Origin of the sequence: Pseudoalteromonas rhizosphaerae (assembly GCF_028885455.1) — a bacterium.
GTDB classification, from domain to species: domain Bacteria; phylum Pseudomonadota; class Gammaproteobacteria; order Enterobacterales; family Alteromonadaceae; genus Pseudoalteromonas; species Pseudoalteromonas rhizosphaerae.
Genome location: NZ_CP118496.1, coordinates 57,672 through 114,929, shown reverse-complemented (window position 1 = coordinate 114,929; position 57,258 = coordinate 57,672). Strand labels below are relative to the sequence as shown.

Annotated in this window: 61 protein-coding genes (1 of these 61 cut by a window edge); 43 read left to right on the top strand and 18 right to left on the bottom strand. The window is 41.0% G+C overall.

Annotation, left to right across the window (positions count from 1 at the left end):
- The first annotated feature begins 10 nt into the window (after positions 1-10).
- On the top strand, positions 11-457 hold the full coding sequence (locus PVK79_RS00590) for a tellurite resistance TerB family protein (protein WP_145242439.1): 447 nt from the start codon (positions 11-13) through the stop codon (positions 455-457).
- A 5-nt stretch (positions 458-462) separates the two neighbouring features.
- Here the strand turns inward: PVK79_RS00590 and PVK79_RS00585 are convergent, their stop codons facing one another.
- The gene (locus PVK79_RS00585) at positions 463-1,032 is read right to left on the bottom strand and encodes an NADPH-dependent FMN reductase (protein WP_145242441.1); all 570 of its coding nucleotides are present in this window, start codon (positions 1,030-1,032) and stop codon (positions 463-465) included.
- Positions 1,033-1,158: 126 nt separating this feature from the next.
- Between PVK79_RS00585 and PVK79_RS00580 the strand changes: the two genes are divergently transcribed.
- Positions 1,159-2,055: a LysR family transcriptional regulator gene (locus tag PVK79_RS00580; protein ID WP_257325114.1), complete on the top strand. Its 897-nt coding sequence runs from the start codon at positions 1,159-1,161 to the stop codon at positions 2,053-2,055.
- A gap of 84 nt (positions 2,056-2,139) precedes the next feature.
- On the opposite strand, the gene rsgA is transcribed toward PVK79_RS00580, so the two are convergent.
- Positions 2,140-3,189, bottom strand: a complete 1,050-nt coding sequence (rsgA, locus tag PVK79_RS00575) for a ribosome small subunit-dependent GTPase A (protein WP_182778642.1) — start codon at positions 3,187-3,189, stop codon at positions 2,140-2,142.
- Positions 3,190-3,423: 234 nt separating this feature from the next.
- Positions 3,424-4,992 carry a nitric oxide reductase transcriptional regulator NorR gene (gene norR, locus PVK79_RS00570; RefSeq protein ID WP_149980416.1) on the bottom strand — a complete coding sequence of 523 codons (1,569 nt, stop codon included), beginning with the start codon at positions 4,990-4,992 and terminating at the stop codon, positions 3,424-3,426.
- A 166-nt stretch (positions 4,993-5,158) separates the two neighbouring features.
- On the opposite strand from norR, the gene PVK79_RS00565 reads away from it, so the two are divergent.
- The gene (locus tag PVK79_RS00565) at positions 5,159-6,391 is read left to right on the top strand and encodes an NnrS family protein (RefSeq protein ID WP_149980417.1); all 1,233 of its coding nucleotides are present in this window, start codon (positions 5,159-5,161) and stop codon (positions 6,389-6,391) included.
- Positions 6,392-6,401: 10 nt separating this feature from the next.
- Positions 6,402-7,583 carry an NO-inducible flavohemoprotein gene (hmpA, locus tag PVK79_RS00560; protein WP_257325113.1) on the top strand — a complete coding sequence of 394 codons (1,182 nt, stop codon included), beginning with the start codon at positions 6,402-6,404 and terminating at the stop codon, positions 7,581-7,583.
- 67 nt (positions 7,584-7,650) lie between these two features.
- Here hmpA and PVK79_RS00555 read toward each other — a convergent pair whose 3' ends face one another.
- Both PVK79_RS00555 and PVK79_RS00550 read right to left on the bottom strand, forming a co-directional pair.
- Positions 7,651-8,304, bottom strand: a complete 654-nt coding sequence (locus PVK79_RS00555) for an endonuclease (RefSeq protein WP_145242452.1) — start codon at positions 8,302-8,304, stop codon at positions 7,651-7,653.
- Positions 8,305-8,416: 112 nt separating this feature from the next.
- On the bottom strand, positions 8,417-9,133 hold the full coding sequence (locus tag PVK79_RS00550) for a hypothetical protein (protein ID WP_182760138.1): 717 nt from the start codon (positions 9,131-9,133) through the stop codon (positions 8,417-8,419).
- Positions 9,134-9,300: 167 nt separating this feature from the next.
- Here PVK79_RS00550 and PVK79_RS00545 point away from each other — a divergent pair, with 167 nt between their 5' ends.
- The gene (locus PVK79_RS00545; protein WP_145242456.1) at positions 9,301-9,681 is read left to right on the top strand and encodes a hypothetical protein; all 381 of its coding nucleotides are present in this window, start codon (positions 9,301-9,303) and stop codon (positions 9,679-9,681) included.
- Here PVK79_RS00545 and PVK79_RS00540 read toward each other — a convergent pair.
- A complete protein-coding gene (locus tag PVK79_RS00540; protein ID WP_257325112.1) occupies positions 9,678-10,121 on the bottom strand; it encodes a PaaI family thioesterase in 444 nt (147 codons plus the stop codon). The genes PVK79_RS00545 and PVK79_RS00540 overlap by 4 nt on opposite strands.
- A gap of 121 nt (positions 10,122-10,242) precedes the next feature.
- Between PVK79_RS00540 and PVK79_RS00535 the strand changes: the two genes are divergently transcribed.
- From PVK79_RS00535 to PVK79_RS00510, 6 genes are all read left to right on the top strand, one after another.
- Positions 10,243-11,037, top strand: coding sequence for a hypothetical protein (locus PVK79_RS00535; protein WP_149980421.1), 795 nt, complete (start codon positions 10,243-10,245; stop codon positions 11,035-11,037).
- A gap of 74 nt (positions 11,038-11,111) precedes the next feature.
- The gene (gene lexA / locus PVK79_RS00530) at positions 11,112-11,729 is read left to right on the top strand and encodes a transcriptional repressor LexA (RefSeq protein ID WP_145237778.1); all 618 of its coding nucleotides are present in this window, start codon (positions 11,112-11,114) and stop codon (positions 11,727-11,729) included.
- Positions 11,730-12,150: 421 nt separating this feature from the next.
- On the top strand, positions 12,151-13,293 hold the full coding sequence (gene coxB / locus PVK79_RS00525) for a cytochrome c oxidase subunit II (protein WP_145237781.1): 1,143 nt from the start codon (positions 12,151-12,153) through the stop codon (positions 13,291-13,293).
- On the top strand, positions 13,293-14,891 hold the full coding sequence (gene ctaD / locus PVK79_RS00520; protein WP_145237784.1) for a cytochrome c oxidase subunit I: 1,599 nt from the start codon (positions 13,293-13,295) through the stop codon (positions 14,889-14,891). The genes coxB and ctaD overlap by 1 nt, the downstream gene beginning before the upstream one ends.
- Entirely contained in the window at positions 14,891-15,418 is a 528-nt protein-coding gene (locus tag PVK79_RS00515) for a cytochrome c oxidase assembly protein (protein WP_149980422.1), read from the top strand. The genes ctaD and PVK79_RS00515 overlap by 1 nt, the downstream gene beginning before the upstream one ends.
- Before the next feature lie 35 nt (positions 15,419-15,453).
- Positions 15,454-16,329 (top strand): cytochrome c oxidase subunit 3, encoded by an 876-nt coding sequence (locus tag PVK79_RS00510; RefSeq protein ID WP_145237792.1) that lies wholly within the window; start codon positions 15,454-15,456, stop codon positions 16,327-16,329.
- Here PVK79_RS00510 and PVK79_RS23460 read toward each other — a convergent pair.
- A complete protein-coding gene (locus PVK79_RS23460) occupies positions 16,229-16,543 on the bottom strand; it encodes a DUF2909 family protein (RefSeq protein ID WP_145237795.1) in 315 nt (104 codons plus the stop codon). The two genes, PVK79_RS00510 and PVK79_RS23460, sit on opposite strands and share 101 nt — an antisense overlap.
- Before the next feature lie 12 nt (positions 16,544-16,555).
- On the opposite strand from PVK79_RS23460, the gene PVK79_RS00500 reads away from it, so the two are divergent.
- From PVK79_RS00500 to PVK79_RS00440, 13 genes are all read left to right on the top strand, one after another.
- On the top strand, positions 16,556-17,296 hold the full coding sequence (locus PVK79_RS00500) for an SURF1 family protein (RefSeq protein WP_145237798.1): 741 nt from the start codon (positions 16,556-16,558) through the stop codon (positions 17,294-17,296).
- On the top strand, positions 17,293-17,787 hold the full coding sequence (locus tag PVK79_RS00495) for a transmembrane cytochrome oxidase associated protein (protein ID WP_145237802.1): 495 nt from the start codon (positions 17,293-17,295) through the stop codon (positions 17,785-17,787). Before PVK79_RS00500 ends, PVK79_RS00495 begins: the two co-directional genes overlap by 4 nt.
- A 17-nt stretch (positions 17,788-17,804) precedes the next feature.
- The gene (locus PVK79_RS00490) at positions 17,805-18,794 is read left to right on the top strand and encodes a COX15/CtaA family protein (protein ID WP_145237805.1); all 990 of its coding nucleotides are present in this window, start codon (positions 17,805-17,807) and stop codon (positions 18,792-18,794) included.
- An 8-nt stretch (positions 18,795-18,802) separates the two neighbouring features.
- Entirely contained in the window at positions 18,803-19,711 is a 909-nt protein-coding gene (cyoE, locus tag PVK79_RS00485) for a heme o synthase (protein ID WP_179959138.1), read from the top strand.
- Positions 19,708-20,331, top strand: a complete 624-nt coding sequence (locus PVK79_RS00480; RefSeq protein WP_182731728.1) for an SCO family protein — start codon at positions 19,708-19,710, stop codon at positions 20,329-20,331. Before cyoE ends, PVK79_RS00480 begins: the two co-directional genes overlap by 4 nt.
- Positions 20,332-20,501: 170 nt before the next feature.
- On the top strand, positions 20,502-20,774 hold the full coding sequence (locus PVK79_RS00475) for an STAS domain-containing protein (protein WP_145238313.1): 273 nt from the start codon (positions 20,502-20,504) through the stop codon (positions 20,772-20,774).
- Positions 20,775-20,783: 9 nt separating this feature from the next.
- Entirely contained in the window at positions 20,784-21,146 is a 363-nt protein-coding gene (locus PVK79_RS00470) for a response regulator (protein ID WP_145237813.1), read from the top strand.
- A 15-nt stretch (positions 21,147-21,161) separates the two neighbouring features.
- On the top strand, positions 21,162-23,261 hold the full coding sequence (locus PVK79_RS00465) for a chemotaxis protein CheA (protein ID WP_257325111.1): 2,100 nt from the start codon (positions 21,162-21,164) through the stop codon (positions 23,259-23,261).
- Entirely contained in the window at positions 23,258-23,743 is a 486-nt protein-coding gene (locus PVK79_RS00460; protein ID WP_145237819.1) for a chemotaxis protein CheW, read from the top strand. Before PVK79_RS00465 ends, PVK79_RS00460 begins: the two co-directional genes overlap by 4 nt.
- Positions 23,744-23,790: 47 nt before the next feature.
- Positions 23,791-26,478, top strand: a complete 2,688-nt coding sequence (locus PVK79_RS00455) for a methyl-accepting chemotaxis protein (RefSeq protein WP_182760132.1) — start codon at positions 23,791-23,793, stop codon at positions 26,476-26,478.
- Between the two features lie 121 nt (positions 26,479-26,599).
- Entirely contained in the window at positions 26,600-27,421 is an 822-nt protein-coding gene (locus tag PVK79_RS00450; protein ID WP_145237825.1) for a CheR family methyltransferase, read from the top strand.
- Positions 27,414-28,031: a chemoreceptor glutamine deamidase CheD gene (gene cheD / locus PVK79_RS00445; RefSeq protein ID WP_149980431.1), complete on the top strand. Its 618-nt coding sequence runs from the start codon at positions 27,414-27,416 to the stop codon at positions 28,029-28,031. The genes PVK79_RS00450 and cheD overlap by 8 nt, the downstream gene beginning before the upstream one ends.
- A gap of 10 nt (positions 28,032-28,041) precedes the next feature.
- Positions 28,042-29,073: a protein-glutamate methylesterase/protein-glutamine glutaminase gene (locus PVK79_RS00440; protein ID WP_182739922.1), complete on the top strand. Its 1,032-nt coding sequence runs from the start codon at positions 28,042-28,044 to the stop codon at positions 29,071-29,073.
- 64 nt (positions 29,074-29,137) lie between these two features.
- Here PVK79_RS00440 and PVK79_RS00435 read toward each other — a convergent pair whose 3' ends face one another.
- Entirely contained in the window at positions 29,138-30,169 is a 1,032-nt protein-coding gene (locus tag PVK79_RS00435; RefSeq protein ID WP_257325110.1) for a polysaccharide deacetylase family protein, read from the bottom strand.
- On the opposite strand from PVK79_RS00435, the gene dinF reads away from it, so the two are divergent.
- From dinF to PVK79_RS00420, 3 genes are all read left to right on the top strand, one after another.
- Complete coding sequence (gene dinF, locus PVK79_RS00430; protein ID WP_257325109.1) at positions 30,146-31,480, top strand: MATE family efflux transporter DinF; 1,335 nt, start codon at positions 30,146-30,148, stop codon at positions 31,478-31,480. The genes PVK79_RS00435 and dinF overlap by 24 nt on opposite strands.
- 116 nt (positions 31,481-31,596) lie before the next feature.
- Positions 31,597-32,211: a trimeric intracellular cation channel family protein gene (locus PVK79_RS00425; protein WP_145237840.1), complete on the top strand. Its 615-nt coding sequence runs from the start codon at positions 31,597-31,599 to the stop codon at positions 32,209-32,211.
- A 33-nt stretch (positions 32,212-32,244) separates the two neighbouring features.
- The gene (locus tag PVK79_RS00420; RefSeq protein ID WP_257325108.1) at positions 32,245-33,759 is read left to right on the top strand and encodes a YifB family Mg chelatase-like AAA ATPase; all 1,515 of its coding nucleotides are present in this window, start codon (positions 32,245-32,247) and stop codon (positions 33,757-33,759) included.
- Positions 33,760-33,772: 13 nt separating this feature from the next.
- Here PVK79_RS00420 and PVK79_RS00415 read toward each other — a convergent pair whose 3' ends face one another.
- Both PVK79_RS00415 and PVK79_RS00410 read right to left on the bottom strand, forming a co-directional pair.
- Positions 33,773-34,480: a response regulator transcription factor gene (locus PVK79_RS00415; protein WP_182731734.1), complete on the bottom strand. Its 708-nt coding sequence runs from the start codon at positions 34,478-34,480 to the stop codon at positions 33,773-33,775.
- A 154-nt stretch (positions 34,481-34,634) separates the two neighbouring features.
- Positions 34,635-37,130, bottom strand: coding sequence for an alpha/beta hydrolase family protein (locus tag PVK79_RS00410; protein ID WP_257325107.1), 2,496 nt, complete (start codon positions 37,128-37,130; stop codon positions 34,635-34,637).
- Positions 37,131-37,301: 171 nt separating this feature from the next.
- Here PVK79_RS00410 and PVK79_RS00405 point away from each other — a divergent pair, with 171 nt between their 5' ends.
- Complete coding sequence (locus tag PVK79_RS00405; protein WP_145237853.1) at positions 37,302-38,378, top strand: CNNM domain-containing protein; 1,077 nt, start codon at positions 37,302-37,304, stop codon at positions 38,376-38,378.
- On the opposite strand, the gene PVK79_RS00400 is transcribed toward PVK79_RS00405, so the two are convergent.
- A complete protein-coding gene (locus tag PVK79_RS00400; RefSeq protein ID WP_145237856.1) occupies positions 38,375-39,595 on the bottom strand; it encodes an EAL domain-containing response regulator in 1,221 nt (406 codons plus the stop codon). The two genes, PVK79_RS00405 and PVK79_RS00400, sit on opposite strands and share 4 nt — an antisense overlap.
- A 144-nt stretch (positions 39,596-39,739) precedes the next feature.
- On the opposite strand from PVK79_RS00400, the gene PVK79_RS00395 reads away from it, so the two are divergent.
- On the top strand, positions 39,740-40,756 hold the full coding sequence (locus PVK79_RS00395; protein WP_257326418.1) for a metalloprotease: 1,017 nt from the start codon (positions 39,740-39,742) through the stop codon (positions 40,754-40,756).
- 51 nt (positions 40,757-40,807) lie between these two features.
- Here the strand turns inward: PVK79_RS00395 and PVK79_RS00390 are convergent, their stop codons facing one another.
- Both PVK79_RS00390 and PVK79_RS00385 read right to left on the bottom strand, forming a co-directional pair.
- Complete coding sequence (locus tag PVK79_RS00390) at positions 40,808-42,121, bottom strand: short-chain fatty acid transporter (protein ID WP_182735459.1); 1,314 nt, start codon at positions 42,119-42,121, stop codon at positions 40,808-40,810.
- 165 nt (positions 42,122-42,286) lie between these two features.
- Positions 42,287-43,237: a chemotaxis protein CheV gene (locus PVK79_RS00385; RefSeq protein ID WP_145237870.1), complete on the bottom strand. Its 951-nt coding sequence runs from the start codon at positions 43,235-43,237 to the stop codon at positions 42,287-42,289.
- A 168-nt stretch (positions 43,238-43,405) separates the two neighbouring features.
- Here PVK79_RS00385 and PVK79_RS00380 point away from each other — a divergent pair, with 168 nt between their 5' ends.
- Entirely contained in the window at positions 43,406-44,473 is a 1,068-nt protein-coding gene (locus tag PVK79_RS00380) for a potassium channel family protein (RefSeq protein WP_145237873.1), read from the top strand.
- A complete protein-coding gene (locus PVK79_RS00375; protein WP_145237876.1) occupies positions 44,473-44,682 on the top strand; it encodes a PLDc N-terminal domain-containing protein in 210 nt (69 codons plus the stop codon). The genes PVK79_RS00380 and PVK79_RS00375 overlap by 1 nt, the downstream gene beginning before the upstream one ends.
- A 62-nt stretch (positions 44,683-44,744) precedes the next feature.
- Here PVK79_RS00375 and PVK79_RS00370 read toward each other — a convergent pair whose 3' ends face one another.
- Positions 44,745-45,776, bottom strand: coding sequence for a cytosolic protein (locus tag PVK79_RS00370; protein WP_149980444.1), 1,032 nt, complete (start codon positions 45,774-45,776; stop codon positions 44,745-44,747).
- An 87-nt stretch (positions 45,777-45,863) separates the two neighbouring features.
- A complete protein-coding gene (locus PVK79_RS00365; RefSeq protein WP_257325106.1) occupies positions 45,864-46,322 on the bottom strand; it encodes an EVE domain-containing protein in 459 nt (152 codons plus the stop codon).
- Between the two features lie 76 nt (positions 46,323-46,398).
- Between PVK79_RS00365 and tesB the strand changes: the two genes are divergently transcribed.
- A complete protein-coding gene (gene tesB, locus PVK79_RS00360; RefSeq protein ID WP_145237887.1) occupies positions 46,399-47,256 on the top strand; it encodes an acyl-CoA thioesterase II in 858 nt (285 codons plus the stop codon).
- Positions 47,257-47,270: 14 nt separating this feature from the next.
- Here tesB and plsB read toward each other — a convergent pair whose 3' ends face one another.
- Positions 47,271-49,715: a glycerol-3-phosphate 1-O-acyltransferase PlsB gene (gene plsB, locus PVK79_RS00355; RefSeq protein ID WP_182731740.1), complete on the bottom strand. Its 2,445-nt coding sequence runs from the start codon at positions 49,713-49,715 to the stop codon at positions 47,271-47,273.
- A gap of 419 nt (positions 49,716-50,134) precedes the next feature.
- Here plsB and rpsJ point away from each other — a divergent pair, with 419 nt between their 5' ends.
- Genes rpsJ through rpsQ form a run of 11 tightly spaced genes read left to right on the top strand, consistent with a single transcriptional unit; the run spans position 50,135 to position 55,101 of the window.
- A complete protein-coding gene (gene rpsJ / locus PVK79_RS00350; RefSeq protein ID WP_002957900.1) occupies positions 50,135-50,446 on the top strand; it encodes a 30S ribosomal protein S10 in 312 nt (103 codons plus the stop codon).
- A gap of 27 nt (positions 50,447-50,473) precedes the next feature.
- Positions 50,474-51,109: a 50S ribosomal protein L3 gene (gene rplC / locus PVK79_RS00345; protein ID WP_054206125.1), complete on the top strand. Its 636-nt coding sequence runs from the start codon at positions 50,474-50,476 to the stop codon at positions 51,107-51,109.
- A gap of 17 nt (positions 51,110-51,126) precedes the next feature.
- The gene (gene rplD, locus PVK79_RS00340) at positions 51,127-51,732 is read left to right on the top strand and encodes a 50S ribosomal protein L4 (protein WP_054206126.1); all 606 of its coding nucleotides are present in this window, start codon (positions 51,127-51,129) and stop codon (positions 51,730-51,732) included.
- A complete protein-coding gene (gene rplW, locus PVK79_RS00335) occupies positions 51,729-52,031 on the top strand; it encodes a 50S ribosomal protein L23 (RefSeq protein WP_054206127.1) in 303 nt (100 codons plus the stop codon). Before rplD ends, rplW begins: the two co-directional genes overlap by 4 nt.
- Positions 52,032-52,048: 17 nt before the next feature.
- Positions 52,049-52,873: a 50S ribosomal protein L2 gene (rplB, locus tag PVK79_RS00330; RefSeq protein WP_007376192.1), complete on the top strand. Its 825-nt coding sequence runs from the start codon at positions 52,049-52,051 to the stop codon at positions 52,871-52,873.
- Positions 52,874-52,888: 15 nt separating this feature from the next.
- Positions 52,889-53,167: a 30S ribosomal protein S19 gene (gene rpsS, locus PVK79_RS00325; RefSeq protein WP_010561269.1), complete on the top strand. Its 279-nt coding sequence runs from the start codon at positions 52,889-52,891 to the stop codon at positions 53,165-53,167.
- A 14-nt stretch (positions 53,168-53,181) separates the two neighbouring features.
- A complete protein-coding gene (gene rplV / locus PVK79_RS00320; RefSeq protein WP_004588690.1) occupies positions 53,182-53,514 on the top strand; it encodes a 50S ribosomal protein L22 in 333 nt (110 codons plus the stop codon).
- A gap of 11 nt (positions 53,515-53,525) precedes the next feature.
- Positions 53,526-54,227 carry a 30S ribosomal protein S3 gene (rpsC, locus tag PVK79_RS00315; RefSeq protein WP_054206128.1) on the top strand — a complete coding sequence of 234 codons (702 nt, stop codon included), beginning with the start codon at positions 53,526-53,528 and terminating at the stop codon, positions 54,225-54,227.
- 12 nt (positions 54,228-54,239) lie between these two features.
- Complete coding sequence (gene rplP / locus PVK79_RS00310; RefSeq protein ID WP_002957890.1) at positions 54,240-54,653, top strand: 50S ribosomal protein L16; 414 nt, start codon at positions 54,240-54,242, stop codon at positions 54,651-54,653.
- The gene (gene rpmC, locus PVK79_RS00305; RefSeq protein ID WP_054552371.1) at positions 54,653-54,844 is read left to right on the top strand and encodes a 50S ribosomal protein L29; all 192 of its coding nucleotides are present in this window, start codon (positions 54,653-54,655) and stop codon (positions 54,842-54,844) included. The genes rplP and rpmC overlap by 1 nt, the downstream gene beginning before the upstream one ends.
- Positions 54,844-55,101, top strand: coding sequence for a 30S ribosomal protein S17 (gene rpsQ, locus PVK79_RS00300; RefSeq protein WP_016709053.1), 258 nt, complete (start codon positions 54,844-54,846; stop codon positions 55,099-55,101). Before rpmC ends, rpsQ begins: the two co-directional genes overlap by 1 nt.
- A gap of 283 nt (positions 55,102-55,384) precedes the next feature.
- On the opposite strand, the gene PVK79_RS00295 is transcribed toward rpsQ, so the two are convergent.
- The gene (locus tag PVK79_RS00295) at positions 55,385-56,341 is read right to left on the bottom strand and encodes a HEPN domain-containing protein (RefSeq protein WP_257325105.1); all 957 of its coding nucleotides are present in this window, start codon (positions 56,339-56,341) and stop codon (positions 55,385-55,387) included.
- A gap of 317 nt (positions 56,342-56,658) precedes the next feature.
- On the bottom strand, positions 56,659-57,258 hold the 3' portion of the coding sequence (locus PVK79_RS00290; RefSeq protein ID WP_257325104.1) for an endonuclease. It continues 1,032 nt past the right edge of the window; only the last 600 of its 1,632 coding nucleotides appear in the window; its start codon lies off the right edge, out of view — the gene reads right to left on this strand; the stop codon is at positions 56,659-56,661.

Below are 57,258 nucleotides of genomic sequence, written 5' to 3'. Positions count from 1 at the left end.
GGAAAATGTGATGTTCAAACAAATAAAACAACTATTTTCAGCTTTTGATGAGCAACCAGCTCAGCTGCAAGAGCATGATTTGAAAACGGCTGTAGCGGCATTATTGATTGAAGTCATGCGTGCTGATCGCGAGCAGCAAGACGATGAATTGAAAACGTTATCTCTGACTTTAAAAAAGTATTTTAATTTGAGTGATGAAGACGTTAGTGAGCTAATGCAAAGCGCAGGAAAAAGTTTGGATGACGCGATTGATTACTTTCAGTTTTCTAAACAAATTAATGATCAATGCAGCGCAGAGCAACGCATTGAAATTATAGAGCTGCTATGGCGCTTAGCGTATGCCGATGGTGAGTTAGATCCGCAAGAAGAGTATGTAATTCGCCGTGTTTCTAACTTGTTGTATGTCGCGCATGAGGATTTTATCGCTGCCAAGTTAGCAGCGACAAAGCTTTCTTAAGCGGTTTATTTATTTAATTTGCTGGCAACGCTGACGAGCTGCTGAGCAAGGCCTGCAATTCGTTCTGCTGTCACTGGGTCACTAATGCGGCCATTTTCATCAAGCAAAGTGTGAATTGCAGGTACGGCAAGTTGATCTGCCAATACCAAGCTGCCGATACCCGATAAAATATCGCGAACGTGATTTAGACCACGCAAGCCACCTAAGCCTCCCGGTGATGAGGCGTATAAAGCCGTTACCTTGTTACGAAATGCTGGAACTGCGCCTTGCTCAGTACGTGATGCCCAATCAATGGCATTTTTTAGTACCGCGGTAATTGAACCGTTATATTCAGGGCTCGCAAGTAAGATGCCATCTGCAGCGCGTAGTTTGTCTTTTAATAACTGAGCGCCTACTGGTGTGCCTTGCGCTTCAACGTCTTCGTCAAACATGGGTAAGTTTAGATCTGCCAGTTTAATTACTTCAACTTCTGCACCGCTTTCTAATGCAAAGCGGGCTGCTTCATTGATCAATTTTTGGTTAAAGCTGTCTTTACGTAAGCTGCCTGCTAAGGCAATAATTTTTGGTGCTGTCATGGTGGTCGCCTTCAATAACGTAGTTGGGTTTGCCTGTTAACTACTTTAGCAAATATTTACTTGCAGAAAAGCCAAATAAACGCAAAACTTATGTGCATATACGCACACTTAAGGTTAAGGGCAGGTATGGCGATTCAATTTGATGACTGGCAAGATGTAAAAGTAGCCTATGAAGTTGCGCGGTTAGGAACGTTAACAGCGGCGGCTGAAAAGCTCAACGTCCATCACAGTACGGTACTTAGGCGCATTAATAACCTAGAGCAAAGTTTAAATGCACGTTTATTTCATCGTCATGCCCGGGGTTATAAAGTAACTGAGATTGGCGCTAAACTCTTTACAGCAGCGCAGTCTATTAATAGTGAACTTGAACGCTTACACAATGATATTATTGCCGCAGATAGTACTTTGCGTGGTAGTTTATTGCTTACAACGGTCAGTGGTTTTATTGATGTACTGAGTGATGTGTGTGAACAATTTCAAAGTTTACATCGACAGGTGCAGCTGGAAGTTATATTAGATCAAAACCGGTTACGTCTTGACCACGGCCAAGCACATATAGCGGTTCGCGCAGGTCCTCGTCCTGATGAAGGTGATTATATCGCCCAGCATTTGGCGCATTTGTCGTCAGGATTTTATGCATCAAAGCGTTATATTGATAAGCATGGCGTGCCAAAAAGTATTAAGCAATTGCCGTTGCATAATTTTGTTTCGGGGGTGGCCGGCTATAATGGCAAAGTGCCTTATTTTGTTTGGGTTGATGAAAATATACCAACTTCACAAGTGAAATTACGCGTGTCTGAAACCTCAGAGGCAACCCGTGCGATTGTTAAAGGCTTGGGAATTGGCGGGATGCAGCATGACGTGGCGGCGCAGTATGCTGATTTAGTACCAATACTAGCGGATGAACTGAGTTGGCCAACGGATTTATGGCTAGTAACCCATCACTTAGTGCACCGAACAGCTAAGGTACAGGCGTTCAGTCAGCTTTTAAAAGCGTATTTTAAGGAGCATAAGCTCGCGTAATTTAGCTGCGTTAATCTTTCTATCAGCAAAAACGTGGCTAAATAGTATTTAGCCACGTTTTGTTTAACGACTGAGAAAAATTAATTAACGTCCTTTTAAATTACGCATGTCTGCTTGTACGTTACGATAAAACCGACCTAAGCTTCTATCTTGGCTACGTAATTGCGCAAGGCTCTGAGTATTGCGTTGCTGCTCTTTTAACAGTTTTTGATAATTAGTGATACGCCGCTGCGTTAATAAGCCTTTTTGTAACGCAGCTAGCACCTGACAACCGGGTTCTAGCTGATGACTACAATCGGCAAATCGACACTGCTGCGCCAGTTCACTTATATCGTTAAAAGTAAGCTCTACACCTTGTTGACAGTCACTTAGTTGCAGCTCGCGTATGCCGGGAGTATCGAGTAACAGCGCTCCTACGTTAAGAACATGCAATGCTCGATGAGTCGTGGTGTGGCGACCTTTGCTGTCGTCCTCACGAATTGCACCAGTGTCACTTAGCTGCTGTTCACATAAGCTATTAACTAAGCTGGATTTACCTACACCCGAAGACCCAACAAAAGCTAATGTTTGACCTTTGCCGCACCATGGCATTAATTGCTCAACACTGCCACGCTCTAATGCATTAACAGACAGCACGGTTAAGTGATTATCAAGCGCTGTTAGTTGTGCTATATGTTGCTCTGGTTCTGCACATTGATCGCGTTTGGTCAGTACAACAACGGGTAAACACTCACTTTGATATGCTAACGCTAAGTAGCGCTCAAAGCGGCTTAGATTGAAATCTTGATTATGCGAGCTGACAATAAACAAAGTATCAATATTAGCGCCAATAAGCTGTTCACTTAATTTACTTCCCGCACTTTTGCGACTGAGCAATGTTAAGCGTTCAAGCAATCGGGTAAACAGCCAGTGTTCGTTGTGTTGCGTAAGTAATATCCAGTCACCCACAGTTAAGGGGGGATGATCTGAATTTACCAATACCTTGTGGCAACCCTGCGCACTCTGTACAACAAAGTGGTCGCGATGGTAGGTAATGATCCGTGCAATCAGTGTGTGCTCTAAATCATTGAGCGTAAGTTGTTGTTGGAAAAATGCACGCCAACCCAGTTGGCTTAAACTTAAATTAGTATTCATATAACCCCATTACTGCAAAGAGTAAAAATAACAAAGGGGTTTGCTGTTAAATTTTAGCTATCAACAGCGCCCCGGCTAATGGCCGGGCAAAACTTAATATTAAAAAATAAAATTAAGCACTTACTTGCCCAGCAAGGGGGTTTAATACAATCATCAAATATCTCCTGTTTAGATGTTTATTGTGGTTTTACACCAGTTGGCACTATAGCCAAGTTTGGGTGTATAAAATACACATTAAATAGATTTTTTTACTGTAATACCGAGACGTTTGGCTAATCGCACTAAGTTAGCGCGATCAACTTTTAATGTTCGTGCTGCACTGGCCCAGTTGTAATTATGTTGTTCTAGCTGTTGGCTGATTAAATGCTGAGTAAATGTATCCGTTGCTTGTTTGAGCGAGAAATTTTGTTTATTTATGTTATTGTTATCGGCAGTTGTTAATGCGACAGGCGCTGGGTTATTTGTACTTAGGTTAAGTTCACAATGAGCAGGTTCAATAGTAATTATTGCTTGCTGCCACTGGCTTTGTTTGGCTTTTAATGCTGCACGGCTGATCACATGCTCAAGTTCTCGCACATTTCCCGGCCAGTCATATTGAGTGAGTAGTAGTTGCGTTTCGACGCTGAGTTTGAGTTGTTTGATAGCTAGCTTACGGGCTGTTCTTTCAACAAAGTAACCTGCAAGTAAAATTACATCGTTTTCGCGTTGTTTAAGTGGCGCAACGTTGAGCGGGTAAACACTTAACCGATGATATAAATCGGCTCGAAAACGCCCTTGAGCGACTTCGTTTTTTAAATGCCTGTTTGTAGCCGCAATAACCCTTACATCGACGTATTTTACTTCATCTTCGCCAACCGTTTGGATTTCACCACTTTGTAAGACGCGCAATAGTTTACTTTGCATGGCAAGTGGCAGTTCACCAATTTCATCTAAAAATAAGGTGCCACCATCAGCCAGCTGAAACTTGCCTTGACGTGCATTATGGGCGCCGGTAAATGCGCCTTTGGCGTGGCCAAAAAATTCACTTTCGGCGAGGTTCTCTGGTAATGATGCACAATTCAAGTGAATTAACGGCATTTCGCTACGCTTTGAATGAAGATGGATATTGCGTGCTACTAGCTCTTTACCTACCCCGGTATCACCTTGGATCAAGACACTAAACTCAGAAGCCGCCACTAGTTTTATATCGCTTCGAAGGGCTTGCATGGCCGTGCTTTGGCCGATGATCTCTGCACCATCGCGGGTAAGCGCTTCGCGGTTTAGCTCTTGCACTAAAGCGCTACTATGTTGCGCGTGGTTTTGATATTGCTGCAGTTTTAATACAGTTTGCAAATGCGCGGTGCAAAGCGTACCTAGTTGAGTAAATAGCTCAAGGTCAAAACTGTCGAATGCATTTGCATCGAGACTGTCGAGGGTGATCACACCGAGTAAGTTATCTTCGCTATCAAGTAGGGGGATGCCTAAGCAAGCATGAACAGGGATATCGCCAGTTTTGCTCGATAGTAAACCGTCGTACGGATCAGGAATTGGGCAATCATGGGCAAACTGTAATGGTTGCTTAGCGTTGCAAATAGCATGTAAACGTGGATGCTCGTTTATTACAAAGCGTCGTCCTAGGGTGTCAGGCGTCAGTCCATGAATAGCTTGTGGTTTTAACACATCGCCTTGTAAGGTAAGCAGTGCAATAGCGTCACTGGGTATTACTTGCTTGATACACTGAATTAACTGCTGAAAAGGCTGCTTTTGGTCGCTCACTTTAGCAAGCACAAGGGCGACATTAAGTAAGCTTTGTTTATCTGCCATGTCAAAATGACTCAAATGTGTTTTTATCTTATTTAAAGGTGAGTCATAAAGACTTTTTTGTCAATAGTAAAATAGTTAATATGTTGAATAATAAGCAGTTTAAATCTTGGCTCGGCTTGTGCAGTAGCGTGTTATAAATACCTAGATAGATGAGTCTAATACGCTGATGCGAGCAATCAATTTAACCGAACCAATGCCCAAAAAAGTGCGTTTTTATCAAGTCAGTCAATGGCCGTTATGGATGTTAGCATTTCGGCCCTACTTTTTAGGAGCTGGCTTGTTGGCCGTTTTGTCGATTAGTTATTGGTTACTCATTTTAACAGGCCATGCCAGATGGCAATTGACTATGCCAGCAACACTTTGGCATGCCCATGAAATGATGTTTGGCTTTGCAGGCGCTGTAGCTGTGGGGTTTTTATTAACCGCAGCACAAACTTGGACCGGGGTTGCGAGTATTAATGGTCGTAAATTGATGTTGCTAACCCTAGTGTGGCTAGCAGCTCGTGTTGCGTTTTTTATTACCAGTGCAGGTATTGAAAACTTTAGTTTATATGCGGTGTTATTGTTCCAATTGCTTTGGTGGTTAGGTGCAGTTATGGCGCTGGCTAATATGCTCCTTAAAGCTGGCAATAAAAATAACTACCAATTTTTACCGATGCTAAGCGCATTGTGTGTGCTCAATATTATTTATTTATGCTTAGCAATACAACAAAACATGCTACTTGCATTGGCAGTCGCCGATACCGCAGTACTAGTAATGACCTTACTTGTCGGTGTGGTGGCTGGGCGGGTATTACCTTTTTTTACTGCTCGTGGTCTTGGTTTAGCGGAGCAAGTGCGTACTCCTCGTTTAGATAAAGTGCTGCTTTACAGCTCATTGTTTGCTGTCGCGCTTTATTTTATCAGCCAATTATTTATAGCAAGCGTTAATCCTGGTTGGGCATTGGCTGTTGTTGCTGTAGTGCATTTAAGTCGCTCATTGTTGTGGTGGAATAATCAAATGCTCAAAGTACCACTGTTATGGTCGTTGCACTTCTCCTATCTAGCTCTTGGGCTTGGTTTAGTATTGCTTGCGCTGAGTTTTTACAGCTCGGTTATTTTGTTTAAAGACGCGCTGCATATGATCACTATAGGTACGATTGGCATGATGATCTTAGCGATGATGACGCGGGTATCTCATGGTCATACTGGCCGCCCTTTAACTATTCCTCACTTTATGGCTGTGGCGTTTGCTTTAGTGTTTATTGCAGCAATTATTCGTTCGTTATTACCTGTTGTTATTGGGCCACACATCGCATGGCAGCTGAGTGCTGTACTGTGGATCGTGGCATTTTTATTGTTCTTATTCCACTGTATTCCTATTTTAACGCGGCGTCGTGTTGATGGGCGTCGTGGTTAAAGGAAGTTGTATGTTATCTGATAAAACCATTGAAATAGTAAAAAGCACAGCGCCTTTATTGGCGCTGGCGGGCACCGTTGTCACGGAGCATTTTTATAACCGGCTGTTTAGTCATAACCCTGAGCTGCAGGATATTTTTAATATGGCCAATCAACGTAGTGGCCGTCAGCAATTTGCATTATTTAATGCCTTGGCTGCGTATGCTCAAAATATTGATAATTTAGCCGTATTAAAAGAGGCGCTGGCACGCATTAATCATAAGCATACCAGCATGCATATTTTACCTGAGCATTATCCAATTGTTGGTGGACACCTGATTGGCACTTTAAAAGAATTGATCCCTGAGCAATTTACAGCTGAAGTTGAATATGCATGGCGTGAGGCTTACGCACTACTTGCTGATATTTGTATTACCGAAGAAGCGGCGCTATACGAGCACAGTAAAAATAACCACGGTGGCTGGTCGGGTACTAGAGCATTTGTTATTGCTAAAAAACAGCCTGAATCAGAGTTAGTAACCAGTTTTACTTTAGTGCCAGTCGATGGTAAAGCGGTAATGACTCATAAACCAGGGCAGTATTTAGGTATCAAAGTAAAACCAGCTTATGCACAGTATAGTGAGATACGCCAATACTCTATTTCTCAGCAAAGTAATGGTGAAAATTACCGTATTAGCGTGAAAAAAGAGTTATTGCCAGCAGCGGGGATTGTATCTAATTATTTGCACTCACTTGATGAGGGCAGCGTTGTGGAGCTTTATCCACCGGCTGGAGACTTCTTTTTACGCGCAAATAAAAAACCTGTGGTATTAATTTCTGCGGGCGTTGGCCAAACACCGATGCTGGCAATGCTACAAACATTATTATGTGATACATCGAATCAAGCGGTCACCTATTTACACGCCTGTGAAAATATCCTGCAGCATTCATTTAGTCAGTTTTTGGCAGAGCAAGCCGCGGCGCATACTCGATTAAATTACTACACTTGGTTTAATCAAGGTGGCGAGGGAGCTAAGTTTACTGGATTGATGAATGTCAGCGCTGTTGCTGAGCAGCTACCGCTTGAAGAAGGTGATTTCTACATCTGTGGCCCAACGGGGTTTATGGCTGCAATTAAACAGCAATTACTCGTATTAGAAGTTGCTGCTGAGCGTATTCACTACGAGGTGTTTGGCCCACATCAAGATATTTAATGACGAAACTAAATGCAGGTTTTAAGTGAAAAGGCGCGAAATGCGCCTTTTTTATGGTTTTGGCTATTTAAAGTACAGCATTGCTATTTTTCGCTGCCAAAGCTTGGTTTTGCCATGCGGTAAATAATTTTTGTTGCTTGTCGGAAATTTTTAAACCATAGGTTTTTTGCATATAAAAATAAGCATCGGCAATGCGTTTTCGTGCATAAAAGGGCGGCTCTACCACACGCTGTTTAAAATCTACCTTTACTTGGCAGCGACCATATTGGCTTGCATTACCTGCAATCATGCCAAAGCTATAATTAGAGCGGTCTGCGTTTATTTCACCAATTGCCGGAGCGAGATTATTTATATCAGCTTCCATTTTCCGAAATTGCGCACTGACTTTAATGCAATTTTTTCGGCCGCCATCTTGCCAGCATTGTAGCTGGTGACCAAATTCCCATGCAGACACAATATGTTCCCACTCAATCCGAGTTGCGCGCGCATTTGGTTTGCCTGAACGAGTAACCGCATTGCGAGGCACATAACCACATGCATTTGGGTCGGGCACCAGTTTTTTACCTTGGCGTTTAATATTACAGCCACAATAGAGGCTGGTGGCGTTATCAGGAAGGGTTTTGATGAGGTGTTTTTTTGCGCTGTAAAAACTGGTGAATTGTTCTGCATAAAGGTTAAAACTCACACAACACAATACCAGCGCAATAATTAAATGCGGCATATCCAATCACTTTAGTGAACTACAGGAAGCGCTAGTTTAGAGCGATTATTCAAAAAGTAAATCGCTTAACTGTGTGATGTAGTGGGAATTTTAACTCATCTACAAGGTAAGGTTAGCTACTTGGGCGACGGGAAGTACGTTTTCTAAAACGGATATTTTGTAGTAATAAAATAAAGCCAGTTAAACAAAACAATATGCTACTGGCTGCAAAACTAATTAATAATGGGTTATTAAAATCTTCACGTTGATCATAGTCCATTATGTGTAACATCCAGAAAAAATCGAAAATTCGCCAAATTGTGCTGCGAACAGTAATAACTTGGCCACTATCAGCGGATAAATATAGTGTGGTGTTAAACGTATCGTCAAAATTTACTTGCCAAATATTTTCTTTAAAGCCAACTTCGCGAGTACCTTTAGCTAGTTTGATCGCGTCTGTTACTTGCGCATTAATTAATAGATGAGCTTGGGCATTGGCAATAATTTGCGCTTTACTCGGTGCTACCAAAGGACGGCCAGTAACTCCGTTAAAGCTGTACTCACCGTTACTGTTGCTCACAATAATGGTAGGGATTGTTAAAAAGTGACTATAACTAATTTGTCTTGGTTGAGTAATTTGTGCAACGATATTATCAACTGAGGCTAGATAATCAGCTTGTTTGAATGGGTTATTTAATTGCCGCGCAGCTAAATGTTTACCGTGAACTTTTTCAAGCGGTATAGCACTCATAATTAAACCACCGAGTAACCATGCAAAAATTTGTAGCGCTAATAAGTAACCTAACCATTTGTGAAACTTACGCGCATGTTTAAAAATGCGTTTATCCATAGTGACTACCTGTTTGTTATTAGTGCGGTATTCTATAAATTATATTGAGTTTGCCAATGTGGCAAATTGTCGCATCAACAAAATAAAACTAGCTACTCTAGATTTGGTATATACGCAAAATTAGGTTAAAGTTTGCGTTGTTATTAACGCAGGGTAAAAATGAAACAATGTCGGAAATTCAATTTTTAAATGTAGATCTAGAGCTTGAATCAAAGCAAGATATTAGTTTGTTAGTTGCAGACTTAAAAAAAAGTGCTGTGGTTTTGCATTACGATAAAGATGAGTACCGTCAACTAGCACGTATTGAGTCTAATGAAGACGTTATCTCACCAGATAAAGCGATTAACCACTTATGTGAGTTAATTGAATCTTGCTCACGCAATGCATTAAAGCAGTGGTTATCATGCTCAAAGCGCACCTTTGATATTGGCTTTGAATCAGGCACTTCGCCAAAATGCTTTAATCAAGCGCTCAGTGCCGATACTTTATTGCGTATTTCTGCTATTGGCGCAGGTATTGAAATTACAATTTATCCACTTTCAAGTTAGCCTTTTCGCTCTACAATTGCTGCGGTCATTCTTGATACGCAGCACAGTTCTCCACGACTATTGGTGATTTTTATTTCCCATACGGATGTACGCTTGCCTAAGTGTAGTGGTGTTGCTATCGCGGTTAATATACCATTACGTGATGCTTTTAGATGATTGGCATTGATCTCCTGGCCAACACAATAAAACTTTGTAAAATCAACAGCAAAGTTTGCAGCATAACTCGCCACCGTTTCTGCAAGTACAACATTTGCGCCGCCATGCACCATACCCATAGGGTTATGATGAGCTGGGATCGCGGGCATCGTTGCTACTAAATAATCATCGCCTATTTTACTTATTTCAATGCCCATGGTTTTCATCAATGTGCCTTGACCACTTATGCCGTCATCAAGTTGCTTACATTGTGCTAGGGTGATCGGTTGATACCAAATACTCATCTGTCTACCTCACTAAGTTATTTACTAAATCAGTCTACACTTTTAAACATTTTCCTACAGTTAAGATCATAAAAATAGATAAAATGTACCTATATTATCTAACTGTTAATGGATCTTAAGGATGAAAGTAAAGGTATTTGGATGTGGTGCAATATTATTAATGAGCCTTGTTGCTCAGCCGCAGGCTGTTGCTAGTACCCAACATCAACTCGATATTGGTTTTACCGATTTAGCTGGTTTAGATGAATCTTTTTTAGGCGCACGATACCGATATTTTGCGCAAGATCTTGAATCTTTGACTGGTCCATACGAGCTAAAAGCGTATTTAAATCAAGTCAATAATTATGCTATTGGTGGGTTTGCTAATGATGATTTTAGCTATTTAAATGCCGATGCTGCCATCTATGGTCCCGCAGGATTAGTTATTAGTGCCAGCGCGCAGCGCCTCTGTGAGGATAATAGCTATTGGCAAAATACTGATTATTTAGTGAGTGCCGCTGTTGGTAAGCAAATGAATGAGCAGTTACAACTAGGGTTCAATGTATATTACAGTCGCTTAGAGCGCCATGATATGTGGTTTGGCAAAGATAATGAAAGAGTCGCGGTTGAATGGACTTATGCTCCTTATGTTCGTTGGACAAATATAGTTAGCAATCAAGGTTGGGATTTAGAGCTAAAGCAATTGGCAGGGCGTTATCGTTATGTGCAGGGGCAGGCGGTTTATTATGTAAATCAAGCATGGTCAGTGGGAGTCGTTGCCAATATTCGGAATCAGAAAAATCTAAAAGACAACTATGAACTGCAAACGCAATATTGGTTTAATCAACATGTAGCATTAAAGTTTGGTCTTGGATCTGCGCTTGATTCTGGAAGTGGTTTAAATAGTATGAGCTTGTTATTAACGGCGCGATTTTAAGCCAATTTATATTTGCGATTTTCAGATAACTGTATATACTCACAGTTAAATGTACTGTATGGAAAACCAGTTGTATGCGCCCATTAACGAATCGCCAAGCTCAAATTCTCGAACTTATTAAAGTTTTTATTAAAGATACCGGTATGCCGCCAACCCGTGCTGAGATTGCGCAAACGTTAGGTTTTAAAAGTGCTAATGCAGCGGAAGAACATTTAAAGGCATTAGCGAAAAAGGGCGTTATTAAAATGAAGCCCGGTGCTAGTCGAGGTATTCAGTTAGTTGAAGAGGATGAGCCGGAACAACTTGGTTTACCTCTAATAGGCAGAGTTGCCGCTGGTGAGCCTATTTTGGCAGAGCAGCATGTTGAAAGTCATTGCAAAATAGATCCACTCTTGTTTAAACCGGCTGCTGATTTTTTACTGCGTGTGCAAGGCATGAGTATGAAAGACATTGGTATTATGGATGGCGATTTATTGGCTGTACACAGCACTCAAGTTGCTGAAAATGGCCAAGTGGTGGTTGCCCGTGTTGATGACGATGTAACAGTAAAACGCCTTGAAAAAGCAGGTAAAAAAGTTTTTTTACATGCTGAAAATGATGAATTTTCACCGATTGAAGTGGATCTTGAACATGAATCTTTCAATATTGAAGGGTTAGCTGTTGGGGTGATCCGCAACGCTGATTGGATGTAAATTTTTTGATCTATATTTTGCACCAAATTGGTGAAGTTTGGTGCATTTAATTTTTTACCGCTTTAATGGCTAGATTTTATACTTAGCTATAGCGTCCTAAGCCCTATCAAATCTACTTGTCAGCTACTTTTAGCCCTCTAATATTATCCCTAATTACAAAATAACGCGCTGATTTTTAGCTGTTATTTATGCACCAAAAAAGAATTAAATTGCTCTTAAAACTTGCTAATTGTTCATTTTTTAACTAATTGGTTAATACACTGTGTTAACAGCTACTTTAAAAGTCTAACAATTTTGCTCAATAGCATAATTTAGGGTTGCGTTAATATTCAGTAACAATAAAAAATAACGAATTGGCGCGAATAAAGCTGTGCCGCCTTTTCGCTTTGCGTTTTGCAATAGCATTTAAAGGAGCCGTCACATGGGTAAATTGAGCTCTACCTTGTGGCTTATATTGTTTGTTCTACCGCAGCAAGTATTGGCTAATAGCCAGTTTAATATGCGTAAGGGCGTAACAGATATAAGTAATGATGTTTATCAGCTGCACATGACAATATTTATTATATGTTGTGTGATTGGGGTCATCGTGTTCGCCGTGATGTTTTGGGCACTGATCCACCACCGTAAATCTAAAGGGGCAAAACCAGCCCAATTTCATGAAAGTACTAAAGTTGAAATCCTTTGGACGGCAATCCCGTTTGTGATTTTAATTGGTATGGCAATTCCTGCGACAAAAACTTTGATTGCAATGGAAGATGCTAGTAAAGCTGATCTCACGATTAAAATTACTGGTTCTCAATGGAAATGGCATTATGAGTACATGGGTGAAGATGTTGAGTTTTATTCAATGCTTGCTACACCTCAAGATGAAATAACTAATCTTGCAAATAAAAACCCTAATTACCTGCTTGAAGTTGATAAACCTTTGGTGTTGCCAATTAATCAAAAAGTACGATTTTTAATGACCTCAGACGACGTTATTCATTCTTGGTGGGTGCCTGATTTTGCAGTGAAAAAAGATGCTAACCCTGGGTTTATCAATGAAACTTGGACCAGAATTAATGAAGAGGGCATTTATCGAGGGCAATGTGCAGAACTATGCGGAAAGGATCATGGCTTTATGCCTGTGGTGGTTGAAGCTAAATCTGAGCAAGCATTTGCAAACTGGCTGAGCGAAGCTAAGCAGGCAAAAGCAAACGCTGCAATTGCTGATGCTGCATTATTAGATCAAACATTACCAAAAGAAGAATTAATGACACTCGGCGAGCAAGTCTATATGGCCAGTTGCGCTGCGTGTCACCAACCAACAGGTATGGGCTTACCGGGGGTTTTCCCGGCGCTCAAAGGCAGTCCGGTAGTATTAGGAGATATTAAAGATCATATTGATGTAGTGCTTCATGGTCGCCCAGGTACCGCTATGCAAGCATTTGACAAGCAGTTATCAATCAAGCAGCTAGCAGCTGTGATCACCTATAAGCGTAATGCATGGGGCAATGACACTGGGGATGTAATTCAACCGAGTCAGATACAAGCCGCGATTGATGCAACTTCGGAGGCTAAATAATGAGTAGCGTAACAGAGCAACAACATGATCAAGCTGCACACCATGATGGACATCATCATCCTGCGAAAGGTTTTAAACGCTGGCTTTATACTACTAACCATAAAGATATCGGTAGCTTATATTTAATTTTTTCGTTGACGATGTTTTTAATTGGTGGCGCCATGGCGATGGTGATCCGCGCAGAGTTATTTCAACCTGGCTTACAGTTAGTAGAGCCTCACTTTTTCAATCAAATGACCACAGTACATGGCTTGATTATGGTATTTGGTGCCGTTATGCCGGCCTTTACAGGATTGGCTAACTGGATGGTACCACTCATGATTGGCGCACCAGATATGGCATTACCACGGATGAATAATTGGAGCTTTTGGATTTTACCTTTTGCTTTTATTATTTTACTGGCATCCCTGTTTATGCCAGGTGGTGGCCCGGCATTTGGCTGGACTTTTTATGCACCACTGTCAACAACTTACAGTAACGATAATACCGCATTATTTGTTTTTGCTATTCACATCATGGGTATTAGCTCAATTATGGGCGCAATCAATGTGATTGTAACTATCGTTAATTTACGTGCGCCAGGTATGACTTGGATGAAGCTGCCGCTGTTTGTGTGGACATGGCTTATCACCGCTTTTTTATTGATTGCTGTGATGCCGGTATTGGCCGGTGCTGTGACTATGGTATTGACTGATAAGTATTTTGCAACCAGCTTTTTTGATGCTGCTGGGGGCGGTGATCCGGTGATGTTCCAGCACATATTTTGGTTTTTTGGTCACCCTGAAGTGTACATTATGATTCTGCCAGCCTTTGGCATTATCTCGACTATAGTGCCGACCTTTTCACGTAAAAAATTATTTGGTTATGCCTCTATGGTATATGCCACATCTTCGATTGCTTTACTTAGCTTTATAGTTTGGGCGCATCATATGTTTACCACAGGTATGCCTGTCGCTGGCGAATTATTTTTTATGTATGCAACTATGCTGATATCGGTGCCAACTGGGGTCAAAGTATTTAACTGGGTAGCCACCATGTGGCGTGGTTCGATTAGTTTTGAAGTGCCTATGTTATTTAGTATTGCGTTTATTGTGTTATTCACTTTAGGTGGTTTCTCTGGGTTGATGCTGGCGATTACTCCTGCTGATTTTCAATACCATGATACTTATTTTGTGGTGGCGCATTTTCATTATGTGTTAGTGACTGGGGCGATATTTTCAATTATGGCCGGGGCGTATTATTGGCTGCCAAAATGGACGGGAAATATGTTCAATATCACCTTGGCTAAATGGCATTTTTGGTTGTCGTTAGTGAGCGTGAATGTATTGTTTTTCCCTATGCACTTTGTTGGTTTGGCCGGTATGCCACGCCGGATTCCTGACTACGCACTGCAATTTGCAGACTTTAACGCGATTATTAGTATTGGTGGCTTTGCTTTTGGTTTATCACAATTGTTATTTGTGGTTGTAGTATTTAAGTGTGCACGAGGCGGCGATAAAGTGCCCGCCAAAGTGTGGGATGGTGCTGAGGGTTTGGAATGGGAGGTGGCATCGCCTGCGCCTTATCATACTTTTGAAACGCCACCGGAGATTAAGTAATGAGTCATGCACCACTGCTTAAGCGCTTAGTTTTAATATGTCTTGGCATGTTCGCTTTTGCGTTTGCTTTGGTGCCGTTGTACGACGTTTTTTGTGATGTAACAGGCCTTAATGGTAAGCCTTCGTTAGAGCAAGCAAAGCAAAGTACGAGTGTTAATGAGGCACGAGAAATCGACGTAAGCTTCACAACTCATGCGCAAAGTGGAGCGCCATTTGAGGTGCAATCACATGAGTATAGTGTGGTAGTAAAGCCCGGAGCTATGCGCGAAGTGCTGTTTAGAGCAAAAAATACCAGTAATGAAGATAAAGTTATGCAAGCGGTACCGTCGGTGTCTCCAGGCAAAGCAGCTAAGTATTTGCATAAAATGGCTTGCTTTTGTTTCGATCAACAACCTTTGAAAGCAGGTGAAGAAGTGGAATTTAAACTGCTTTTTTATGTTGATACGCAATTACCTGAAGATGTTGAAGAGTTAACTTTGTCTTATACCGTGTTTGATATTAGCGGGCAGATAGTGGCTAGTAATTAGGTTGCCAAGCTAATAGCTAATTAGGAGCAAACAAAATGGATAAAAATTACGAAAAATATTATGTTCCCGCGCAAAGTCCGTGGCCAATAGTTGGCGCATTTGCGATGTTTTTTATTGCTGTTGGTGCAGGTCTTACCGTAATGCAAGCAAGCAGCGGCGGTGGTGCTGGCCATTATGTGCTTTACGCAGGAATTGGTGTGTTGCTGTTTATGCTATTTCGCTGGTTTAAAAATGTCATTGAAGAGTCTGATCAAGGCTTATATTCAGCGCAAATGGATCGCTCGTTTCGTCAAGGCATGAGCTGGTTTATTTTCTCTGAAGTAATGTTTTTTATGGCTTTTTTCGGTGCCCTTTTTTATGCCCGGATGATCTCTGTGCCTTGGCTTGGCGGCGCCGGAAATAATGCCATGACCAATGAGGTACTGTGGCCTACTTTTGAAGCAATCTGGCCATTAGTTACTACACCCGGTGGTGGTACGACACAGGCTATGGGTTGGCAGGGATTGCCGCTGATCAACACATTAATATTACTAACCTCGTCGGTTACCTTACATTTTGCTCATGTAGGCATGGAGAACAATAAGCGTGGGCCATTAAAAGTATTTATGGCACTGACAATCGTATTAGGGGTCTGTTTTTTAGGGCTGCAAGTCGTAGAGTATATGCATGCTTATCAGGATTTAGGACTGACCTTAGATGCTGGCGTATATGGCAATACTTTCTTTTTACTAACCGGCTTTCATGGCATGCATGTGACCTTAGGAACTATTTTATTATTAGTCATGCTGATCCGCATTTTAAAGGGCCACTTTAGCCCAGATAAACATTTTGCGTTTCAAGCCGCAGCTTGGTATTGGCATTTTGTTGATGTGGTGTGGTTGTGTTTATTTGTGTTTGTATATGTGCTGTAACTTTATCAATTGGTGATGAGTTACTGTGGATGAAACCTAGTTTAAGGGCTGCAATAACAACCACTAAGACGATAACAGAAAACAGCACACGACGGCCTAAATAGTGAGACATAGGCCGTCCATCTGTTTTACCCGATACCATAATAAATAAGGCACGGAACAAGTTAAAAAGTATAAATAGTAGCAACAGTACGATAATAATTTTAATAATCACTGGGTCACCTTTATGCAGTTAATTTTATGGCGTAAACAAAAGCTTAGCTCAATTATTACCATTTGCGTGGTAACCATTGTGGTATTGGTGTGTTTACGCCTAGGGTATTGGCAATTACAGCGAGCTGAAAGTAAAACTGAGCAATTAACACAAATAGCAGCCCTGCAAAGTCAGGGAGTAATGAGCTGGCAGCAAATGCAGCAACTGCCTAGTGATTGGAATAAAACGGGCTTGCAGATAAGTATCTCTGGAGTGCTAGATACGCAGCAATATTGGTTGTTAGATAATCAAGTTTACCAAGGTCAGGTTGGCTACGATGTACTTACCTTGCTGCGTTTACAGCAAAGTAAGCAAACTCTGTTGGTGAATTTGGGTTGGGTTAAAGCACCACTTACTCGCCAGCAACTCCCTAGTATAAACCTACCATCGACTCCTTTGGCAATGACCGTGCAATTAAAGCAAGGAAAGCTCAGTGGCTTTACTTTGCAAGATGCACAACACAAGACGGATACAGCATGGCCCAAGCGCGTACAAATTATCGATTTAGCATTGTTTTCACAGCAAACAGGTCGCGACATGATTGACTTTATTGGTTATCGGCAAGGTATCGCGGATGAGATTGCTGCGCCGCATTACCAAGCTGTGGTGATGAGCCCCGAAAAACATCAAGCCTACGCAGTGCAATGGTTATTGATTGCGATTGCCTGCCTTGTTATTGCTGTATTTGCTTTTAAAAAGAAGGAATTACAATGAAAAACAATCCGTTATTAATATTTATTGGCTGTTGTTTAGTGCCTTTAATACTGGCGTATTTGGCGTTAAAGCTTGAGTGGATACCTAGTGCATCGAGTAATAAAGGGGAATTTTTAACACAGGAAATAAAACTACAAGATTGGAAAAAAACGGAGCATAAACAATGGACTATTGCTTTAAATCACCCAGCACAATGCCAACAAGCTTGTGCACAGCAGTTACAAGCACTAGAGAACCTCTACATCGCTCTTGGTAAAAATCAAGGTAAAGTCGATGTAGCCATCCTTGGCCAGACACAGCAAAAAGAGCTGCCATGGCGTCAGTTACCTGAGGTTGATGTACTGCAACCAGCTAGTTTATATCTAATTGATCATATGGGCTTAGTGGTCTTGCAGTATCCCTACCATAGTGAGCCACAGCAAAACCGTTTGACTCAAAAAGGACTGTTAAAAGATTTAAAAAAATTACTTAACTATTCGCGTTCTAGCTAAATTAAGGAGTGCCAATTATGTATAAAAACTATAAACATTTGGTATTAGCCACTTTTATGTTATCGATCTTAGTTGTTGGCTTAGGGGCTTATACGCGCTTGAGTGATGCCGGATTGGGTTGTCCGGATTGGCCCGGTTGCTATGGCTTTTTAACGGTACCCAAGCATGAGGCTGATTTAGCCCATGTAGAGCAAACCTACCCTGATATGATGTTCGAAACCGCTAAAGCGTGGAAAGAAATGATCCATCGCTATTTTGCCGGCACGTTAGGTTTACTTATTTTAGCGTTATTTATATTGGCTTTATTAAAACGTCAATATCCAACCACGCCAATTAAATTACCCTTACTATTACTAATACTGGTGGTGTTCCAAGCGGCTTTAGGGATGTGGACCGTCACCATGAATTTACAGCCGCTGATTGTATTGGGGCACTTATTAGGTGGATTTAGTATTTTATCATTGGTTACATTATTGTATTTACGGCTAACGGCAAAACCAATTTTTGGCGGCGACGCCCCAGCTCGGCGTTACTTTAAACTTAGTCTAGTCGCATTAGTGGTATTGGTATTGCAAATAGCGCTAGGCGGTTGGCTTGCTGCTAATTATGCGGCGCCGCACTGCAATGGCTTGCCATTGTGTAGTTACGGACAGCCGTTTTCATTGAGTAGCGTATTTCAGTTGCCATTAGAGCAAAGTACTTATGAATATGGTGTACTTTCACAGCAGGCTAGGATGTCGATCCATTTATTACATCGAATGTGGGCGTTAGTTACCTGTGTAGTATTAGCGCTGATAATGTGGCGCATTTATAGCCGTGCTGTGTCGAGAAAAATAAAGCATTGTACAGTCTCCGTATTGGTCGCGTTGCTGTGTCAAATTTGTTTGGGCTTGGCGGTTGTGCACTGGCATTTCCCGCTCGGCGTTGCGCTGGCACATAATTTAATGGCTGCCATACTATTGTTAACAGTCGTTCGTTTATGTTTTTACTTAAAAGCACGTACATAGGGGCAGTTATGACACCATTAATAGCAATAACAAAGTTAGCACCTAGCCAAATTAGCGGCTTAATAAATGATTATTTAGCGATCAGTAAATTTAAAGTAGTCGCGATGTTGGTATTAACAGCATGGGTTGGTTTAGCGCTGGCACCCGATGTTGGTCGTGGTATTGGCGTACAGTTTATTAGTTTACTGGGGATTGGCTTGTTATCCGCAGCAGCTGCGGTGATCAATCATGTAGTTGATAGCGAAATAGATAGCAAAATGGCACGTACACGCCATCGGCCAGTTGCTAAGGGGCGGTTATCTAAACTGCATGCTTTAAGTTTTGCCGCTGTTATTGGGGTGAGTGGTTTCATTATGTTGATGATCTGGGCTAATACTTTAACCGCTGTATTAACCTTATTTGCGTTAGTTGGTTATGCGTTTATTTATACCTCCTTTTTAAAGCGTGCAACGCCACAAAATATTGTTATAGGAGGACTCGCAGGGGCCATGCCGCCGTTGTTAGGGTGGGTATCAGAAACCGGGCACATGGCAGCTGCTCCTTGGTTATTGGTGATGATCATATTTACTTGGACTCCGCCGCATTTTTGGGCGTTGGCAATTGCTCGCAAAAGTGATTACGAACGCGCTAAGATCCCCATGTTGCCAGTCACTCATGGCATTGATTTTTGTAAAACCTGTGTAGTTGCATACTCTATTTTATTGGCTTTGGTATGTGTATTGCCTTATTTAATTGGTATGTCGGGGCTCATTTATTTAATTGCTGCGACATTACTTAATGGGATTTTTATCTATAAAGCGGTAAAACTAAAAATAGCGGGGAATGACGATACAGCAATGGATTTATTCCGTTTTTCAATTATTCATTTAATGATACTCTTTGTCGCCTTATTTATAGATAAATGGTTCGTTATATGAATAGCTTAGCAGTTAAGTGTGGGGCGAGAGTGTGGTTGGCGTTAAGTTTATTGCTGTTAACAGCTTGTAGTGACAGCGCTATGCCTGACGTTGAAGCTTTGGTATATGAACAAGCCAAACCTTTGAGTGATTTTACTTTACAAGATCAAAATGCTCAGCCAGTAACTAAGCAAACATTGCAAGGTCAATGGAATTTAGTGTTTTTAGGTTATACCAGTTGCCCAGATATTTGCCCTCTGACATTAGCTAAACTCAATGGCGTTTATAAAGCGTTGAAAGATGAATACCCATTGCAAATTTGGTTTTTAGCGGTCGATCCAAAACGCGATACAGTCGCTAAACGCAAAGCCTACATTGATTATTTTAATCCTGATTTTTTAGCGGTCTCAGGGGAACATAAAGATCTATTTCCACTAGTTAGAGAGTTAGGTTTGATTTACGCAATTAGTAATAGTGATGAGCAAGAATATGCCGTTGACCATAGTGCTTCAATTGCGATGGTTGATCCTCAAGGGGCGGTAAGGGCCATATTTAAACCTGAATTTAAACAGGGCAGTGTGCCATTAATTAATGCTAAATTATTAATAACTGAGTTTAAACAGATTGCGGATCATTATTAATAGAATAAGTATATTTTAATTATTTTCGAGGAGCGTTTAGCTCCTTTTTTGTTTTTCTTTTATCCCCCCTGTAAATAATTTCACTCTTTTTTCAACGCATTTATGGCATTTTTACTAACTCAGTCTAAGCTTTTGTTATGAATTGGTTAAACATGGAAAGTGCGAACAATATGATGAAGCTTCCCGCTGAACTAGCAATCACCCAAGTTGAAAACTTACACCAAGATTTATTACAAGAATTACACCGCAATGATGATGTTTGTTTAGACATTAGTGAAGTTGTACGCGTAGATACTGCCTCGATTCAACTATTGTGTGCTCTGCAAAAGCACTTGCTGTGCGTACATCACAAAATTATTTGGGTTGGGCAAAGTGAGCCTTTAAAAAATGCCATTAATCGCTTAGGCCTGAGTGAATATCTAATACTAGAAAATGCAGATTAAGGAGTTCATATGAAAAGAATTTTAGCCGTGGATGATTCGGCATCGATGCGTCAAATGGTGAGTTTTACACTGAAAAAGGCGGGTTTTGATGTCACTGAGGCAAAGGACGGAAGTGAAGCACTTAGCATCGCAAAACAACAAGGTTTTGATGCTGTGATTTCCGATGTCAACATGCCAGTGATGGATGGTATTACTTTGATCAGGGAGTTACGCACCTTACCAAACTATAAATTTACGCCATTGCTAATGCTAACAACAGAATCAGGAATGGACAAAAAAGTAGAAGGGAAAGCTGCTGGTGCAACAGGCTGGATAGTTAAACCTTTTAATCCTGAACAGTTATTAGCGGTTTTAAAAAAAGTAATTCGCTAATCTAGGGGATGGGGTATGAGTATAGATTTAAGTCAATTTTTTGAAGTCTTCTTTGAGGAAAGTTTTGAAGGCTTAGATGCGATGGAAGCTGAGTTATTAAACTTGGTACCTGGCGAAGAAGATTTAGAAACAATCAATACCATTTTTCGTGCTGCGCATTCTATCAAAGGCGGCAGTGGTACATTTGGTTTTAACTCTGTGTCTGACTTTACTCATGTGCTAGAAACCCTATTAGATCAAATTCGTGAGGGGAAACGAGAGCTTACCGCAGAGCATGTTAACCTATTACTTAAATCTGTTGATTGCTTGCGGGAGTTACTTCGTGGCTTACAAGCAGAGCAAGAACCTAATTTAGACGAAGCTATTGCACTGAGAATTAAGTTTGAACAGATTTTAGGGGTAGATCAAGCCGAAAAAAATAAACTGGAAGTCACTGCTAGCCCCGCTCAACTTGCGCTAAACACCTATCAGATTGATTTTAAACCATATCATCATTTATTTAAAACAGGCAATGAGCCACTGTATATGATCAGTGAGTTGGCTGAATTGGGCGATTTAGAGACTCAAGCTTTCAATAATGAGATCCCTGACATTGCTGATTTAAGTCCCGATGATTGTTTTTTATCTTGGCGATTCTTTTTAAACACAGCAAAAGATGAGAGTGCGATTCGAGAAATATTTGAGTGGGTTGAAGATGATGCTGATATTACCATCGCGTTGTGCGGAGGGTTATTTGCTGATGATGATGATGATGATGATGCGCAAATTACAACACCTGATGTAATTGAGGAAAACCCTAATTCAACTTCAGCCCCTGCAGTTGTCAATGTTGCTGCGGTTAAACCAATAAAAAAAGGCACTGCGGTCAAAGCAAGCACTCCAGCTGCAGAATCTACTTCAATCAGAGTAGGCATAGATAAAGTTGATTCATTGATCAATATGGTTGGAGAGCTGGTTATCACTCAAGCCATGTTGAGCCAAATTGGTCAACAAGAGATCACCGAAGCGACTATCGCCTCTTTGCAGGAAGGTTTAGCGCAATTGGCTCATAATACTCGTGATTTACAAGAAAATGTAATGCGTATCCGAATGCTGCCAATCAGCTTTGTATTTAGTCGTTTTCCGCGTTTAGTACGAGATATTTCGCAAAAGCTAAATAAGCAAGTTGAGCTAAAACTGTTAGGTGAACAGACCGAGCTTGATAAAACTGTAATGGAAAAAATATCAGATCCTATGGTGCATTTAGTGCGAAATTCGCTGGATCATGGTCTAGAAACTGTTGAACAGCGTCTTGCTGCAGGTAAAGACCCAGTCGGTACAGTCACACTTAATGCATTTCACCAAGGTGGCAATATTGTTATAGAGATCATGGATGACGGACAAGGCCTTAATACTGTAAAGATTAAACAAAAAGCGGTTGCTAATGGGCTAGTAAGTGAAGCTGATGAGTTGGATGATGATGAAATTAATGAACTCATTTTTATGCCCGGTTTTTCAACCGCGGATGAGGTAAGCGACATATCCGGACGTGGGGTAGGTATGGATGTGGTCAGGCGTAATATCCAATCACTCAATGGCTCGGTTGAAGTTTCATCTGCTGCAGGTGTTGGGTCTACCTTCACTATTCGCTTGCCACTTACGCTGGCTATTTTAGATGGTCAGTTAGTGAGGGTTGCAAAGCACACCTATATTATTCCATTAATTTCTATTGTTGAATCATTACAAATAGATATCAGCAAAGTCAGCCGAGTGGGTAAAGACCTAGATGTACTTAGACTGCGTGATGAATACATTCCTATCTTGCGTTTATACAGTATTTTTAATCATCAAGGTGCGATAGAAACGCTTGATAAAACCTTGTTAGTGGTGGTTGAAAGCGATAACCAAAAAATTGGTTTGTTAGTTGACGATTTATTGTCACAGCAACAAGTAGTGATTAAAAGTTTAGAAGCTAATTACCAAAAAGTAGATGGCGTGTCAGGTGCCACTATATTAGGGGATGGTCGGGTTTCGTTGATTGTCGATATCAGCGGCTTAATTAAATTATCAGGATTAAGAAAACCCGGTAGCCAAGAATTGATTATTGAATCGCAAGCCAACTTGGAGGCTTCATGATCTCTGCGCACAGCGAATTAGATAACAAAATAATGCTTGAACAGGCCCAAGGAGTTAAGCAGTTTTTAACCTTTATTATGGCTGATGAAGAATACGGTGTTGATATTTTAACTGTTCAAGAAATTCGCAGTTGGGAGGAGATCACCGAGATCCCGAATGCCCCAGATTATGTAAAAGGGGTGATTAATCTACGTGGCACCATAGTACCTATTTTAGATCTTAGATTACGGTTTGGCTTAGCGACGATTGACTATGGACCTTTAACAGTGGTGATCGTAGTGAAAGTAATTTTTGAGCAAAATAGCAAGATTATGGGAATGGTAGTCGATGCCGTATCTGATGTTTACAGTATTGTAGAGCAAGATGCGAAGACGGTGCCTAACTTTAGCGGCTCAGAGAATGCTGAATTTATCGCAGGGTTAGTGAATGTCGGTGAGAAGATGGTCGCGTTATTGGACCTGCAAAAAACAATGGATATTTAGCCAAATACTAAATATAGCAAATGGTGATCAACAAGAAGGTGATGGGCATGGGGTGGTTTAGTAATTCTAAAAAATCAAATAATGATTTAATCGTTACGGCATTAAATAAGTCACTTGCGGTGATTGAGTTTGAACCTAGCGGCATAATTATTACGGCGAATAATAACTTTTTAGATGTAATGGGTTACCCCTTAGAAGAAATTCAGGGCCAGCATCATTCAATGTTTGTATCTAAAAAAGAAGCTCAGAGCAGTGAATATAAAAGCTTTTGGCAAAGCTTGAAAGGCGGAGAGTTTATTGCTGATGAGTTTCAGCGGATCAGTAAAAGCGGCAAAGATGTGTGGATCCAAGCAACTTATAACCCCGTTAAGGATGAGCATGGAAATGTTATAAAAGTTGTGAAATTTGCCAGTGATATTACGGCGCAAAAGATGGTTGCTGTTGAAGCTGCGGGTCAAATTGCTGCTATTAGTAAATCTCAAGCGGTGATTGAGTTTGGTTTAGATGGCAGCGTGTTGACCGCGAATGACAACTTTTTGCAGACATTTGGTTATCAGTTAGAAGAAATAGTCGGGCGGCATCACCGTATATTTATTGAACCTGAGGTTGCTAAAAGTGAGCAATACCAACTGTTTTGGCAAAAATTAGGTCGTGGTGAATTTGACTCAGGTGAGTACTTACGTATCGCTAAAGATGGCAGTGAAGTATGGATCCAAGCATCTTATAACCCAATTTTTGATCTCAGTGGCAAACCTTATAAGGTGGTTAAATATGCGACAGACATCACAGCTCAAAAAGAATTAGAAAAAGAATCAAAAAGGGATGCTGATCTATCGAGCGCATTAACGATCTGCCAGGCGAGTGTGATGATGGCAGACAATGATTTACAGATAGTGTTTGCTAACAATCAATTAAAACAAATGTTCCAAGCCAGACAAGGTGAGCTGCAGAGTGTACTAGGTGATTTTTCCGTCAATAGTATAGTGGGCTCAAGTATTACGGCATTTTTTGAAAATACAGCACAACAGGTTCAGTTGTATACAAACTTGACCGACTCTATTGAGTCAAAACTAGAAATTGCATCGTTAATTTTTAATATTATTGCGACCCCTTGGTTTAATAAAGAAGGTAAGCGCTTAGGAACAATAATTGAGTGGCAAGATTTAACCGAAAGTATTAAAAAATCGACTGCTGAAAAACGTGCTGCTGAAGAGAATTTACGTGTACGAAGAGCGCTGGATCGGGTTGCCACAAACACCATGATTGCAAATACTAAAAACGATATTATATATATGAATGAAGCGGTGCAAAATATGATGCGCGCCGCAGAGCAAGATTTACGACGCGACTTACCTAATTTTGATTGTAGTCAGTTAATAGGGCAAAACATTGATGTATTTCATAAAAACCCAGCTCATCAACGCAATCTGTTAAGCAAGCTAACCGATACTTACAGTGCAGAGATACTTGTAGGTGGGCGCACCTTTGGCTTAGTTGCGAACCCTATTTTTTCCCCAGAAAATGAACGTATTGGCACTGTGGTGGAGTGGGAAGATCGAACAGCCGAAGTCGCAATAGAAAAAGAAATTGCTGACTTAGTCAGCTCTGCACGCAAAGGTAATCTAGACGCTCGTGTTACAGAGCAAGGTAAGGGCGGTTTCTTTTTACGCTTAGCTAAAGGTCTAAATGGTTTAATTGGTATTGTTGATGATGCTGTCACCGGTACTGCTAATATGCTTGATGCGATGGCCAATGGTGATTTATCAAAACGGATAGAGCAAGAGTATCAGGGGTCGTTTGAAAAACTCAAGCGTGATGCCAATACCACGGCTGATAAATTAACGGAAGTCATTAATCGTATTAATACCTCGGCAACCTTAGTGGCAAGTGGAGCAGAGGAAATATCTCAAGGCAACGCTGATCTAAGCCAGCGTACAGAAGAGCAGGCCTCATCGCTTGAAGAAACAGCATCTAGCATGGAGGAAATGACCAGTACAGTACGTCAAAATGCTGATAATGCAAAAGTGGTTAATGAATTAGCAGAAGAAACGCGCGACAAAGCGCAGCAAGGGGGCGAAGTTGTTAATCGCGCGGTGATCAGCATGTCGGCAATTAATGAGTCGAGTAAAAAAATTGCCGATATTATTAGCGTGATTGACGAAATAGCATTTCAAACTAATTTATTAGCTCTTAATGCCGCTGTTGAAGCTGCTAGAGCTGGTGAACAAGGGCGTGGCTTTGCTGTCGTTGCCGGCGAAGTGCGTAATCTAGCGCAGCGTTCCGCGGGGGCTGCAAAAGAAATTAAAGAGTTGATCAGAGATAGCGTTGGTAAAGTTGAAGATGGCACTTTATTAGTTAATGAATCAGGAGCCACTTTAAAAGAAATTGTTATTGCAGTACAAAAAGTAACTGAAATGATATCTGATATTGCAGCAGCATCCGAAGAGCAAAGTTCAGGTATTGAGCAAGTCAACAAAGCTATTTCGCAAATGGATGAAATGACCCAGCAAAATGCGGCCTTAGTTGAGCAAGCATCCGCGGCCAGCGAGTCAATGTCAGAGCAAGCGAATGATATGACCCGGTTACTGAACTTTTTTACTATAAGTCAGCAAGACGCTGTAATTAATACTGCATCAGTAACTCCTACTACCGCGCCACCACGTAGTAATAATATCCGTAGTAAAGCGCGAGGTAATAACTTTGCTAATTCAGCTGATGAATGGGAGGAATTTTAACGTTTTTTGCAATCGCATTACTAGTTAAGCCTCTGTACTTTGAAAAATCCAGAGTCTTAACTTTTAGCAATTTTGTTAATATTCAATCGCAGCTCAGTCACGCCTATTGCGAGTAATTGTAATGAAAGAGTTTTTACTAACCGACCATGATTTCAAGCAAATAGCTGCAATAGTTTATGACGCGTGTGGCATTGTATTAGGTGATCATAAACGAGAAATGGTCTATTCACGTCTTGCTCGTCGGCTCAGAACATTGCAGCTGACAAATTTTAAACAGTATTTAGCTTATTTAGAGGCACATAAAGAGCAAGAATTTAGTGATTTTATCAATGCAATAACAACTAATCTGACTTCTTTTTTTCGTGAATCACATCATTTTGATTATTTGCAATCCCATGTAATACCCAAGTTATTAGTGACAAATAAAAGCACTCGGCGAGTTCGGATATGGTCTGCAGGTTGTTCAACTGGGGAAGAACCCTATTCTTTAGCTATGACCTTACATGGGTTATTTCCAGCCGATTGGGATGTGAAAATTTTAGCCACTGATTTGGATTCAAATGTATTAGCTAAAGCACAATCAGGTACCTACACTGCGGCTAATGTGAATGGACTTGAACAACATCAATTACAGCGCTGGTTTTTAAAAACTAAAGATGGTGAGTTATTCAAAGTTAAACCTGAATTACAGCAAAAAATTCATTTTAAGCGGTTGAATTTATTACAAGACTGGCCAATGAAAGGGCCTTTTGACGTGATCTTTTGTCGTAATGTGGTGATTTATTTTGATAAAGAAACAAAAGATCAGTTATTCCACCGTTATTGTCATATTTTAGCTGAACATGGGTACCTATTATTAGGTCATTCTGAAACCATGGGAAAGGAGCATAGTGAGTTTAAAAACTTAGGTAAAACTATGTATCAGAAGGTGATTTATGGATAGTCATTTTAAGCCAGTATTACATGGGTTTGAGCATATTAAGCGGTTTTGGGACTCAGGTCAGCGGCAAGTTATTGCTAAAGTATTGCCCGGTGAGTTTTACGTGTCAAAAAACGATGAGGTGATTTCCACTGTGCTAGGTTCATGTATTGCTGCTTGCATTTATGATGACAAGCTTGGTGTGGGTGGCATGAATCACTTTATGTTACCGATTGAAAAAGGCGTAGAGCCAACTAGTGCGCATAACTTAAATTGTCGTTATGGTAACTGGGCGATGGAGTTTTTAATTAATGAAGTACTTAAAAATGGCGCCTCTAGGCAAAATCTAAAAATAAAACTGTTTGGCGGCGGTAAAATTATTCGCTCGATGACAGATATTGGCCTTGGTAATATTCGCTTTGCTTACTCTTATGTGCAAGAAGAAGGGCTAGAATTAGTGTCTCATGATGTGGGGGGGCCTTGGCCGCGTAAGGTCAATTTTAACCCTCAAACAGGCAAAGCGCAGGTTAAAAAATTGCGCGACATGCACACTGATGTGATTGAAAAACGCGAAGTCCGTTATTTACATGATATCGAAGAACAAGATTCTAAAACCGATATTGAGTTATTTTAAGGGGTAAAAAATGGTCAAGGTGTTAGTGATTGATGACTCGCCATTGATTCGACGAGTATTGACGGAGGTACTGCACCAGGCTGATGATATTCAGGTCGTAGGGTGTGCAGAGGACCCTTATCAAGCACGAGAAATGATTAAGCAACTTAATCCCGATGTGCTGACTTTAGATATTGAAATGCCGAAAATGGATGGCATTAGTTTTTTGAAAAACCTAATGCGTCTACGGCCTATGCCTGTGGTAATGATATCAACGCTCACCCAAAAAGGTTCACCGATGACTTTGGAGGCGCTGGAATTAGGGGCAGTTGATTTTATAGCTAAGCCGACAGTCAATGTATCTGAGCAATTAAGCCAGTATGCTAAATTAGTGCAACAAAAGGTCCGTACGGCAGCGGCGGCACGAGTACGGCCTTTTAAATTAAGCCAAGTACAACCTATCGAAACGTTAAGTAATGCACAGTTTAGTATCAATAAGGTTTTGGCGATTGGAGCTTCAACAGGAGGAACAGAGGCGATTAAAGAGGTGCTAATAAGAATGCCAGAAAACTGCCCTCCGATCGTTATCACGCAGCATATTCCACCTGTGTTTAGTAGTTCATTTGCTTTGCGCATGGATAGGACATGTACTATCAATGTCAAAGAGGCGCAGCAAGGCGATAAGTTAAAAGCTGGCTGGGCGTTTATCGCCCCGGGTGGTCAACACTTAAGCGTTATACAGCAAGGAGGCAGCTTATATTGTCAGCTTGATGAGAGCGAGCCGGTTAACCGTCATCGTCCTGCGGTTGATGTATTGTTTAACTCGCTGGTTAAAGTGTGCCCTAAAAATACCATCGCAGCTTTATTAACGGGTATGGGGAGCGATGGTGCGCAAGGTTTACTGGCGCTAAAACAGCATGGTGCTTATACCGTAGCGCAAGATGAACTATCGTCAGTGGTATGGGGCATGCCTAAAGCCGCTGTAGAGATCGGAGCAGCTTTAGCGGTGGTCTCGCTTGATAAAGTGACGCAGCATCTACTAAACCAAGCAATGAAAAAGTAGTCACCTTATAAACTTGAGCTGATTATCCCGGGCTCAGGTTGATAATTATCAAGGGATTATATTTTTACTGCACAATTACCCACGGTTGTGAAAACCAATAATAGCTATTCTTATGAGTAATTGATGGTGCTGTGCAGTTAAATCGTGACCGCCCTTGAGCTAAATTTTTCGGTGAATTTATGGTCACAGTATCAGCTGCTGACCAGTTTAGTTTTGCCTGACCGATGCCCGATACATAACAAGCTAGCTGACTTTTATGAAAGTCTCCCATATTAAATTTAATGCTGATCTGAGGTGGGTTTTGGCTGGTCACGCTATCAATATAAGTAAGCTCTTGGATTGAAAATGCGCGAGAGTTTAGTTTGGTCACTAGCGTATCAAGCTTGCTATAAAACCCAGAAGCCGGAAAGCGTGGTAAACGGCTAAAATCAGAGTCTTTGTTGATGGCACCAGAGTGTTGGCCAATACCAATAAAGCCCAACTCTTTCACTAAACTTTGTAATTGGTTATTAAACTCGCCATATGGATATGCTAAATATTTATAGTCATGGCCAATTTCTTCTTTGATCCGTTGTTGTGATGACAAAATATCTTGCTTAACACGCGCCTGCCATTGTTGGGTTGTTTCATCGGCTAATTTACGATGTAGGTAATCATGTTGTGCGCTGTGATTGCTGATCAGAGCACCTTTTTTGGCAAGTTCTCTGAGTTTATCCCAGCCCATTACATAGCCTTTACCTTCATCAATCAATTTTGGATTAACGAAAATAGTATAGGGGTAAGCAAACTTTTCTAATATCGGCGCTGCTTGTTCATAATTATTGTTGTAACCATCATCAAAGGTAATAGCGACGGTTTTATCTGGTAAACTTTGGCCTTGTTGTAAAGCAGATAGTAATTCATTCAGTGGCACTACGTTAAAGTCATGCTGTTTTAGATAGTTTAAATGCTCAGTGAAGGTTTCTGCACTGACACTGGTGACTGCTGGCAGGGTCTCACTGACATGGTGATACTGTAAAATAACTGCGCTGTGAGCAGGTAAAGATAGACAAAAGAGGATCGATAGCAGACTGTGAAAAAATTTCTTAATCGTCATAAAGCACACCATAAAAGCTTGCTGTTGTTAGCTGGTCCAATGATATTATCAAATATAACCGTGCCACTGTTAGGAATAGTTGATACTGCAGTAATAGGGCATCTTGGTAGTGCTCATTTTCTTGGCGGAATTGCCTTGGGCGCCACGGTGATTTCATTGCTATTTTGGTTGGCGGGCTTTTTACGCATGAGTACCACAGGGCTGGTTGCGCAAGCTTATGGCAAGAAAGATTATCCTCAATTAGCCGGATTATTAAAGCGCAGTTTAGTATTAGCGCTTATCGTGGCATTTTCTTTAATTGCTTTATCGCCACTTATTAAAAATGCCATAGCTTACCTTTCTGGTTCCAGTGCGCAGGTGCTCGCACAAGCTTATAGTTATTTTGAAATTCGTATTTTTAGTGCACCAGCGGCATTATGTAACTTGGTATTATTAGCTTGGATGTTAGGGATTCATTACGGTAAAGGGCCTTTTTATTTATTACTAGTTACTAATATCACCAACATTGTTTTAGATATTTATTTTGTTGTGTACTTAGATTGGCAAGTCGCCGGAGCTGCTTGGGCATCGTTGATTGCCGATTATACCGCGCTATTATTTGCATTATTCTTGGTTTTTAGGTTAGCGAAAAAAATGACTGTGCCGCTATTTTTAGGTGGGTGGTTTAGCCGAGATAAAATGTGGGCGTTATTAAGTCTTAACCGTGATATTTTTATTCGCTCCTTAATTTTACAACTGTGTTTTAGCTTTATGACCTTCTATGGTGCACGCATTGGCGAGGTAACGCTTGCGGTAAATGCTGTATTACTGAACTTTTTAATGCTTGTGAGCTTTGCTCTTGATGGTATTGCCTATGCAAGTGAAGCAAAAGTTGGCCAAGCAAAAGGTCAACATAGCGTACGGCGTATAAGCTTATGGGTAAAAATAAGCGTATTTTGGGGAATGCTATTTGCTTTTTGTTATAGCGTGTTTTTTGCATTGTTTGGTTCGCAAATTATTACCTTATTAACAGATATTCCTGAAGTGATCAAAGCCGCTAATGAATACTTACCATGGTTGATTTTTATGCCATTAGCGGCAATGAGTTGCTTTTTGTTTGATGGTATTTTTGTTGGCCTAACCAGAGCTCAAGATATGCGAAATACCATGCTAATTTCAGCATTAGTTGGATTCTTTGGCGTGTTTTGGGTGTTTAATGCTTGGCAAAATCATGCGCTTTGGTTAGCAATGACCTGCTTTATGCTACTGCGTGGCGTTACATTGATCGTACGTTATAAGCAGTTGCAGACAGCGCAGCAGTTACTGAATTAATAGAAATAGCAATAAATCTAAAGTTCACTTATAACTTTGGATTTATTGTGCTAAAACGGCGTCGTTAAGCACTGTTTATTTTAACTTCGATTCGCATCTTGGGATGGCTTGGATATATGACTGAACTTTATCATTGGTTTGATTTAATTGGCATCGCCGTATTTGCCATGTCAGGCACTTTAATTGCCTATGATAAAAAAATGGATGGCTTTGGAGTCGTGGTACTGGCGACGGTCACCGCGATAGGTGGTGGCACAATTCGAGATTTGATTTTAGATGTTCCGGTATTTTGGTTACACGACCAAAGTTATTTTATCGCGATATTTGCATCTGTCTTTGTTACCACGCGATTGATCAATAAGCAAAAATCAATTCCTTTATATCATTTACAAGTTGCAGATGCGTTTGGTTTAGCGTTCTTTGCTGTAATGGGGGCGCAAAAAGCATTGCTCGCGGGGATGCCAGCTACAACCGCAATTATTATGGGGGTGATCACCGGTTGCTTTGGCGGGGTAACGCGAGATGTGTTGGCAGGCAATATTCCTATGCTATTAAAAGGTGAGCTATATGCAATTACTTGTATTGCTGGTGGTATTGTTTATACCCAAGCAATTGTATTGAACATTGAGACAGAGATAGCGATGGTGTTAGCGATGTTAACCACCTTGCTGTTACGCCTTGCAGCAATGAAATGGCAACTAACACTACATATTTTTAAATATCCTGACTAGACTGTAAAGAACAGAACGTTACAGGGACAAAGGATGTCATTAGCTCGAATTTATTCTCGTGCCCAAGTGGGTATTCAAGCACCTGAAGTGATCGTTGAGGTGCATCTAGGTAATGGTTTACCAGCATTTCATATTGTAGGTTTGCCCGAAGCCTCAGTAAAAGAAGCCAAAGATCGTGTACGCAGCGCATTAGAAAACTCTAAATTTGGTTTTCCAGACCAACGCATTACAGTCAATTTAGCACCTGCTGATTTACCCAAAGAGGGGGGGCGTTTTGATTTAGCGATTGCGGTTGGTATTCTCATCGCTTCAGAGCAAATTGTTTGCACTGATATTGAACGCTATGAATTTTATGGTGAGCTGGCACTGAATGGCGAAGTGCGTGGCGTGAATGCAATACTCCCATCAGTTTTAGCAGCTAAAGCACAAGGGCGTTGTTGTTTTTTACCTTTAGTAAATGACAGTTTAGCGAGTTTAGTAAATGGCGTTGAGCGCAAAGCGGTCTCTTCTATCCAAGAAGTATGGAGTGATTTACTCAATCAGCAGCCTTTACCTCTTAATATTAGCTACCCAGAACAGCAACATAGCGGTGTTGAATTCTTAATTGATTTAAGTGATGTAAAAGGCCAGCCGGGCGCGAAAAGAGTGTTAGAAATCGCTGCGGCGGGTGGCCATAATTTACTTTTTTTGGGGCCACCTGGTACGGGGAAGTCAATGCTCGCGCAACGTATGCCGACTATTATGCCGGGCATGTCCGATGATGAGGCACTTTCCACCGCAGCGTTGTATTCAATTATTGGCCAAAGTGTCGATCTAACTAATTGGCGCAAGCGACCATTTCGTAATCCTCATCACACATGCTCCGCTGTGGCACTAGTCGGAGGCTCTTCAAACCCAAAGCCCGGGGAGATTTCACTAGCGCATAATGGCGTATTATTTCTTGACGAACTACCAGAGTTTGAACGTAAGGTGCTTGACTCATTACGCGAGCCTATGGAGACAGGCACAGTAACGATTTCAAGAGCGGCAAGGCAAATGGAGTTTCCTGCACAGTTTCAATTAATTGCGGCTCTTAATCCAAGTCCTACGGGTTGTCATAATGATAAGCGCGCAACTCCGGATCAAGTTATGCGTTATTTATCGCGAGTATCAGGACCATTTATTGACCGTATTGATTTACAAATAGAGCTACCACGTTTAAGCAGTGCGCAATTGCAAAGCACTCAAGAAGAACAAAGTAGTGCGACTGTGCGCACGCGGGTCGAGGCGGCATATAATCTGCAATTGCGTCGCCAAGGTAAAGTCAATGCGCGACTTAATAATAAAGAAATGAGTGTGCATTGTGCGCTTGCAGCGCCGGAGTTACAGTTTTTAGCTAAAGCCAGTGAAAAGCTATCATTATCGCCACGCTCTTATCATCGAGTGATCAAAGTAGCGCGAACAATTAGTGATCTAAAAGGGCAAGATAATATTAGTTTAGATGAACTAAAAGAGGCACTCAATTATCGTGCATTTGAACGTTTTTTATCACAATTAACCCAGTATTAGTGGTTAGATTGCATTAAATTGACAGCATGTAGCCTTTACCGCGTACCGTAACGATGCGTTTTTGGTCTTTTTCATCGCTCAGTTTTTTACGTAAGCGGCCAATTAAAACATCAACAGTTCTGTCATTTGGACTCCAATCTGGCTGGCCAATTTCTTCTGATATTTTTTCACGAGACGTGGCTTTTCCTGCGTTTGAGATCAAACAAATTAACACTTTATGTTCCGCTTCAGTGAGCCTAGATTCAATGCCATTAGCAGTGATTAAAGTGCGGTTGTCTGGATGCAGTTTGAAGTCAGCATATTCAATAAATTCTTCGCTTTCATCGCTACTGTTATTATTACTTTTTAAGCGCTTATAAAGTGCTCTTATACGTAGTTCAAGCTCTAATAAATCAACTGGTTTACAAATATAGTCATCAGCGCCTTGGGCAAGTCCGGCAATACGATCGGCTTGAGAATCTCTGCTTGAAAGCATGATCACACCAATGTCTGTGAGGGTGTTGAGTTCTTTTGCTAAATGTAAGCCATCACGTTTAGGTAATACTATGTCAATAATTGCTAATGATATGGCATCATGATTATTAGCGCGAGATTGCACTATTGCTAAGGCATCAGCGCCAGTCGCATCATTTTCAATGCAAAATTCAGTCTCTGCAAAATGATTGAATATACGTTTTACTAATAGTTCGTCATCTTCAACCAATAAAACATGAATAGTCATAGTATCTTAATTACCTTTAATGATGCCTCTATGTTATCACTCATTCGTAAAAGGTGAGAAGGGCGATTTTTAGTATTTATGCACTATTTAGGTGATTATTTAATTATTATCAACAGGTAAACATACTAGGTTTACCTGTTGAACAGAATAAAAGCTACTTTTCAGGGTATAAGTACTGCCACCACTGTGGTTGCTCTTTTAAATGCTTATCGAAGTAGGCAAGCATAGTATCCCACCAATCAAAGCGTTGATCGCGAGCAAAAATTTGATGGTCCGCCCCTTTATATTCAATAAGGTCAACATCTTTGCCTAGTAGTTTCAGCGCAGTATACATAGTGTGACTTTCGCCTACAGGTACATTGGTATCAGCATCACCATGTAATAGCAGTAGCGGTGTGGTTACTTTGTCTGCATGGAAAACCGGACTATGTTGGCTGTATAGTTCACTATTATTCCAAGGATAGCTGTTTTTAGAGGCTTCGCCAGAATATAAATAGCCCCACCAACCGTGACCCCAATACGAGGTAATATTAGAAATCCCCGCGTGTGCGATTGAGGCACTAAACATGTCTGTTTTAGTGGTCAGTAACATAGTCATAAAGCCACCGTATGATGCGCCTAAATTACCTAAACGATTTTTATCAATAAATGGATACTGTTTTAATAGTGCTTGGGTACCTTGCATAATATCGTCAGCAGTATATTGACCCCACGCATTCACATGCTTAGCAGAGAACTGTTGGCCAAATCCAGTTGCACCGGTCGGTTGCACTACATAAACCACATAGCCATGCTCTGCCCATAAATTGAAAGGATAACGCCCAGTAAAACCACGAGTAACCGGTGATGTACCGCCATAGTAATATACTAATGCTGGGTAGTGTTTGTTCTTATCAAGATTGCTTGGAAAGTAAACACGACCTTTAATTTCAACACCTGCGGTATTGATGAAGTTAAATTCATCTAAGCTGGCTATATCGGTATTTGCATACGCTTGTGGTTTAGAATCCCACAATGTGGTTGCGGTGTTTTTATTAATACTTAACAGTTTTAATTGCTGTGGAGATGATGCATTAGAGCCGCTAACTAAAATAGCTGGGCTGCGGTTGTTTGAAAAACTGAATTGTTCAACTACATCAAAACCTGTTTTGAGTTTGCTAAAGCGTTGTTTGCTTTTATCGTACAGGTACAAAGCAATCGTATCTTGCTCAGTGACTTTAATGAGGGCATCGCCATTAGCGAGCACTTCAAGTTGACCAATGGCAGGATCAAATTCACGACTTAATGGTGCTGCATTTTTACCATGATCAGTTAATAGGTAAAGCTGTCCATCATAGTTGTTAGCAAGCATATTCTCAGGTAGGTTTCTGCCTAAACCATCTTTAAAATCAGGACCCGCAGTGACATAAATGTCATCACCTGTGTATTTAGCTTGATTAAACGTAGCAAACTGACCAATAACTGTGTTGCTCGCATTGGCAATATTCAATTCCACTAACTCAGTGGTGGGGTGAGTCGACGCTTGCATTACTTGCACACCACGACTCAGTAATACCGTACCACGTTTGCTATTAAAATCTTCAATACTGTGACTAAGTGGTCCTTGGCTTATTGTTTTACTCAGGCCTGTACTTATATCTAATAAGTAAGCTTGTGAGGTTGTGCGGGCATATGACCAACGATCTTGTAAACCTTGGTAGTGTTTAGTTAGGCTGTTATCAGCTGCTGGTGATTTGGACCAGCTGAAGATTAAGCTGTTGTTATCGTAATATGCAAAGTCACCCGCGCCCTCTAGGTTGCTGGCAATCACTTTAAGATTAAGGGTTTTTCGATTTAATTGCTTTAACTTTCCATCTAATAGATAGACTAAATAATTATTATCGGGGCTCCAAATAATGTTACTCGGTTGACCCGACTCAAAACGGTAAACTGTTTGATTATCATCATTTTTTAGCTCTGTGATCACATTTGCTTGATTGCCAGTGCTATCCTGATAATGACGTTTTGCCACTAAATAGTGTTTGGCATCAGGTGCTAAAGATAGTGAACTAACCGTTGTGGCATCAAACAGTTGTTTAGCAGATAAACCGTGTTGCTCTTTATTGCTAAAAGTTAATCTATCAATTGCTGCTTTAGGGTTGAAATCAACGTCAACATCGTGCCAATTAGCAACTTGTTCAGCAATAATCACTATTTGGTGATCGCCTTGCGGTAATGCCAGTTCATAGCTTTCTTTTGTGACTGATTGTTTTTCACCATCGATAAACAACTGCGCTTTTTCGATACCTTTAAGTGTCAATGTGCCTTGGCTAAAGCGCTCTGCATGAGCGGTAAACTTTAATGCTTGTAGACCACCAAGAGTTAACGCATTTACTTTGTCTAAGGTTTGCCACTTTAATTTTTCGCCAAATACCGTAATACTTGTTGTTGGTTGTTGAATGCTAGGTAATAGTGCGTTAATAATCGCATCTTGATGCTCAGTTTGATATGGCTTTAGCTGCATGTCGGCTGCAATTGGGCCAATAAACTTAATATCTGCTTTATCTAATGGTGCAGCGACTAAAGCGCTACTTAATGTGCTTAAAGTTAACACCGCGAGTGTGGTTGTTAGGCGAGGTGCTTTACCGCGCCATAGTGAACTAAAATTCATTATTGAGCCTGATGTAGGGAATTTAATTTAATATAGCATGTGGTTGTGGTGCCAAAAAGTGCTCTGCGATGGATTTCATTGCTCAGCAGCGTAAGGTTTGAGGTTAGGGGCTACACTTGGTAAGGTGTATACCTAAGGGGGTATAATTGACTGACTGGCTAAGGGGTAACAGTGACATTATTAATCGTTTACATGGTTGCGGCGATTACGATTTCTTTTTTATGTTCGATTATGGAAGCCGTACTATTGAGTATTACGCCAAGCTATGTCGCAGTATTGCGTAAAAAAAAGCCTAAGCTAGCCAAACGTTTTGAGCAATTAAAAACCAATGTAGATCAGCCTTTAGCTGCTATTTTAACCTTAAATACGGTTGCCCATACTGCAGGTGCTGCCGGTGTAGGGGCACAAGCCGCGGTGGTTTTTTCTGATGCGGCGGTGGGAATTGCTTCGGCGATAATGACATTGTTAGTATTGGTGCTGTCAGAAATTATTCCAAAAACTCTGGGCGCAAAGCATTGGCGAACGCTTGCACCTATGGTGACCCAAGCATTACAGTATTTAGTCATCGCACTAAAGCCTTTTGTGTGGCTTGCTGAAAAACTCACCGGTATATTGGGCCGTAATTACAACGAAGAGTATTATATTCGTCAAGAAATTGAAGCTATGGCTGATATGGGGTCGCAATCAGGTGCTTTGCATCAGGAAGAGTCTGAAATCATCCGTAGTTTATTGCATTTTCGCCACGCTAAATTAGATTCATTACTTACCCCGCGTACCGTCTTGTTTAAAGTGCATAAAGATTTAACTGTAAATCAGTATTTAGCTGAGCATGGTTCAGCGTCGTTTTCTCGAGTGTTGGTATATGATAAAAATGGTGATGATATTATCGGTTTTGTACATAAAAACGATATTATGTTGGCGTATCATCGATTGGGCGAGAACTATAAAATCAGCAAGTTGATAAAACCTATTTATACTGTGCCAGAGACCTTATATGTACCTACTTTATTACATACTTTGTTAGCTGAGCGCACTCATATTTGCTTAGTGGTAGATGAATATGGTGATGTGCAGGGGATTGTGACGCTCGAAGATATGATTGAAGCGTTAATGGGCTTTGAAATTGTAGACGAGCATGATCAATCAGCTAATATGCAAGCAGTTGCTAAGCAAATGTGGCGTCAGCGCTTGGAAAGTAGCAATAAATTGTTAAGCGCTGAGAATACCATGGCGAAACGAAAAAATTAACGTCGGCTATGACTATTTAATGAAACCATATGTAGCCATGATTGCGCCCAACGAATAAATTCAGTTTTGCCTTTTGGGCGACTGATCAAAAAGCCCTGCATTAAAATGTGCTCTTTAAAACGCTCCAAGTATTCAAGCTCCTCAACGCGCTCAATGCCTTCAGCGACAATTGTTAAGTCATCTTGAATAGCTATATTCACTAAGCTACTAACAATGACCTGAGAAAATAAATCACTTTCAATATTACTGATCAAGGTACGATCTATTTTCACCTCAGTAAAAGGCAGTGTTTTTAATTGTTGTACATTGGTAAACCCAGTGCCAAAATCATCAAGAGAAATACCAAAACCACGCATTCGCAAACGGTTTAGAGTTTCTAGCTGTGCTGAACTGGATAAAGCATGCTGTTCTGTGATCTCTAAAATAATTTCACTTGGGGTCAATTGATTAAGATGTAAAATTAAAGCCAGCTTATCTGGGCAGCTTAAATCTTCTAGCTGGCAGGGAGACAAATTAAAGGCCAGTTTAAGTTTGTAGCCTAAACGAGTTTTTATTTCTGAGAAATCGCCTGTTGCCTTTTCAAACAACTGAAATGTGATTAGGTTAATTAAATCTAGATCTTCAGCGACACAAATAAATCGCTCCGGTAAAAGTACTGCGCCTTGTTCCGCGGTCACTATTCTGGCTAATACTTCTATGCTTTCAACTTTATTACTATTACGGTTTACTTTTGGTTGATAAAACGGCGTTATCTCATTATGACTTATTGCATGCAGCAATTGCGTTTCAGAAATTGGTTCTGTGGGTTTTTCAGTATGACAAGCTAAATACTCTAGTTTTTGTAGCAGTGTATAAACTTGGTTGAGTTGCACTGGTTTGGCGATGTTACCAATTAAATGTACATTATTTTTTCGGGCTAAATCAGCCGCCAAATCAATGATTTTTGAATTCATTTCCGAAATAATGACAATTGCGCCTGGATATTGGATATCGCCAAGGTGGCGAATAAGCTCCATGCCATCCATGTCTGGCATATTCAGGTCAGTAAACACGGCGTCAAAAGTATATAGATTCGTTTTTACTTTATTAAGAGCGTCTTGAGCATTCAAGCACGTAGTTACATTGGGCACATTAAGCTCATTTAAGATAGCCTGCATCACTACTAAAATAGCTTTTGAATCATCAACGACCAGAATGCTGCGTGCTAATTTTGTCATTTTCTTCCCTGAAATAAAATTTACTTGTTAACTAAAAGTAGTCGAGAATAGCGAAGGTGTCAGCTTTATAGTTGCAAATATATTCCATAATCTCGTTAAAAAAATGGGTATACTAACGATATAATTTTTAAGGTTTAAAGTGACATCATGCAAATACAGCTGACCCTCGCTGATCAACAATTTAGTTTAGTGCTCGCAGGGCAACAAATTGTAAAAATTTTTCAGCAACAACAAGCGATTGGGTTTGATAATCCGCGCGAAAATTATTTTGAATTTAAACTTGACGATCAAGTAATTGGCTTAGACACCAGTGCTGTAGTTGAACAAAGTTTATCACTTCATATTAATAATCAATTTGTACAACAGCTCACCTTGCCACCAATTGAAAAAACCAAACCTAAGCAGGGGCTGCTTGGATTATTTGCGCTTGGTTTTAAGATCTTTAAAAGTGCCAAAGTTGTTAAAGTGGCGTTAGCTGGCGCCTCAGTGGCTGGTTATGCGTGGCTGTTCACCTTTGAATTTGCCTTGATGCTGATTGCCTGTTTAGTGATCCACGAATACGGCCATGTTAGAGCAATGCAATATTTTGGGATTAAAACCAAAGGCATTTACTTGATCCCGTTCGTCGGTGGTCTTGCGGTGAGCGACGATAAAATTACCACCCGCTGGCAAGATGTGGTGATTTCTTTAATGGGGCCCGCATTTGGTTTGATCACCTCCGTAATGGGGGTGGTGCTTTATTACGCCACTGAGATGGAAATATTCGCCGGGGTCGCAGTACTCAGCGCATTATTGAATTTATTTAACTTGTTACCTATCTTGCCGCTTGATGGCGGGCATGTATTAAAAAGTATTAGCTTCTCAATGCGTTCATGGGTTGGATCGAGTATTTGTATTTTAGGCGTGTTATTTGGCTTATGGCTAAGCTACACCTTTGGCTTAATGCTATTAGTGTTTTTCTTATTTATCGGTGCACTGGAAATAGCCTTTGAATGGCGCGGCCGCCACTATTCACATTTACTGCCACTAGATAAATATGGGCAAGGTTTTTCGGCCGTGATGTACGCTTTAGTAGTTGCAGGCCATGTGGCTGTGATGATGCATTTTGCTGACTCTGAAAATGCAATTTTAAGCCTGCCGATGAAGATATTGTCGAGTTAACAAATTTAAATAGCGTGAGGTGTTACTCACGCTATATTTTTGCAGCAAGCGTTACGGATAAAAACTCAACACCAAGGATATAAACACGCCGGTTATAATTAGCTGCACTAAACAAAAGCCCATAATGTCTTTGGCTTTTAGGCCGGCAATTGCTAGCACTGGCAAGGCCCAAAATGGTTGAATCAGGTTAGTCCACGCATCACCCCACGCTACCGCCATAGCCACGCGTGGCATATCTGCACCCAGAGCTTGTGCTGCTGGTATCACTATCGGTGCTTGTACCGCCCATTGTCCACCGCCAGATGGCACAAATATATTGACTAATCCCGCGCTTAAAAAGCTCCAAAACGGCAGTGATTGTGCACTGGCGATGGCGATAAATCCTTGTGATATTTGCTGCGCCAAACCTGTTTGTACCATGATTGCCATGATCCCAGCATAAAATGGAAACTGGATAATAATCCCTGCGCCGCTGGGGACTGCTTGCTGCAGGCTATTAAGTAAATTATACGGCGTTTGATGCAGTAAAATCGCAGAAAATAAAAACAGTGCAATCACACTGTTTAAATTAAGTGAGCCGCCACTAAACACAAAATAATTAGCTAAATAAACTAGCCCAAGCACTCCAATGCCTAGTCCTAATAACTTACTGTGTTCAATTTTATCGGCAGGGCGAGTAACATTGTTGGGTTTAGGTATCGGTTCTGCTAATAGCGTTTTATCAACATAAATGCTGTCTTTGGCGCTGGGTAACATATAACGATTAACCAGTGGCATAATGATAAATAAGCCAATAACTATGGCTATATTAAATCCTGAAAAAAGTGTTTCGCTGGTGTTTATCACACCAATGCTTTGCTGTGAAAAATGCCCTGACGTTGCGATAGTTAAAGGAATTGAGCCTGCCAAGCCACCATGCCAAACAATAAAGCCAGAATACGCACTGGCAACCAGTAAGCGATAATCAACTAGTATGTGGCGGGCAATGGCTTTGGCAAATAAAGCGCCAATAACTAAGCCAAATCCCCAGTTAATCCAACTGGCGAGTAATGATACAAAAGTCACTAATAAAATAGCTTTTGGCGCAGTATTGGCAAGTTTTGCTAATTGCGTGAGCAGTCGGCTCATCATCGGTGTACTTGCCAGCATATATCCGGTGAGTAATACCAACAGCATCTGCATGGCAAAACTCAGTAAGTTCCAAAAACCACTGCCCCACGCGCTCAGCACTTGTTGTGGGTTTGAAGGTGTCACTACACACGCAATTATAAAGGTAAGTAGTGTGAGTAAAATAACAAAAATAAATGGATCGGGTAGGTAACGTTCCACTAATTTAGTGAACGGTTTGGCAACATGATTTAGCATAATGATTGTGTGTTTTGATTATTGCTACATATTGCCAATTAATCACGAAAGTGTTTAATTGGCAAATAGAGTTGTAGTCGTGGTGTTAAATCGCGTATTTCTTCGTCATTATAACAAACGTTAATTCAAGCACGAGCGTGGCATAAGCCACGCTTAGATACAGTGCTATTTCTGTGGTGCGAGGACCGCTTTTAAACGTGTTTGTACTTCTTCTACGAGTAAGTCTGGTTGAAATTTAGATAAAAACGCATTGCAACCCACTTTCTCGACCATGGCTTGGTTAAAGCTGCCACTGAGGGATGTGTTAAGTACCACATGCAGATTTTTTAAGCGGTTATCGTTACGGATCTCGTGCGTTAAGCGATAACCATCCATTGCTGGCATTTCTGCATCGGTGATCACCATCAGTAACTCTTTTTCTACGTCCATGCCTTTATCAGCCCAGGCTTTAAGCATATTGAGTGCTTCAAGACCATTACTGGCTGGGATAATCTCAATACCCAACTGCGTTAATGTATCGCTCACTTGTTTTCGTGCTGTAGGTGAGTCGTCAGCATGGAGTATTTTTCGGCCAACAAATTCGTTTACGATACTTTGATCAAGCACCTCATCAGAAATTTGTACTTCGTACTCAACAATTTCTGCTAGTACTTTTTCTACATCAATGATCTCTACTAACTGCTCTTGGCCATCACGTTGAATTTTAGTGAGCGCAGTTAGATAATGATTTTTACCGATAGAGGAAGGCGGTGGCATTATATCTGACCATGTCATATTAACGATTTGATCAACCTTACCAATTAGAAACCCTTGTACTGTGCGATTGTATTCAGTGATCACTAAGTTACTATCTTCAGTGTTCTTAGCCGCAGACATGCAAATCGCTTGGCGTAAATCAATAACAGGGATTGATTCACCACGAATATTGGCCACGCCTGATATTTTAGGATGGGCATGTGGAATGATACTAAGATGCGGCAGTTTCACTACTTCTTTAACTTTAAAGACATTAAGAGCAAACAAGTGGCGACTGTGCAAATAAAACAATAATAACTCTAAGCGATTTTCACCAACGAGTTGAGTTCGTTGATCAACAGAAGCTAATACACCTGACATAACACGCTCGACTTTATAATTAATAATTCAAGTATAGCTTACACTGTTCTACTTTAAAAAAGCAGTCTAGATAATAATCTTGATCCTCAAAAGTATTTCAACCATTGCCTTCATTTAAGCATTACAGTAACTTATCGATAATTGATAGCTGAATAACCAAGTGTGGGCATGCCTTTTATATTTAAACGATTATTTTTACTAGTCAGAAACCATATTGATCAGGTTAGTTGGCAAGCTGTCGCTATTGCGACATTATTACATATGGTCTTGATCTGGTTGTTGTTAATCTTCGCTGAAGAAGCCGCACTGAGGCCAATTAGCACTTTTGTTTATTACTATATCGTTACTACCTCAACGGTAGGATATGGTGATTTTAGTGCAACTACAGATCTGGGTAGATGGATTGTGGCGATACTGCAAATTCCATTTGGTTTAGCTTTATTTGGTGTCCTGTTAGGTAAAACAGGGCAAACAGTTACTTATTTAATTAGGCGCGCTATGACGGGTGATAAAAGTTTTGCACATTTTCACAATCACATTATTATTTTTGGCTGGCATCAAATTCGTACTAAAAAAATGATTGATTATATTCTCGCTGACCAAAAGCGTTTGGATCGACGAATTTTGCTTGCGGTCACAGAGTCAATGGAGCATCCGTTTTTAGCTAATGCCCATGTTGATTTTGTGCGCTTAACTAGTTTTACAGATTTAAGCGAGCTGGAAAGGGTCGCAATTAAACTGGCAGATAAAATTATTATTGACGGGCAAGACGACGACGAAACTTTTACGACCGCCCTGCGCATTAGTAAATTAGTGAAAGATGACTGCCATATTAGTGCGCACTTTAACGATGAGAGTAAAGTCGAAATGCTACTAGAACATTGTTACAACGTGGAATGTTCAACGGCTAAGTCAGCCGAAATTCTAGTACGTTCAATGCAAGACCCCGGCTCAAGTCGTGTACAAGAGGAATTATTATCTACTTTGCATGGTGATACCCAGTTTAGTTTAGCTATTCCTGCTGATTTAGCGGTAATGGAATTTGGTAAATTATTTCATCATTTTAAACACGACCATGATGCTATTTTACTTGGTGTTGCTCACAACCTGAGTGCGCAAAATATGGATTTAAATCCACCACTGGATTATCCGGTTAACAGTGGTGATATTTTACATTACATTGCGGTTGATCGTGTTTTAAGCAGCGAAGTTGATTGGCAGGGGCTTGCTAAGTAATGAATGAAGTGGCGTTTTTAATTCTACTTTTGAGCGCATATATACTCCCAGTAGTGATTGTGCTCAATAGTAAACGTACGCAAGGCCACGAAAAAAATGGCTGGTTAATCGGCATCATTTTCTTTTCATGGCTCGCACTGATAATGTACTTTGCGATAGTGCCCAAGCACGGGCACAAAAAGAAAACTACCAAGAAAAAGAAAGGTTAAAATTGAGTTGTCAGTTTACATATAAATTTGCCAACCGTGCTTGATTAAACAAGCACGGCTTTTTATTTTAACTGTTTTAGTTTGTGCTCCACTAAAGGATCATCAGGGGCAAGTTGCTGAGCAACTTCCAGCAGCTGAATGGCATCCTTAGGGTGTTCATCTTGGTGCTTTAGCGCGACATCAATCAATGGTTGAATATCAATTTTGGCTTGATGCTCTTGCACATGCGCTGCTTTTTCATCAATTAGTATGTTGTGTGCTTTGCTTAATAATACTTGGCGGTGTGCCGATTTAGCATTCGCCTTGTTGAGCCTTCTATAATAGTCTTCTTTAAAGCGCAGGGTTTTGGTTTGTAGGCGAAATTGCGCAATATCGACTTGTTGATGGCTAATAAAGTCGACGGCCACTTGTTTATAAAAGCCAAATTTATTTAGGTAGGTGGCATGGGTACTGTGACCCATACCAAACACGCGTAAGTGGGTTAGTTGCGAATAGCGCTTAGCATGGCCACGGTCAATACGATTGGTCGGGTCGTAAATTATATAGCCTTTAGCATTGCCTAAATCGAGATCGTGGTAATCTTGCTCCCAATCGAATTGTTGTGCTATATCCGTACTTGAGCGGTCATCCCAAGGAGCAAGTGCTTTATTTTTGGTGCTAACAGGGTGAAATAACAGTACCTTATCTAGCTTTAGTAAATTAGCAAATGCACCCACAGCAAAGCCACCTCGGCTTAAGCCGTAGCCTAATCGCTGGGTAAAGGGTGTTAGCAAGGGAGCGAGTTGCTCGAGGAAAAACAGTAAATTACGGTGTCTAAACCAATTACTTATTCCTAAGTGCTGAAAAGAAATAACATTCACATGTTGTTTTTGCGCTAGTTGAAATCCCCAAGGGCTAAAATCATCATTGAGATCATGCTCTTGGTAATTAGTACCTGCAGGAGAAAAGGTGAACAATAAAGGCTTATTTATATCAATAAAGTGATACTTAACAAAAACATCGCCAAGTAAATCGCCTCCAGAGATAGGTAATCTGGTTTGCTGTTCATCTTGAGGTAGAGTTAACCACTCATCTAACCAATACAGTAATTTCATCTAACCCCCTAACTAAAACAAGCCACCTATTTTAGCAAATTTGGAAAAAGAAGGAAAACGTGATGTATTAGCAGCAAATTATTGTTGTTACTCTGCCATTTTTATAATTGCTTGCCAATCCGCTTTAGTTACTGGCATTACCGATAATCGACCACCTTTTTTTAGAGCTATTTCGGTGATGGCGTCGTTTTCTTTAATCGCTTTTAAGCTGACTAATTTATTTAAATGCTGCTGATAGGTCACATCAACCACAACCCATCTCGGTTTATCACTGGTTGATTTAGGATCGTAATAATCACTGCTTAAATCAAACTGGCAAGGATCTGGGTAGGCTTCAGTAGTCACTATTGCGATACCTGCAACGCCGACGTGTTTACAGCTAGAATGGTAAATCATCACTAAATCGCCGAGCTTTACGCCATCGCGCATAAAATTACGGGCTTGGTAGTTGCGCACACCTTCCCATGCAGTGGTTTGTGCAGAGGCGCTTTTTAAATCGTCGATTGAAAATGCATCGGGTTCAGTTTTAAATAACCAATACGCCATAACTAGGATCCTTGAAATATTTACATCATACTTGTCTATAGTATCATTAAAATCTAAATGGGATTGAGGAGCAACTATGAGCCAAGTTTTAGATGATTTATTGTCGTTATTAACGTTAGAAGAAATAGAGCAGGGCTTGTATCGAGGGCAAAGCCAAGATTTGGGTTTTCGTGCGGTATTTGGTGGTCAAGTCATGGGCCAAGCACTGTCTGCAGCTAAAGAAACCTTACCGGAAGGCCGTATTGTTCATTCACTGCATTCTTATTTTTTACGCCCTGGTGATGCTGCAAAGCCAATTGTGTACGATGTTGAAACGATCCGTGATGGTAAAAGCTTTAGTACTCGCCGAGTTAGTGCTATTCAATATGGAAAACCTATTTTTTATATGACGGCATCATTTCAAGGTGCTGAAGATGGCTTGTCGCATCAAGCTACTATGCCGGATGTACCTGCTCCTGAGGAGCTGCGCTCATCACTGGAGTTTTATCAAGAGCACGCATCTCATATACCTGAGGTGATCCGCAATAAGTTTATTCGCGAAATGCCGATTGAAATGCGTCCGGTCACCTTTCATAACCCATTTAAGCCAGAGGTAATGGAGCCGGTTAAACATATTTGGTTCAAAGCCAATGGCGAGATGCCAGATGATCAACGTATTCATAACTATTTATTGGCATATGCGTCTGACTTTGAGTTTTTACCAACGGCTCTACAGCCCCATGGTGTCTCGTTTATGCAGCCAAACATGCAAGTAGCAACAATTGACCATGCGATGTGGTTTCATCGTCCGTTTCGAATGGATGATTGGATTTTATATACCATTGACAGCCCAAGTGCGAGCTCAGGGCGGGGGTTGGTGCGTGGTCAGTTCTTTGACCGTCAAGGCAATTTAGTTGCCTCAACGATCCAAGAAGGTGTAATGCGTCAGCGTTAATATGCCGCTTGCAGTTATTTTTGCTTACATTGTCCTTGCACAATATCACTAATTGACTGCCAGACTCGCGCTGGCAGCAAGGCTTTAAGGTGAATATACACTTCACAAAGTTCAGTACTGCCCTGTAAGCCATTCTCGGTTTCGCTAATTAAACTTTGTTCGCGCAAGTTGCTAATAAAGCCTACCAATACTTTTTTGTCAAAAAACTCAGGGGTCTTAATACCATGCAAGGTACCTAAGCGCTGCGCTAATACTTGGCTTTCGCGTTCAAGCTCTTCGCGTTCAATTTCTTTACTGGTTTGAATAAAGCCAATCACAATGGCGTAGCGTTGCAGGGTTAAGCTAAGCGCACGACCTAGAATTTCCAGCTTGGCTAAGCAATCATTACTGTTGGTGATTTTTATGTTATCACCATCTATTTCTATTAAATCTTGATCTACAAAGCTGGCCAGTATGCGGGTGATATAATTTTCATCAAGTTCGTGTAAAAACCATTCTTTAGCAAACATCGGGTAAAAACAGTTAACCAATTTTTGGCACTGCGATACTGTCGTTTTATGGCTTTTAAATATATGCAGTGCCAGTAAGCTTGGTACGGCAAACACATGGAGAATATTATTACGGTAGTAGTTAAAGAGGATTTTCTCTTTATCGTTAATCGCGATAATCTCGCCAAACTCATCGCTTATAACGTCAAATTTATTCAGCTTTAAAGCATGTTCGAGTAACTGTGATGAAGTTTCATCTGGGGTGGTGATTTTTTCACTGTAACTAGCGCTACGTTGTAAATGTAAGTAAAAGTCTAGTTGTGCTAACAATTTAGGCTTGCTCAATGCTTGCTTATCATTTACCAGTAAGATCATTGCCAGTAAATTAACTGCGTTAAGCGCGGCGGCACTATTAATATTAACCATCACTTTATCCGCTAAAGTCGCCACTTGCGGACCAAGCCATTGTGGTTTTTGAACATCAGTTGGGTGAATAGATTCACGCCAATCAGGTTGATGCTCATTTAAATATTGATTAACCGAAATCGGATCGCCAAAATTCAAATAGCCGCGGCCATAGTTTTTGAGATTTTTAATGGCTTTGAAAATACCGAAAATCGACTCGCCTTTTTTATCATCACCTGCGAGTTCTTTCAGATAAGTATTTATTTCCATGACGTGTTCATAACCAATGTACACCGGCACAATCGAAATAGGGCGATCAATACCACGTAACATAGCTTGTAGTGTCATCGCCAACATACCTGTTTTTGGTGGTAGTAAACGCCCGGTACGGCTACGTCCGCCCTCAGTATAAAACTTAACTGAGTAACCTTTGATAAACAACTGACTTAAATACTCTTTAAATACAGCAGAGTAAAGCTTGTTGCCAGCAAATGAGCGGCGAATAAAAAATGCGCCACTGCGGCGGAATATGCCGCCTGCTGGGAAGAAGTTTAAGTTAATACCAGCAGCAATATGTGGTGGTACTAAACCAAGATGATAAATCGAGTAGGTAAGTAATAAGTAATCCATGTGGCTGCGATGACACGGCATATAAATAATTTCATGACCTTTATTGGTTAGATCATGGATTTGTTCGGTGTATTTTATATCAATGCCGTTATAGAGCTTGTTCCATAGCCAGGTTAATACACGATCTGCAACACGTATGGTGGCATCACTGTAGTTAGCAGCAATCTCATCTAATAGCTTTAACGCATTTTGCCGTGCTTGCTCATGGCTGATTTTTTTGCTTTTTGCTTCATCGTTAATTGCTTTTTTTATAGTCGGTGATGCTAACAATGAATTAAATAGTTGCTCGCGTGAGGGCATTTTAGGGCCCGTTGCCGCCAATTTTTGACGCCGAAAATGCACCCTAGCGACGCGAAGTAATTTATGAGGTAACTCATCAACATCGGCTTTTTCATTTACTAATAACGATAAATCCAACGGTTGACTAAAACGTATAAAGTTATCACGCCCTGAAAACAGTAATACAAAAAACTTACGAAACCAGCTAGGTGTAAGTGAGTGCGAAACCAGCGTACCTAAACCTGGTTTTTCTTTACCTGGATTACGACCCCATAAAATAGTGACCGGAATGACTTGCACGTTTTTTTCGCCACTGGTAAATAGTTGAGCAATTATTTGTTTACCCTGGTTTAGCGCGTCAGTTGGCTTCGCTTGGCTGCCAAACAGTGGTGGTGGATTTTGTAGGCCAATAAAGCGGTCTAACTCTGCATTACCCAACAGCTGTTGTTCAGTTGGTCTGGGCAGGTTGTACTTTTTACAAACTCGGTCAAGAGCCGCTAAATCTGAGCGAGCATTAAGTTTAACTATATAAAAAGTAGGGTAGGCGGGATTAAGACCGTATTGTTCAATTGGGTTCTCGGGCAGTACTTTGCTTTTCACAAATAGGCGATTCATCACCATAGACACAAAATTCAAGCAATAATTAAAAATACGCATCAACTCACCAAGGTTAAGGATTAAGAGATAAAAGCAAAATAAGGATGAATAATAACAATTAAAAACTGGACTGACCATTATCATTAGTGCCAAGTACGATTGCATGGCTTCCTAACTATAGTAAATTCCCAGTAATGACGACATAGTGACAACCCTTTTTTACAGTATAAATAATCCTCATTCTGGTAGTTTGAAATAGTTGTTGCATTTATCACCAATATCACTATAATACGCAGGCTTTCAAAATTCCCCCGGGAACTTGGAAGGAACATTAAGCTTGGATTTCAAGCTAATAAAACAGGAGTTCCGATTTGGAACTCAACGTAGATATAAATCAACAACCGGCATCTTATGTTTTTAAGATTGTTTCGGTCGTTTTTTTATGCTCTTTTAAATGCTCTTTATATTGAGGTTTAAGAATGTCAAATCAACGCATTCGTATTCGCCTAAAAGCTTTTGACCACCGTTTGATTGACCAATCAACGGCGGAAATCGTGGAAACTGCGAAACGCACTGGCGCACAAGTACGTGGTCCAATTCCACTACCTACACGCTTTGAACGTTTTACTGTACTTACATCACCGCACGTTAATAAAGATGCGCGTGATCAGTACGAGATCCGCACCCATAAACGTCTGATCGACATCGTAGAACCAACTGACAAGACTGTTGACGCACTTATGCGTTTAGATCTTGCTGCTGGTGTTGATGTTCAAATCAGCCTGGGTTAATCGAAAGATTAGAGAGGTTTTAGGAAAATGGCATTAGGTCTAGTCGGTCGTAAAGTGGGTATGACACGTATCTTCACTGAAGATGGTGTATCTATCCCTGTGACAGTTATTGAAGCGACACCTAACCGCATTGCTCAGATCAAATCTGACGCAACAGACGGTTATAACGCGCTTCAAGTAACCGCAGGCACTAAAAAAGCAAGCCGTGTAAACAAAGCAACAGCGGGTCACTTCGCTAAAGCTGGTGTTGAAGCGGGTCGCGGTCTGTGGGAATTCCGCCTAAATGGTGGTGAAGGCGATTTTGAAGTAGGCGCTGAGCTTACTGTTGAATTATTCAACGAAATCAACAAAGTTGACGTAACCGGTACTTCTAAAGGTAAAGGTTTCCAAGGTGGTGTTAAGCGCTGGAATTTCAGCATGCAAGACGCTACACATGGTAACTCTCTATCTCACCGTGCTCCTGGTTCAATCGGTCAAAACCAATCACCTGGTAAGGTGTTTAAAGGTAAGAAAATGGCCGGTCATATGGGTGCTGAGCGTGTAACGACTCAAAACTTAGAACTAGTACGCGTTGACGCTGAGCGTAACTTGCTTTTAGTTAAAGGTGCAGTACCTGGCGCTATCGGCGGTGACGTTATCGTTAAACCTGCTGTTAAAGCATAAGTCCTGGAGATTTAGTGATGGAATTAGCAATTAAAGACGCTTCTGGCGGTCTTGAAGTTTCTGAAGCTACTTTTGGACGTGAGTTTAACGAAGCATTAGTACATCAAGTAGTTGTTGCATACGCAGCAGGTGCTCGTCAAGGTACTCGTGCTCAGAAGACACGTTCTGAAGTAAGCGGTGGTGGTAAAAAACCATGGGCTCAAAAAGGTACTGGCCGTGCACGTGCTGGTACAATCCGTAGTCCAATTTGGCGTTCAGGTGGCGTTAGCTTCGCAGCTAAACCACAAGACCACAGCCAAAAAGTAAACCGTAAAATGTACCGCGGTGCGATCAAAAGCATTTTATCTGAATTAGTTCGTCAAGAGCGTTTAATCGTTGTTGAAAGTTTTGCTCTAGCAGCACCAAAAACTAAAGAACTAGTTGCTAAGCTTAAAGAACTTGAGCTTAAAGATGTTCTAATCGTAACTGAAGAAGTAGATGAGAATCTATTTTTATCGGCACGTAACCTGTACAAGGTTGACACGCGTGATGTAGCTGGTATCGACCCTGTAAGCTTAATCGCTTTCGATAAGGTACTTATTACAGCAGCTGCTGTTAAGCAACTTGAGGAGACGCTAGCATGATTCGTGAAGAACGTCTTTTAAAAGTGATCCTTGCTCCACATATCTCTGAAAAAAGCACTATTGCTGCTGAAGAAAACAACACTATCGTTTTCAAAGTAGTAAATGACGCAACTAAAGCTGAAGTTAAAGCAGCTGTAGAGAAGCTTTTTGAAGTGGAAGTAACTGGTGTTCGCACACTTAATGTTAAGGGTAAAACAAAACGTACTGGCGCACGTTTCGGTCGTCGTAGCGACTGGAAAAAAGCTTACGTTACTCTTAAAGAAGGCAGCGAACTAGACTTTGTCGGCGGCGCCGAGTAATAAGGGGAGTTAGAATTATGGCACTTCAAAAGTGTAAGCCAACTTCTGCGGGTCGTCGTCACCTAGTTAAAGTGGTAAACCCAGATCTACATAAGGGCAAGCCATACGCACCACTATTAGAGAAAAACTCTAAATCAGGTGGTCGTAATAACAATGGTCGTATTACGGTTCGTCATATCGGTGGTGGTCATAAGCAGCATTACCGTTTAATCGATTTTAAACGTACTAAAGATGGCATTCCAGCCACTGTTGAGCGTTTAGAATATGATCCAAATCGTAGCGCAAACATCGCACTTGTATTATATGCAGACGGTGAGCGTCGTTACATTATCGCACCAAAAGGCTTAAAAGCTGGTGATGCAATCCAGTCTGGTGTTGATGCACCAATCAAGCCTGGTAATGCATTACCTATGCGCAATATGCCTGTAGGTTCGACTGTTCACAACGTAGAATTAAAACCAGGTAAAGGTGCTCAAATCGCACGTTCTGCTGGTGCATACGTTCAAATCCTTGCTCGTGATGGTCAGTATGTAACATTACGTCTTCGTTCAGGCGAAGTTCGTAAAGTTGAATCAGATTGTCGTGCGACGCTAGGTGAAGTAGGCAATGCTGAGCATATGCTTCGTTCACTTGGTAAAGCAGGTGCAAATCGCTGGCGTGGTATTCGTCCGACAGTTCGTGGTGTTGCCATGAACCCGGTTGATCACCCACACGGTGGTGGTGAAGGTCGTACATCTGGTGGTCGTCATCCTGTGTCTCCATGGGGTAAGCCGACTAAAGGTGCTAAGACGCGTAAGAACAAGCGTACGGATAAATTTATAGTACGTCGTCGTACTAAGTAATATTGAGGAATAGCCATGCCACGCTCTCTCAAGAAGGGTCCTTTTATAGACCTACACTTGCTGAAGAAGGTAGAGAAAGCTTTGGAAAGCGGTGACAAGAAGCCAATTAAAACTTGGAGCCGTCGTTCAATGATCATACCTAACATGATCGGATTGACCATTGCTGTCCATAATGGTCGCCAGCATGTACCAGTTTTCGTTTCTGACGAAATGATCGGTCACAAACTAGGTGAATTTGCACCAACTCGCACTTACCGTGGCCACGCTGCGGATAAGAAAGCGAAGAAACGTTAAGAGGGGAATGATAAATGCAAGCATTAGCTAAACATAAATTCGCCTCTGGTTCGGCGCAAAAAGCACGTCTAGTTGCAGATCAGATCCGCGGGTTACCTGTCGATCGCGCACTAGAAATCCTGGCGTACAGCCCTAAGAAAGCGGCTGTATTAGTTAAGAAAGTACTTGAGTCTGCTATTGCTAACGCAGAGCATAACGAAGGTGCTGACATTGATGAGCTACGTGTAACAACGATCTTTGTGGACGATGGTCCAACAATGAAACGTATTATGCCACGTGCTAAAGGACGCGCAGACCGCATCCTTAAGCGTACAAGCCACATCACTGTTGTGGTTTCAGATAGCTAGGAGTATAAGTAATGGGACAAAAAGTTCATCCTACTGGTATTCGCCTAGGTATATCTAAACCTTGGGTTTCTACCTGGTACGCGAGTTCAAAAGATTTCTCTGCACAGCTTTTTGGCGATCACAAAGTACGTACATTCCTTACTAAGGAATTGAAAGCGGCTTCTGTGTCTAAAATCGTTATTGAGCGTCCAGCAAAATCAATCCGCGTAACAATTCACACGGCTCGTCCGGGTGTTGTTATCGGTAAAAAAGGCGAAGACGTAGAAAAATTACGTCAAGCGGTAACTAAGATTGCTGGTGTACCTGCTCAGATCAATATTTCTGAAGTACGTAAACCAGAACTAGATGCACAACTAGTAGCAGACGGCATTGCCTCTCAACTAGAGCGTCGTGTTATGTTCCGTCGCGCTATGAAGCGTTCGGTACAAAATGCAATGCGCATCGGTTCTAAAGGGATCAAAGTTGAAGTTAGCGGTCGTCTTGGCGGCGCAGAAATCGCACGTTCAGAATGGTATCGTGAAGGTCGTGTACCTCTACATACTCTTCGTGCTGATATCGACTACGCAACTTCTGAAGCCTTAACCACTTATGGTATCATTGGTGTTAAAGTTTGGATCTTCAAAGGCGAAGTTATTGGTGGTTTACCACTAGTACAAGAGCAAGAGAAGCCAGCTAAACGCGCACCAAAGAAAGCCAAAAAAAGTGCTAAGTAGAGGTAGCGAGTAATGTTACAGCCAAAACGTACAAAATTCCGTAAAATGCACAAAGGCCGCAACCGTGGTTTAGCGCAAAACGGTAACAAAGTAAGCTTCGGTACTTTCGGTTTGAAAGCTACTGGCCGTGGCCGCATGACTGCTCGTCAAATCGAAGCAGCTCGTCGTGCCATGACACGTCACGTGAAACGTCAAGGTAAAATCTGGATCCGTGTCTTCCCTGACAAACCGATCACAGAAAAGCCTCTTGAAGTTCGTATGGGTAAAGGTAAAGGTTCTGTTGAATATTGGGTTGCTGAAATTCAGCCTGGTAAAGTACTTTACGAAATGGAAGGTGTTTCTGAAGAGCTTGCTCGTGAAGCATTCGACCTTGCTGCTCGTAAACTGCCATTCAAAACAACTTTCGTAACTCGGACGGTAATGTGATGAAAGCAAGCGAACTAAAAGATAAAAGCGTAGAAGAGCTTAATGCTGAACTTCTAGGTCTTCTTCGTGAGCAGTTTAACCTGCGCATGCAAGCAAGCACTGGTCAGTTAGCTCAAACTCACACGCTAAGAACAGTACGTCGCGATATCGCGCGTGTAAAAACAGTTATTAACCAGAAGGCAGGTCAATAATGAGTGATAAAATTCGTACTCTTCAAGGCACTGTAATCAGCGACAAGATGGAAAAATCTTTCACTATCGCTATCGCACGTTACGTGAAGCACCCAATCTATGGGAAATTCATCAAACGTACGACTAAATTACACGTACATGACGAAAATAACACAGCAAAAGCGGGTGACGTTGTTACTATCCGTGAATGCGCTCCAATCTCTAAGACTAAGTCTTGGACATTAGTAGACGTTATTTCTAGTCCAAAACAAGCTTAACTTTTAATTAAGTCTGTTTTATAAAAAGCCCCGGCATTAGCTGGGGCTTTTTGTTTTTAAAGAAGCTATAAGCTATAGCGGTAAGCTTTCAGCTGCTTGCAGTGAATTTGAGCCCCGTAGATTGGGTTGAGTATTGCTGGAGAACGAATAAAAATATCGGGCTACTCATAAGTACGAATGGGATAACTTAAACATTGAACGAATGACTAACTTCCTTCGGGCTGTGAATTAAGCTGTAATGAAAAAAGGCTTTGTCTTTTTTATTAATCGGGTTTTTATGGGGTTATGTCATCATAAATAATTTGTTTTTGAAGAATTTTTCAAAATAATCTTTCTTACCATCAAACAGAGCTAGTAACTTATCATCGCTAAAAATAATGTTAAGTATACATCGTAAATAGTTATCACACTTCTGACTCATATCGGATAAAAATAATTCTTTATTGGTTTTTAAACTATCACCATGTATGACTTTTGATCTAATACCGTAAAATGATTTCAAATCATCAAATACCTCAATGGGGTCGAAACCAAAATCTTTAAGGAATAATGCTACACGCTCAGATAATTTATGGGTTAGCTCTGAACTGTCGGTAGAGAAAAGACTTTCGAAAGCACTGCAATAATGAGCCAATTTAACCGCAGGATGACTTTCTCGAGATGCTGCTTCTATAAACCTCATACTTCGCCCAATACGTGAAAAATGCATATTGGTAAATGAATCTTTAAAAGTAGACTTTGAGTTACATAAATATGATTGAATTTGATCACTTTTTTCATTCCATTTTTTTAAGTCTTCAATAGTCATTTCAATATTCGTAAATGACTTTCCGGAATTCATAAATGCAGGACTAGTTAAATTATTCCGAGTCCAAGCACTATGTTTTGAATCTGTTAGCTTACAAAATGCGGCCTCGCAAATGACGGCATTGTCTTTTATAAACCATAGATCATTTAAAAGCATTTTTAACCAAAATAACCAAATGAATAAAGCTTTGTGGCTATCTTCACCTTTATCAAAAACGGTATCATCAATGTCACAGTAAATAATATTATCGGCATGAATGAAATGTTCGTACTCAATCACTCCTGCTGTCTCTTTAAATTCACAATCGATAATGCTCAAAATCAGATTTTTATCATTCGTAATATCAATTCCCGGCATCAAAGTTATCCATCCCTCTATTGGTTCTGAAATTGAAAGGTAGCGGAGTGTTGAGATGAACTTATATTTTTTCATTAGAATTAAAGGTTCTTGCGCAATTAATATTTTAGTATTTATACAACATGCAGTTCATTTTGCATAATCGCTTTCTGGATGGTGGGTATATTTTTATGACATACGACCTATGATATTAGATGGTTAATATATTGATGTTATACAATAAGCTAGATTACTAAAGTCATTTGATAAAAAGCCTTTGCAAATGCAAAGGCTGATGTTTTTCTGCGCTGACCGCTGACCGCTGACCGCTGACCGCTGACCGCTGACCGCTGACCGCTGACCGCTGACCGCTGACCGCTGACCGCTGACCGCTGACCGCTGACCGCTGACCTTTACCAAATCATCTCAACAAATTCTGGATGATCGATATATGGATTGCGATTGCCTTGATGCTCATAAGCGGCTTGGTTTCTATCTAGTTCAAGTTGACTGACTGGATCGTCGTTATGCCAATTAACCAACATAGTTACTACCCAATTCTCAAACACTTGGTTACTAGAGCCGTTAAGCACGGCATTACTAGTCGTGGTGTTGTTTTGCCAAGTACCAATGACGTTTTCGTAGCGGGTTGCCATATAGAAGTAGGCGCGAGCAAAGTCACCTTTAAACTCATCGATTGGCTCAAATACCGTGCCAGAGTAATTAATCGAGCTGGCTGCGCTGCCAAGCTTACTGCCATTGCTTGAGGTGAAACTGGCACTGCCTACTTCGCCAAATGGGTAATTGCTACGTTTTGAATTAACATAACCATCGGTTGCAAAAATATGATGTACGTCTGAGTTCATAGGCTCATTTGTGCCGCCAAACCAACTTTTCGGAAATGAATGTTCGCGGTTATAACAATCAGCTTCACTATTGTAAGTGCCGCATTGATCACTTACAGCGACATAGTTATAGCTGTCTTGACCGGTGGGATTTTCTGAATAGCGATC

Bases quoted from the DNA above. Each gene is read 5' to 3' on its own strand.
- PVK79_RS00370 (WP_149980444.1), bottom strand. From the start codon at position 45,776: ATGAAATTACTGTATTGGTTAGATGAGTGGTTAACTCTACCTCAAGAT.
- PVK79_RS00510 (WP_145237792.1), top strand. From the start codon at position 15,454: ATGGATAAAAATTACGAAAAATATTATGTTCCCGCGCAAAGTCCGTGG.
- PVK79_RS00365 (WP_257325106.1), bottom strand. From the start codon at position 46,322: ATGGCGTATTGGTTATTTAAAACTGAACCCGATGCATTTTCAATCGAC.
- PVK79_RS00440 (WP_182739922.1), top strand. From the start codon at position 28,042: ATGGTCAAGGTGTTAGTGATTGATGACTCGCCATTGATTCGACGAGTA.
- PVK79_RS00565 (WP_149980417.1), top strand. From the start codon at position 5,159: ATGCGAGCAATCAATTTAACCGAACCAATGCCCAAAAAAGTGCGTTTT.
- PVK79_RS00425 (WP_145237840.1), top strand. From the start codon at position 31,597: ATGACTGAACTTTATCATTGGTTTGATTTAATTGGCATCGCCGTATTT.
- PVK79_RS00455 (WP_182760132.1), top strand. From the start codon at position 23,791: ATGGGGTGGTTTAGTAATTCTAAAAAATCAAATAATGATTTAATCGTT.
- PVK79_RS00500 (WP_145237798.1), top strand. From the start codon at position 16,556: ATGCAGTTAATTTTATGGCGTAAACAAAAGCTTAGCTCAATTATTACC.
- rpsQ (WP_016709053.1), top strand. From the start codon at position 54,844: ATGAGTGATAAAATTCGTACTCTTCAAGGCACTGTAATCAGCGACAAG.
- norR (WP_149980416.1), bottom strand. From the start codon at position 4,992: ATGGCAGATAAACAAAGCTTACTTAATGTCGCCCTTGTGCTTGCTAAA.
- PVK79_RS00585 (WP_145242441.1), bottom strand. From the start codon at position 1,032: ATGACAGCACCAAAAATTATTGCCTTAGCAGGCAGCTTACGTAAAGAC.
- PVK79_RS00540 (WP_257325112.1), bottom strand. From the start codon at position 10,121: ATGAGTATTTGGTATCAACCGATCACCCTAGCACAATGTAAGCAACTT.
- hmpA (WP_257325113.1), top strand. From the start codon at position 6,402: ATGTTATCTGATAAAACCATTGAAATAGTAAAAAGCACAGCGCCTTTA.
- PVK79_RS00495 (WP_145237802.1), top strand. From the start codon at position 17,293: ATGAAAAACAATCCGTTATTAATATTTATTGGCTGTTGTTTAGTGCCT.
- PVK79_RS00470 (WP_145237813.1), top strand. From the start codon at position 20,784: ATGAAAAGAATTTTAGCCGTGGATGATTCGGCATCGATGCGTCAAATG.
- PVK79_RS00490 (WP_145237805.1), top strand. From the start codon at position 17,805: ATGTATAAAAACTATAAACATTTGGTATTAGCCACTTTTATGTTATCG.
- PVK79_RS00385 (WP_145237870.1), bottom strand. From the start codon at position 43,237: ATGTCAGGTGTATTAGCTTCTGTTGATCAACGAACTCAACTCGTTGGT.
- PVK79_RS00295 (WP_257325105.1), bottom strand. From the start codon at position 56,341: ATGAAAAAATATAAGTTCATCTCAACACTCCGCTACCTTTCAATTTCA.
- lexA (WP_145237778.1), top strand. From the start codon at position 11,112: ATGCGCCCATTAACGAATCGCCAAGCTCAAATTCTCGAACTTATTAAA.
- PVK79_RS00480 (WP_182731728.1), top strand. From the start codon at position 19,708: ATGAATAGCTTAGCAGTTAAGTGTGGGGCGAGAGTGTGGTTGGCGTTA.
- cheD (WP_149980431.1), top strand. From the start codon at position 27,414: ATGGATAGTCATTTTAAGCCAGTATTACATGGGTTTGAGCATATTAAG.
- PVK79_RS00535 (WP_149980421.1), top strand. From the start codon at position 10,243: ATGAAAGTAAAGGTATTTGGATGTGGTGCAATATTATTAATGAGCCTT.
- PVK79_RS00460 (WP_145237819.1), top strand. From the start codon at position 23,258: ATGATCTCTGCGCACAGCGAATTAGATAACAAAATAATGCTTGAACAG.
- PVK79_RS00410 (WP_257325107.1), bottom strand. From the start codon at position 37,130: ATGAATTTTAGTTCACTATGGCGCGGTAAAGCACCTCGCCTAACAACC.
- rplP (WP_002957890.1), top strand. From the start codon at position 54,240: ATGTTACAGCCAAAACGTACAAAATTCCGTAAAATGCACAAAGGCCGC.
- PVK79_RS00435 (WP_257325110.1), bottom strand. From the start codon at position 30,169: ATGACGATTAAGAAATTTTTTCACAGTCTGCTATCGATCCTCTTTTGT.
- PVK79_RS00475 (WP_145238313.1), top strand. From the start codon at position 20,502: ATGATGAAGCTTCCCGCTGAACTAGCAATCACCCAAGTTGAAAACTTA.
- PVK79_RS00555 (WP_145242452.1), bottom strand. From the start codon at position 8,304: ATGCCGCATTTAATTATTGCGCTGGTATTGTGTTGTGTGAGTTTTAAC.
- PVK79_RS00465 (WP_257325111.1), top strand. From the start codon at position 21,162: ATGAGTATAGATTTAAGTCAATTTTTTGAAGTCTTCTTTGAGGAAAGT.
- PVK79_RS00415 (WP_182731734.1), bottom strand. From the start codon at position 34,480: ATGACTATTCATGTTTTATTGGTTGAAGATGACGAACTATTAGTAAAA.
- rsgA (WP_182778642.1), bottom strand. From the start codon at position 3,189: ATGAATACTAATTTAAGTTTAAGCCAACTGGGTTGGCGTGCATTTTTC.
- PVK79_RS00390 (WP_182735459.1), bottom strand. From the start codon at position 42,121: ATGCTAAATCATGTTGCCAAACCGTTCACTAAATTAGTGGAACGTTAC.
- PVK79_RS00420 (WP_257325108.1), top strand. From the start codon at position 32,245: ATGTCATTAGCTCGAATTTATTCTCGTGCCCAAGTGGGTATTCAAGCA.
- coxB (WP_145237781.1), top strand. From the start codon at position 12,151: ATGGGTAAATTGAGCTCTACCTTGTGGCTTATATTGTTTGTTCTACCG.
- PVK79_RS00545 (WP_145242456.1), top strand. From the start codon at position 9,301: ATGTCGGAAATTCAATTTTTAAATGTAGATCTAGAGCTTGAATCAAAG.
- rplB (WP_007376192.1), top strand. From the start codon at position 52,049: ATGGCACTTCAAAAGTGTAAGCCAACTTCTGCGGGTCGTCGTCACCTA.
- PVK79_RS00450 (WP_145237825.1), top strand. From the start codon at position 26,600: ATGAAAGAGTTTTTACTAACCGACCATGATTTCAAGCAAATAGCTGCA.
- rplV (WP_004588690.1), top strand. From the start codon at position 53,182: ATGCAAGCATTAGCTAAACATAAATTCGCCTCTGGTTCGGCGCAAAAA.
- PVK79_RS00550 (WP_182760138.1), bottom strand. From the start codon at position 9,133: ATGGATAAACGCATTTTTAAACATGCGCGTAAGTTTCACAAATGGTTA.
- ctaD (WP_145237784.1), top strand. From the start codon at position 13,293: ATGAGTAGCGTAACAGAGCAACAACATGATCAAGCTGCACACCATGAT.
- rpsJ (WP_002957900.1), top strand. From the start codon at position 50,135: ATGTCAAATCAACGCATTCGTATTCGCCTAAAAGCTTTTGACCACCGT.
- rplD (WP_054206126.1), top strand. From the start codon at position 51,127: ATGGAATTAGCAATTAAAGACGCTTCTGGCGGTCTTGAAGTTTCTGAA.
- cyoE (WP_179959138.1), top strand. From the start codon at position 18,803: ATGACACCATTAATAGCAATAACAAAGTTAGCACCTAGCCAAATTAGC.
- rpmC (WP_054552371.1), top strand. From the start codon at position 54,653: ATGAAAGCAAGCGAACTAAAAGATAAAAGCGTAGAAGAGCTTAATGCT.
- PVK79_RS00380 (WP_145237873.1), top strand. From the start codon at position 43,406: ATGCCTTTTATATTTAAACGATTATTTTTACTAGTCAGAAACCATATT.
- PVK79_RS00375 (WP_145237876.1), top strand. From the start codon at position 44,473: ATGAATGAAGTGGCGTTTTTAATTCTACTTTTGAGCGCATATATACTC.
- rplC (WP_054206125.1), top strand. From the start codon at position 50,474: ATGGCATTAGGTCTAGTCGGTCGTAAAGTGGGTATGACACGTATCTTC.
- plsB (WP_182731740.1), bottom strand. From the start codon at position 49,715: ATGCGTATTTTTAATTATTGCTTGAATTTTGTGTCTATGGTGATGAAT.
- rplW (WP_054206127.1), top strand. From the start codon at position 51,729: ATGATTCGTGAAGAACGTCTTTTAAAAGTGATCCTTGCTCCACATATC.
- PVK79_RS00590 (WP_145242439.1), top strand. From the start codon at position 11: ATGTTCAAACAAATAAAACAACTATTTTCAGCTTTTGATGAGCAACCA.
- rpsS (WP_010561269.1), top strand. From the start codon at position 52,889: ATGCCACGCTCTCTCAAGAAGGGTCCTTTTATAGACCTACACTTGCTG.
- PVK79_RS00580 (WP_257325114.1), top strand. From the start codon at position 1,159: ATGGCGATTCAATTTGATGACTGGCAAGATGTAAAAGTAGCCTATGAA.
- tesB (WP_145237887.1), top strand. From the start codon at position 46,399: ATGAGCCAAGTTTTAGATGATTTATTGTCGTTATTAACGTTAGAAGAA.
- PVK79_RS00515 (WP_149980422.1), top strand. From the start codon at position 14,891: ATGAGTCATGCACCACTGCTTAAGCGCTTAGTTTTAATATGTCTTGGC.
- rpsC (WP_054206128.1), top strand. From the start codon at position 53,526: ATGGGACAAAAAGTTCATCCTACTGGTATTCGCCTAGGTATATCTAAA.
- PVK79_RS00400 (WP_145237856.1), bottom strand. From the start codon at position 39,595: ATGACAAAATTAGCACGCAGCATTCTGGTCGTTGATGATTCAAAAGCT.